55 protein-coding genes (1 of these 55 cut by a window edge) are annotated in these 56079 nt (G+C 71.2%); 28 read left to right on the forward strand and 27 right to left on the reverse strand.

The annotated features are described in order from the left end of the window. From G569_RS0139405 to G569_RS55460, 3 genes are all read right to left on the reverse strand, one after another. A protein-coding gene (locus tag G569_RS0139405) for a hypothetical protein (protein WP_028067482.1) crosses the window boundary here: on the reverse strand, positions 1-829 show its 5' portion. 227 nt of this gene lie to the left of the window's left edge; 829 of the gene's 1056 nt are visible here — the first part of the coding sequence; the start codon lies at positions 827-829; the stop codon falls past the left edge of the window. A 70-nt stretch (positions 830-899) separates the two neighbouring features. Next, positions 900-1136 carry a hypothetical protein gene (locus G569_RS0139410; protein ID WP_028067483.1) on the reverse strand — a complete coding sequence of 79 codons (237 nt, stop codon included), beginning with the start codon at positions 1134-1136 and terminating at the stop codon, positions 900-902. After that, positions 1133-2293, reverse strand: a complete 1161-nt coding sequence (locus G569_RS55460) for an inorganic phosphate transporter (RefSeq protein WP_053227687.1) — start codon at positions 2291-2293, stop codon at positions 1133-1135. The genes G569_RS0139410 and G569_RS55460 overlap by 4 nt, the downstream gene beginning before the upstream one ends. A gap of 95 nt (positions 2294-2388) precedes the next feature. Between G569_RS55460 and G569_RS63425 the strand changes: the two genes are divergently transcribed. Beyond that, the gene (locus G569_RS63425) at positions 2389-2565 is read left to right on the forward strand and encodes a hypothetical protein (protein WP_157592625.1); all 177 of its coding nucleotides are present in this window, start codon (positions 2389-2391) and stop codon (positions 2563-2565) included. On the opposite strand, the gene treS is transcribed toward G569_RS63425, so the two are convergent. Then, positions 2562-4778, reverse strand: coding sequence for a maltose alpha-D-glucosyltransferase (treS, locus tag G569_RS0139425; protein ID WP_053227754.1), 2217 nt, complete (start codon positions 4776-4778; stop codon positions 2562-2564). The two genes, G569_RS63425 and treS, sit on opposite strands and share 4 nt — an antisense overlap. Before the next feature lie 109 nt (positions 4779-4887). On the opposite strand from treS, the gene G569_RS0139430 reads away from it, so the two are divergent. Beyond that, on the forward strand, positions 4888-5811 hold the full coding sequence (locus G569_RS0139430) for a VOC family protein (protein WP_028067485.1): 924 nt from the start codon (positions 4888-4890) through the stop codon (positions 5809-5811). Here the strand turns inward: G569_RS0139430 and G569_RS0139435 are convergent. The 3 genes from G569_RS0139435 to G569_RS0139445 form a co-directional block, all read right to left on the reverse strand. Then, entirely contained in the window at positions 5795-6601 is an 807-nt protein-coding gene (locus G569_RS0139435; protein WP_028067486.1) for an alpha/beta hydrolase, read from the reverse strand. The genes G569_RS0139430 and G569_RS0139435 overlap by 17 nt on opposite strands. A gap of 35 nt (positions 6602-6636) precedes the next feature. Next, positions 6637-8676 carry a LuxR family transcriptional regulator gene (locus G569_RS0139440; protein ID WP_028067487.1) on the reverse strand — a complete coding sequence of 680 codons (2040 nt, stop codon included), beginning with the start codon at positions 8674-8676 and terminating at the stop codon, positions 6637-6639. Between the two features lie 103 nt (positions 8677-8779). Then, positions 8780-9604: a helix-turn-helix transcriptional regulator gene (locus G569_RS0139445; RefSeq protein WP_028067488.1), complete on the reverse strand. Its 825-nt coding sequence runs from the start codon at positions 9602-9604 to the stop codon at positions 8780-8782. Between the two features lie 106 nt (positions 9605-9710). On the opposite strand from G569_RS0139445, the gene G569_RS0139450 reads away from it, so the two are divergent. Further along, positions 9711-10499 (forward strand): VOC family protein, encoded by a 789-nt coding sequence (locus G569_RS0139450; RefSeq protein WP_169542352.1) that lies wholly within the window; start codon positions 9711-9713, stop codon positions 10497-10499. A gap of 18 nt (positions 10500-10517) precedes the next feature. Further along, positions 10518-12656, forward strand: a complete 2139-nt coding sequence (locus tag G569_RS55465; RefSeq protein WP_053227688.1) for a glycoside hydrolase family 31 protein — start codon at positions 10518-10520, stop codon at positions 12654-12656. On the opposite strand, the gene G569_RS0139460 is transcribed toward G569_RS55465, so the two are convergent. Beyond that, entirely contained in the window at positions 12606-14099 is a 1494-nt protein-coding gene (locus G569_RS0139460; RefSeq protein WP_028067490.1) for a fatty acyl-CoA synthetase, read from the reverse strand. The genes G569_RS55465 and G569_RS0139460 overlap by 51 nt on opposite strands. Beyond that, positions 14099-14581, reverse strand: a complete 483-nt coding sequence (locus G569_RS0139465) for an Hcp family type VI secretion system effector (protein ID WP_028067491.1) — start codon at positions 14579-14581, stop codon at positions 14099-14101. Before G569_RS0139465 ends, G569_RS0139460 begins: the two co-directional genes overlap by 1 nt. A gap of 67 nt (positions 14582-14648) precedes the next feature. On the opposite strand from G569_RS0139465, the gene G569_RS60005 reads away from it, so the two are divergent. From G569_RS60005 to G569_RS0139480, 3 genes are read left to right on the forward strand one after another with little or no spacing between them, the layout of a single operon-like run. Next, complete coding sequence (locus G569_RS60005; protein ID WP_053227689.1) at positions 14649-16001, forward strand: sensor domain-containing diguanylate cyclase; 1353 nt, start codon at positions 14649-14651, stop codon at positions 15999-16001. Positions 16002-16011: 10 nt separating this feature from the next. Continuing rightward, the gene (locus G569_RS0139475) at positions 16012-16500 is read left to right on the forward strand and encodes a glutathione peroxidase (protein ID WP_028067492.1); all 489 of its coding nucleotides are present in this window, start codon (positions 16012-16014) and stop codon (positions 16498-16500) included. A 48-nt stretch (positions 16501-16548) separates the two neighbouring features. Continuing rightward, a complete protein-coding gene (locus tag G569_RS0139480; RefSeq protein WP_028067493.1) occupies positions 16549-17094 on the forward strand; it encodes an RICIN domain-containing protein in 546 nt (181 codons plus the stop codon). On the opposite strand, the gene G569_RS0139485 is transcribed toward G569_RS0139480, so the two are convergent. Then, positions 17087-18583 (reverse strand): helix-turn-helix domain-containing protein, encoded by a 1497-nt coding sequence (locus tag G569_RS0139485; protein ID WP_053227690.1) that lies wholly within the window; start codon positions 18581-18583, stop codon positions 17087-17089. The two genes, G569_RS0139480 and G569_RS0139485, sit on opposite strands and share 8 nt — an antisense overlap. Positions 18584-18651: 68 nt before the next feature. On the opposite strand from G569_RS0139485, the gene G569_RS0139490 reads away from it, so the two are divergent. The 6 genes from G569_RS0139490 to G569_RS0139515 are packed head-to-tail and all read left to right on the forward strand — an operon-like array spanning position 18652 to position 24554. Next, positions 18652-19596: an ATP-NAD kinase family protein gene (locus G569_RS0139490; protein WP_028067495.1), complete on the forward strand. Its 945-nt coding sequence runs from the start codon at positions 18652-18654 to the stop codon at positions 19594-19596. A gap of 35 nt (positions 19597-19631) precedes the next feature. Beyond that, entirely contained in the window at positions 19632-20624 is a 993-nt protein-coding gene (locus G569_RS0139495) for a thiamine pyrophosphate-dependent dehydrogenase E1 component subunit alpha (protein WP_028067496.1), read from the forward strand. 12 nt (positions 20625-20636) lie between these two features. Continuing rightward, a complete protein-coding gene (locus G569_RS0139500) occupies positions 20637-21656 on the forward strand; it encodes an alpha-ketoacid dehydrogenase subunit beta (protein WP_028067497.1) in 1020 nt (339 codons plus the stop codon). Next, a complete protein-coding gene (locus tag G569_RS0139505) occupies positions 21653-22735 on the forward strand; it encodes an acetoin dehydrogenase dihydrolipoyllysine-residue acetyltransferase subunit (protein ID WP_028067498.1) in 1083 nt (360 codons plus the stop codon). Before G569_RS0139500 ends, G569_RS0139505 begins: the two co-directional genes overlap by 4 nt. Beyond that, complete coding sequence (locus G569_RS0139510; RefSeq protein WP_028067499.1) at positions 22732-23490, forward strand: acetoin reductase; 759 nt, start codon at positions 22732-22734, stop codon at positions 23488-23490. The genes G569_RS0139505 and G569_RS0139510 overlap by 4 nt, the downstream gene beginning before the upstream one ends. Next, positions 23487-24554 carry a 2,3-butanediol dehydrogenase gene (locus G569_RS0139515; RefSeq protein WP_028067500.1) on the forward strand — a complete coding sequence of 356 codons (1068 nt, stop codon included), beginning with the start codon at positions 23487-23489 and terminating at the stop codon, positions 24552-24554. Before G569_RS0139510 ends, G569_RS0139515 begins: the two co-directional genes overlap by 4 nt. A gap of 6 nt (positions 24555-24560) precedes the next feature. Here the strand turns inward: G569_RS0139515 and G569_RS0139520 are convergent, their stop codons facing one another. Both G569_RS0139520 and G569_RS0139525 read right to left on the reverse strand, forming a co-directional pair. Beyond that, the gene (locus G569_RS0139520; protein ID WP_028067501.1) at positions 24561-25214 is read right to left on the reverse strand and encodes an FMN-dependent NADH-azoreductase; all 654 of its coding nucleotides are present in this window, start codon (positions 25212-25214) and stop codon (positions 24561-24563) included. Further along, a complete protein-coding gene (locus tag G569_RS0139525; protein ID WP_028067502.1) occupies positions 25211-25552 on the reverse strand; it encodes a rhodanese-like domain-containing protein in 342 nt (113 codons plus the stop codon). Before G569_RS0139525 ends, G569_RS0139520 begins: the two co-directional genes overlap by 4 nt. A 91-nt stretch (positions 25553-25643) precedes the next feature. On the opposite strand from G569_RS0139525, the gene G569_RS60010 reads away from it, so the two are divergent. Beyond that, complete coding sequence (locus G569_RS60010) at positions 25644-26552, forward strand: LysR family transcriptional regulator (RefSeq protein ID WP_306765393.1); 909 nt, start codon at positions 25644-25646, stop codon at positions 26550-26552. Here G569_RS60010 and G569_RS0139535 read toward each other — a convergent pair. Then, complete coding sequence (locus tag G569_RS0139535) at positions 26500-27678, reverse strand: BaiN/RdsA family NAD(P)/FAD-dependent oxidoreductase (RefSeq protein WP_028067503.1); 1179 nt, start codon at positions 27676-27678, stop codon at positions 26500-26502. The two genes, G569_RS60010 and G569_RS0139535, sit on opposite strands and share 53 nt — an antisense overlap. A gap of 18 nt (positions 27679-27696) precedes the next feature. Between G569_RS0139535 and G569_RS0139540 the strand changes: the two genes are divergently transcribed. Then, complete coding sequence (locus tag G569_RS0139540) at positions 27697-28401, forward strand: SDR family NAD(P)-dependent oxidoreductase (RefSeq protein WP_028067504.1); 705 nt, start codon at positions 27697-27699, stop codon at positions 28399-28401. A 106-nt stretch (positions 28402-28507) separates the two neighbouring features. On the opposite strand, the gene G569_RS0139545 is transcribed toward G569_RS0139540, so the two are convergent. From G569_RS0139545 to G569_RS55485, 3 genes are read right to left on the reverse strand one after another with little or no spacing between them, the layout of a single operon-like run. After that, the gene (locus tag G569_RS0139545) at positions 28508-28993 is read right to left on the reverse strand and encodes a universal stress protein (protein ID WP_028067505.1); all 486 of its coding nucleotides are present in this window, start codon (positions 28991-28993) and stop codon (positions 28508-28510) included. Further along, the gene (locus G569_RS55480; protein WP_211233209.1) at positions 28990-30675 is read right to left on the reverse strand and encodes an MDR family MFS transporter; all 1686 of its coding nucleotides are present in this window, start codon (positions 30673-30675) and stop codon (positions 28990-28992) included. Before G569_RS55480 ends, G569_RS0139545 begins: the two co-directional genes overlap by 4 nt. Continuing rightward, on the reverse strand, positions 30672-31127 hold the full coding sequence (locus G569_RS55485; protein WP_064750565.1) for a MarR family winged helix-turn-helix transcriptional regulator: 456 nt from the start codon (positions 31125-31127) through the stop codon (positions 30672-30674). Before G569_RS55485 ends, G569_RS55480 begins: the two co-directional genes overlap by 4 nt. Positions 31128-31182: 55 nt before the next feature. Here G569_RS55485 and G569_RS0139560 point away from each other — a divergent pair, with 55 nt between their 5' ends. After that, positions 31183-31557: a hypothetical protein gene (locus G569_RS0139560; RefSeq protein WP_028067506.1), complete on the forward strand. Its 375-nt coding sequence runs from the start codon at positions 31183-31185 to the stop codon at positions 31555-31557. On the opposite strand, the gene G569_RS0139565 is transcribed toward G569_RS0139560, so the two are convergent. Continuing rightward, positions 31533-32924: a M28 family metallopeptidase gene (locus tag G569_RS0139565; RefSeq protein WP_028067507.1), complete on the reverse strand. Its 1392-nt coding sequence runs from the start codon at positions 32922-32924 to the stop codon at positions 31533-31535. The two genes, G569_RS0139560 and G569_RS0139565, sit on opposite strands and share 25 nt — an antisense overlap. A gap of 41 nt (positions 32925-32965) precedes the next feature. After that, positions 32966-33514 carry a helix-turn-helix domain-containing protein gene (locus tag G569_RS0139570; RefSeq protein WP_028067508.1) on the reverse strand — a complete coding sequence of 183 codons (549 nt, stop codon included), beginning with the start codon at positions 33512-33514 and terminating at the stop codon, positions 32966-32968. A gap of 50 nt (positions 33515-33564) precedes the next feature. Between G569_RS0139570 and G569_RS55490 the strand changes: the two genes are divergently transcribed. Next, positions 33565-34392: an NAD(P)/FAD-dependent oxidoreductase gene (locus G569_RS55490; RefSeq protein WP_037502485.1), complete on the forward strand. Its 828-nt coding sequence runs from the start codon at positions 33565-33567 to the stop codon at positions 34390-34392. Between the two features lie 100 nt (positions 34393-34492). Next, the gene (locus G569_RS0139580) at positions 34493-35377 is read left to right on the forward strand and encodes a DUF559 domain-containing protein (protein WP_211233210.1); all 885 of its coding nucleotides are present in this window, start codon (positions 34493-34495) and stop codon (positions 35375-35377) included. On the opposite strand, the gene G569_RS0139585 is transcribed toward G569_RS0139580, so the two are convergent. Then, positions 35368-36255 carry a LysR family transcriptional regulator gene (locus G569_RS0139585; protein WP_028067510.1) on the reverse strand — a complete coding sequence of 296 codons (888 nt, stop codon included), beginning with the start codon at positions 36253-36255 and terminating at the stop codon, positions 35368-35370. The genes G569_RS0139580 and G569_RS0139585 overlap by 10 nt on opposite strands. A gap of 84 nt (positions 36256-36339) precedes the next feature. Between G569_RS0139585 and G569_RS65000 the strand changes: the two genes are divergently transcribed. Genes G569_RS65000 through G569_RS0139610 form a run of 5 tightly spaced genes read left to right on the forward strand, consistent with a single transcriptional unit; the run spans position 36340 to position 41953 of the window. After that, the gene (locus G569_RS65000) at positions 36340-38397 is read left to right on the forward strand and encodes a cytochrome P450 (RefSeq protein ID WP_064750566.1); all 2058 of its coding nucleotides are present in this window, start codon (positions 36340-36342) and stop codon (positions 38395-38397) included. Then, positions 38378-40159, forward strand: a complete 1782-nt coding sequence (locus tag G569_RS0139595; RefSeq protein WP_028067511.1) for a PEP-utilizing enzyme — start codon at positions 38378-38380, stop codon at positions 40157-40159. The genes G569_RS65000 and G569_RS0139595 overlap by 20 nt, the downstream gene beginning before the upstream one ends. Then, on the forward strand, positions 40156-40737 hold the full coding sequence (locus G569_RS0139600) for an HD domain-containing protein (protein WP_028067512.1): 582 nt from the start codon (positions 40156-40158) through the stop codon (positions 40735-40737). The genes G569_RS0139595 and G569_RS0139600 overlap by 4 nt, the downstream gene beginning before the upstream one ends. Then, complete coding sequence (locus tag G569_RS0139605) at positions 40734-41303, forward strand: HD domain-containing protein (protein ID WP_028067513.1); 570 nt, start codon at positions 40734-40736, stop codon at positions 41301-41303. Before G569_RS0139600 ends, G569_RS0139605 begins: the two co-directional genes overlap by 4 nt. Continuing rightward, positions 41291-41953 carry an SDR family NAD(P)-dependent oxidoreductase gene (locus G569_RS0139610; protein WP_028067514.1) on the forward strand — a complete coding sequence of 221 codons (663 nt, stop codon included), beginning with the start codon at positions 41291-41293 and terminating at the stop codon, positions 41951-41953. The genes G569_RS0139605 and G569_RS0139610 overlap by 13 nt, the downstream gene beginning before the upstream one ends. 62 nt (positions 41954-42015) lie before the next feature. Here the strand turns inward: G569_RS0139610 and G569_RS0139615 are convergent, their stop codons facing one another. Beyond that, a complete protein-coding gene (locus G569_RS0139615) occupies positions 42016-44850 on the reverse strand; it encodes a putative bifunctional diguanylate cyclase/phosphodiesterase (RefSeq protein WP_028067515.1) in 2835 nt (944 codons plus the stop codon). 165 nt (positions 44851-45015) lie between these two features. Between G569_RS0139615 and G569_RS0139620 the strand changes: the two genes are divergently transcribed. After that, complete coding sequence (locus tag G569_RS0139620) at positions 45016-45636, forward strand: hypothetical protein (protein WP_157592627.1); 621 nt, start codon at positions 45016-45018, stop codon at positions 45634-45636. Here G569_RS0139620 and G569_RS55500 read toward each other — a convergent pair. The 3 genes from G569_RS55500 to G569_RS0139635 form a co-directional block, all read right to left on the reverse strand. Then, entirely contained in the window at positions 45618-46277 is a 660-nt protein-coding gene (locus G569_RS55500) for a GntR family transcriptional regulator (RefSeq protein ID WP_053227693.1), read from the reverse strand. The two genes, G569_RS0139620 and G569_RS55500, sit on opposite strands and share 19 nt — an antisense overlap. Next, a complete protein-coding gene (locus G569_RS55505; protein WP_037502489.1) occupies positions 46274-47296 on the reverse strand; it encodes an aromatic ring-hydroxylating dioxygenase subunit alpha in 1023 nt (340 codons plus the stop codon). Before G569_RS55505 ends, G569_RS55500 begins: the two co-directional genes overlap by 4 nt. 154 nt (positions 47297-47450) lie before the next feature. After that, positions 47451-47873, reverse strand: coding sequence for an organic hydroperoxide resistance protein (locus tag G569_RS0139635; RefSeq protein WP_028067517.1), 423 nt, complete (start codon positions 47871-47873; stop codon positions 47451-47453). Between the two features lie 69 nt (positions 47874-47942). On the opposite strand from G569_RS0139635, the gene G569_RS55510 reads away from it, so the two are divergent. Further along, the gene (locus G569_RS55510) at positions 47943-48992 is read left to right on the forward strand and encodes a GGDEF domain-containing protein (protein WP_053227694.1); all 1050 of its coding nucleotides are present in this window, start codon (positions 47943-47945) and stop codon (positions 48990-48992) included. Here G569_RS55510 and G569_RS55515 read toward each other — a convergent pair. Together G569_RS55515 and G569_RS55520 are read right to left on the reverse strand one after the other, a co-directional pair. Then, positions 48989-49645, reverse strand: coding sequence for an MBL fold metallo-hydrolase (locus G569_RS55515; RefSeq protein ID WP_053227695.1), 657 nt, complete (start codon positions 49643-49645; stop codon positions 48989-48991). The two genes, G569_RS55510 and G569_RS55515, sit on opposite strands and share 4 nt — an antisense overlap. Continuing rightward, on the reverse strand, positions 49635-51323 hold the full coding sequence (locus G569_RS55520; protein WP_245602699.1) for an MFS transporter: 1689 nt from the start codon (positions 51321-51323) through the stop codon (positions 49635-49637). Before G569_RS55520 ends, G569_RS55515 begins: the two co-directional genes overlap by 11 nt. Positions 51324-51346: 23 nt before the next feature. Between G569_RS55520 and G569_RS0139655 the strand changes: the two genes are divergently transcribed. Together G569_RS0139655 and G569_RS55525 are read left to right on the forward strand one after the other, a co-directional pair. After that, a complete protein-coding gene (locus tag G569_RS0139655) occupies positions 51347-51772 on the forward strand; it encodes a MarR family winged helix-turn-helix transcriptional regulator (protein ID WP_245602707.1) in 426 nt (141 codons plus the stop codon). Between the two features lie 46 nt (positions 51773-51818). After that, positions 51819-52187: a response regulator gene (locus G569_RS55525; RefSeq protein WP_053227696.1), complete on the forward strand. Its 369-nt coding sequence runs from the start codon at positions 51819-51821 to the stop codon at positions 52185-52187. On the opposite strand, the gene G569_RS0139665 is transcribed toward G569_RS55525, so the two are convergent. After that, the gene (locus G569_RS0139665; protein WP_028067518.1) at positions 52161-54215 is read right to left on the reverse strand and encodes an NAD(+) synthase; all 2055 of its coding nucleotides are present in this window, start codon (positions 54213-54215) and stop codon (positions 52161-52163) included. The two genes, G569_RS55525 and G569_RS0139665, sit on opposite strands and share 27 nt — an antisense overlap. Position 54216: 1 nt before the next feature. On the opposite strand from G569_RS0139665, the gene G569_RS0139670 reads away from it, so the two are divergent. Next, a complete protein-coding gene (locus G569_RS0139670; protein ID WP_157592629.1) occupies positions 54217-54708 on the forward strand; it encodes a hypothetical protein in 492 nt (163 codons plus the stop codon). Here G569_RS0139670 and G569_RS55530 read toward each other — a convergent pair. Continuing rightward, complete coding sequence (locus G569_RS55530) at positions 54649-56061, reverse strand: DHA2 family efflux MFS transporter permease subunit (protein ID WP_037502492.1); 1413 nt, start codon at positions 56059-56061, stop codon at positions 54649-54651. The genes G569_RS0139670 and G569_RS55530 overlap by 60 nt on opposite strands. Positions 56062-56079: the final 18 nt, after the last annotated feature.

A 56079-nucleotide genomic window follows, 5' to 3' on the forward strand; every position in this document is an offset into this window, starting at 1 on the left:
CCACGAGCGGCTCGGCGCCCTCGGGCAGCGCGGCCGGCTCGTCCTTGCCGTAGCGGGCCAAGCCGTCCTGCAGCGCGTCGAACCAGTCGTGCAGGGCAACCGGGTCGTCCGGCGTCACGAGCGTCGTGATCGTCACGTAGCCGCGGGTGAACACCGGCACCGCCGAGCGGGTGTTGGCGGCGACCTCGATCTCGAACGTCTGCCCGGCGAGACCGCCGGGACGCAGCGGGGTGAAGCGCCCGAGCTCGCTCGCGTAGTCCGGCCAGGTCTCCGGGCGCGTCAGCGCGGCGATGACGCCCTCCGCGGACGGCATCTCGACCGGCGGATACGTGTGCCACGTCTGCTCCTCCAGCGGCGCGCTCTCGGCCGTCAGCTCACCCAGCTCGGCGAGCTCGAGGCGATACGAGTGGTCGTAGGCATCGCGCTCGGAGACGGTCTCGAACGCCATCCCCCACGCGCGGCGCGCGTCGTCCGCGTAGGCCTCTCCGAACCAGTCGCCGAGCAGCTTCGCGGCGCCGCGCTCGAGCGCCTCGCGCGACAGCAGCCCGCCCGCGCCGAAGCGCTCGGAGCCGAAGGCGCGGTGGAACGCCGGCAGGTCGGTGACGCGGAGCTTGCGCTGCGGGTGCGAGCGGTACCAGTACGTGGTCAGCACGCCGAACGCGAAGCGGAGGTCGTCGACGTCGCGGTCGTCGACCGGCCGCCGGTAGTAGGCGGCGTTGAGGAAGTCGGTCACCCACGCCGCCGCATCGCGGCCGGCGATCGAGGAGCCCGCCATCTTGGCGAACCCGAAGGGGCCCGGTTGGCCCTGCGTCTCAGTCGTAGCGCTCATACCCCGATGATCGTCGCACCATCGGGGCATCCAAGCCGTGCGCCCCCGTAGATCTACTGCGGGTTACTACTTACTTGTCAGTGATGAAGTAGATCCCGGTGACCAGCGCGGCGCCCACGAGGACGACCGAGATCACGGTCACCGCGTTGAGGCCGAGCGCGGTCGCGCCCTTGGCCTCCTGCGCGTGCAGCGAGGCCACGATGCCCGCGCCGAGCACGGTGGCGATCGCGATGCCGGCCACGGCGGAGATCCAGATGACCTGCCCCAGCGCGCCCCAGTCGACGATCGAGTCCGCGAGCAAGCTCATGCGCCCACCCCCGCGAGCTCGGGCTCCAGCGCCGGGGCCGTGAAGTCGTCCTGGTAGACGGACTCCGGATCGACCTTCGACGCGTTGTTCGCGCGCCACAGGAAGAAGCAGCCGATCGCGAGCACGATCGTCACCGCGATCGGGCCGACCGCGCTGTTCTTGCCGAAGATGTCGGTGATCCAGAACGCCACCGCGGCGGTGACGGCCGCGGACGGCAACGTCAGCACCCAGCCGGTCACGATCCGCCCCGCGATGCCCCAGTCGACCTGCGCGCCCGGACGGCCGACGCCGGAGCCGGTGACGGCGCCCGAGACCACGTGCGTGGTCGAGAGCGGGTAGCCGAAGTGCGAGGAGGCGAGGATCACCGTGGCGGCGACCTCCTCCGAGGAGAAGCCCTGAGGCGGGCGCACCTCGGTGACCTTGGTGCCGAGCGTCTTGATGATCCGCCAGCCGCCCGTGTACGTGCCGAGCGCGATCGCCGCGCCGCACGAGGCGACGACCCAGGTGGGGACGTCGAAGTTGGTGGCCGACAGGTGTCCGCTGGCGATCAGCGTCAGGCAGATGACGCCCATCGTCTTCTGCGCGTCGTTGGTGCCGTGCGCGAGCGCGACCATCGACGACGATGCGACCTGCGCCCAGCGGAAGCCCCGCTCCGCCCGCTCCCGCGCGAAGTTCCTGATCATCCGGTAGACGATCACGGTCGCGCCGAGCGCGACCAGACCGGCCAGGACCGGGGCGATCAGCGCCGGGACGATCACCTTCGAGATCACGCCGTCGCCCTCGACGGCCGAGAAGCCGACCGAGGCCACGGCCGCGCCGATCATGCCGCCGATCAACGCGTGCGACGACGAGGACGGGATGCCGAACCACCAGGTGACCAGGTTCCAGGTGATCGCACCTATGAGACCGGCGAAGATGGCCGTCGGGGTGACGACACCGGCGTCCACGATGCCCTTGGCCACCGTGGCGGCCACGGTGATCGAGATGAAGGCACCGACGAAGTTCAGGATTGCGGCGACACCGACAGCCACCCTGGGCTTCAGCGCACCCGTCGCGATGGTGGTCGCCATCGCGTTGGCGGTGTCGTGGAAGCCGTTCGTGAAGTCGAACACGAGAGCGACGGCGACCACGAGGACGACGATGATGTCCTCAGTCACAGCTGACGACCATATGGCCGAAATCCGTTATCCGATCGACCTCGTTCACAACTCGGCAACAAGTGCTCTCATAGGCCGCGAGTACTGTCCGGCCCATGGCAGACGACGCCATCTCAGAGAGCCGCGCGCGCCTCGAGGCGCGCCTCGCCGAACTCGCTCCCGCGATCGACGAAGCGAAGAAGATCAAAGCGGCGCTCGAAGCGCTCAACGGCGGCCCACGGCCACCCGTGACCGCGCTCGACGCGCTGAAGCCGGTCCCGCTGGAGGACTAGCGAACCCGCAGCGAGGTGCCCTGATAGGGCGCGAGCGTCAGCGGGAAGCTGTGCAGGTCGTCGACGGTCGCGACCTGTTCGTCCGTGAACATGTTCTCGACCGTCGCGCCCGCGGGCAGGTGCTCGGAGCGGACGCTGCCCGAGATCTCCTCGCCCCCGAAGTTCAACACGGTCACCTGGAGCGTCTCGTCCGCGAGACGGTGGACGAGCACGAGCTGCGCTCGGTGTGAGACCTCCGGGACGTCGACCTGGACCGCGGTGGCGATGCCGCACTTGGTGCGGACGCCGATGATCCGGCGCAGGCGCGAGGCGAACGAGTCCGGCTCGGCGAGCTGGTCCGGCAGCGTGCCGTAGAGGCTGCGCGCGGCCGGCATCCGCCCCTCGCGCGCGGGCTCGTCGACCCCGCGCAGGTCGTGCGCGCCGCGGTTGATCCAGCGCGTGTCGCCGTCGGCGATCAGGTCGGCGACGTCGGCGGCGTCGACGGTCAGCATCCCGGAGAGATCCCAGCCCGACAGGGCGAAGACGCCCGGCTGCAGCGCGTTGAACATCGCCAGCAGCAGGTGCACGTCGCGGATCCGGTCGCGCTCGGTCTCGGCGATCTGGCGCAGGTCGGCGATGCCGAGCGTCGCCGCGATGACGGTCGCGGTCGTGCACGCGATGCCGTTCTGCGTGAAGCGCCGGTTGTACGCCTTGCCCGGTCCGGTCAGCCCGCCGTTGAGGTCGGCGCGGATGCGCTCACCGAGTTCACATCCCGTCAACGTCTCGCCCCGGTACGTGAAGGGGTCGTCGCGGTGGCGGGTGGAGAAGTGCACGAGCTCGTGTGTCAGCTCGTCGTGGTTCTGCAGCGCGTGGACCAGCGACGCGGGGTCGATGCCGAGATCGCGGCTGAGGTTCAAGGTGAGCCGCAGGAACTCGGTGTCTCCCGTCACCAGCGCGTGGTGGTAGGCCGGACGGGTGACGAAGTCATAGGACAGGTCCGCGCCGGTGGCGCCCATCGCCTTGATGTCGTCCATCGCCAGGTTGAGCTCCTGGAACGAGAACCCGCCCATCTTGCGGATCATGCTGGCGATCAGGTGGTTGGCGGCCTCGCTCAGCGGGTGCCCCTCCGACCAGGCGGGCGCGTCCTCGGCGGTCTTCTCGACCCCCAGGAAGCCGTTCGCGTCCAGCCGCAGGCCGCCGCTGCCGAGGTCGGCGAGCGCGTGCAGCGCGTCGCCGATCACGAGCCGCATGCCCGCGAAGCTCGGGTCGAGCCAGTTGATCGACGGCTGGCCTTCCTTGAAGTAGTGCAGGTAGACCCAGCGCCGTTCGACGCCGTCGACGCCCATCACCGCGCGCGTGACGCTCCAGTTGGTCTCCTTGACCCCCGGCTCGTAGAAGATCACCCGCTGGAGCTGGCCGATGATGTAGCCGGCGCGCTCGAGCCGCGCCTCGGTGGCGGCGTCGAGGTTGACGCTGTCGCGGCCCTCCGGGACCTCCGGGAGCAACTGCCAGTCGTCGGGCCGGATCGAGACCATGTGGTAGATGCCCGGGTAGTCGCCGTAGGCCATCTCGGCCAGGCGGAAGTCCGCGCCCTTCCCCGTGTGGCCCGGGACGATGTCGTCGATCACCGTGCCCTCGTACTCGGCGGCGGTCGCGCACAGGCGGCGGAACTCGTCCTCGGTGCCGAAGAGCGGGTCGACCTCCATCGAGATGCGGTCGAAGTGGCCGTCGACGGAGGGCGTCAGACGGCGGCCGTTGAGGCCGCCCGCCTGCTTGACCGGGCCGGTGTGGACGCCGTCGATGCCGATCGCGCGGAACGCCTGCCACAGCGCCGGGTCGGCGAGCGCCGAGAGGAACGTCTCGTTGGAGTTCGTGACGAAGGAGAGCGGGTACGCCGTGAACCAGACGCTCGCGCGCTCGAGCGCCGCCCGCGAGTCCGGGTGCGCGTACGGGTTCTGCCACATGCTCCCCTCGCCGGAGAGCTGGGAGGCGAGCCGGTTGGCGTCCGCGAGCATCGACGCCTCGACGAGCCACTCGACGTACTCGCGGTTGTCGGCGACCGCGCTGTCGTCCTCGGCGCTGCGGCGCTCGGCGAAGCGGCGCCTGAGCGTGCGGCGCGCCGACGGGCGGAACCGCTTCGGCCGCGCGGGATAGAACTGCTCGTCGTAGGTGATCTCGGGAGCGTGTCGCTCGCCGTCTTCGGACGTGAGGGGTCGCTCGAGGCTCTTGGTCACGATCCAGTTCAAGTGCCCTGCGACGGCGCGGGCCACACATCGAGAATGGTTGCGTCCGCAACTTCTTCGCGCTATAGTTGTTTCAGCAACCTTTGAGAGGAACCGTCACATGAAGTTCGAAGGCATCCACCACATCAGCGCCATCACCGGCGACGCCGCGCGCAACGTCGACTTCTACACGCGCGTGCTGGGCCTGCGGCTGACGGCGAAGTCGGTCAACCAGGACGATCCTGGCGTGTACCACCTCTTCTATGGCGACGAGGAGGCCTCCCCCGGCGCCGACCTGACGTTCTTCGAGTACCCGGGCGCGATCCCTGGGCGGCCAGGCGCCGGCATGGTGCACCGGATCGTCCACCGCGTCGGCTCGCTCCCGTTCTGGGCCGAGCGCCTCGAGGACGAAGGCATCCCGTACGACCTCGTCGACGGCTCGCTGCGGTTCTCGGACCCTGAGGGGCTCGACCACGAGTTCGTCGCCGACACCTCCGGCGACGCGCCGTTGGTCGCCGTCCACCCCGAGATCGGCGCCGACGTCGCGATCCGCGGCTTCGAGGGCGTGCGGGCGTACTCGTCCGACCCCGAGGGCTCCGCGCAGATCCTGGTGGAACTGATGGGCGCGACCCGCGAGGACGACCGCTTCCTCCTGCGCGGCGCCAAGCGCGGCGGCTGGATCGCGTTCGACCCGGCGCCCGAGGAGCGCGGCCGCCAGAGCGCCGGCACCGTGCACCACGTCGCCTGGGGCACGTACGACGCCGACCTGATGGAGTGGATCGAGCGCATCGACGCGGCGCGGATCCCGAACTCAGGCTACGTCGACCGCCACTACTTCCACTCGCTCTACTTCCGCGAGCCGGGCGGGGTGCTCTACGAGCTCGCGACCGAGGAGCCCGGCTTCCTCGTCGACGGCCTCGACATCTCCGAGCTGGGCACGAAGATCATCCTGCCGCCGTTCCTCGAGGACCGGCGCGAGCAGATCGAGGCGCGGCTGACGCCGCTCCCCGATCCGCGGGCCGAGTGGCTCACGCCACAGGCGTGACCGCCTTCTCGAGCGCCCAGTCGAGCGCGTAGTCGGCGACCTCCTCCCAGCCCGGCCAGGCCGGGAGGAGGTGCGGGCCTTCGAAGACCTTGACCTCCGTCAGCACCGCGTCGTTGTAGTGCTTGGCGTTGGAGGCCTGCAGCGACGGCGGCATCAGGTGGTCGCTCGCGCCGGAGATGAACAGCAGCGGGGCCCGCTGCTCGTTCTTGTAGTCCACGTGGGTGTCGTCCGGGCCCGGGTGGATGTTGGCCAGCGCGCTGCCCCAGAAGATCGCCCCCGAGGCAGGGATGTGGTAGCGCTCGTAGAGCGCCTGGGACTCCTCCTCGCTGAAGCCGTTGGTGAACGCGTAATGCCACTGGTCGTGCGTGAAGCCGACCGCGCGATGCCGGTTGGCCGGGTTCTTGAGCACCGGGAACGTCGCGCGGATCTGTGCCAGCGGAATGCGCTTGACGCCCTCGGTCGGCGCGGAGTTGATCGCCACGGCGGCCGCGCCGTAGCCATGGTCGAGCAGGATCTGCGTGAAGACGCCGCCGGCCGAGTGGCCGATGATGATCGGCGGCGCGTCGAGCTCGGACACGATCCCCTCGAGCCGCTCGATGATCTGCGGCACGGTCACCGCCTCGATCGGCGAGGGGTCGGCGTTGAGCGCCTCGACCTCGACGTCGAAGCCCGGGTAGGCGGGCGCGATGACCTTGAAGCCCTTCCCCTCGTAGTGCGCGATCCAGTGCTCCCAGCTGCGCGGGGTCACCCAGAAGCCGTGGACCAGGACGATCGTGTCAGGCGGAGTCATGGCCGGGACCCTCGCCCACCCTCACTTCTCTGTCATCACCTACCCAGGTGAATTGCCACCGCCTCGGCGCGCGAGGAGACCCCGAGCTTGCGGTAGATCGCCTTCACGTGGCTGTGGACGGTGTTGAACGACAGGTAGAGCTCCGCGGCGACCTGGCGCTCGGTCAGGCCGCCGGCGAGGTATCTGAGAACGGTGAGCTCGCGCTCGCTGAGCGCATCCGAGGGCGCGCCGCGACGGATCGTCGCGCTGCGGCGGGCCGCCGCCAGCCGAGCCGGGAGCGCACCTGGGTCGGCGCAGCGCGCGGCCAGTGCCTGGGCCTCGTCGAACAGCGCGGTCGCGCGCTCATGGTCGCCGACCTCCGACACCGTCGACGCGAGCGCGATCAAGCCGTCGATCAGGTCCAGCTTCTGCGCCCACAGGCGGCGCAGGAAGACGCCCTTCTCGAGCGACGACAGCGCGTCGTCATGACGGCCGTGAGCGGCCAGCGCGACGCCGTACGCGGTGTGCACCTCGCCGTCCTCGACCGCGTCCCACAGGCCCACGCGGCGGGTGACCGCAACCGCCTCCTCGGCCAGCCGCAACTGCTCGGCCCGGCGCCCGCGCAGCCCCGCGATCAATGACAGGTCCGCGATCGCGGCCACGCCGACGATCCACTGCTCGGCCACGGGCGCGATCTCGGTCGTCTCCCGCAGCCAGCGCTCGGCCCGGTCGAGGTCGCCGTTGCAGTAGTGCGCCCAGCCGAGCGCCCACGTGATGACGGGCCGCCACGGCGAGCCGCGCGGCTCGAGCCGCTCCGACCGCTCGCCGTTGGCGAGGATCGCGCCGACGTCACCCCACCCGAACGTCGCCTCGAGGACGCTCAGACTCGACTCGACCGAGACGAACCCGTCCGGGAGCGGCCCGTCGCCGAGGTCGCCGAGCGCCCGCGCCCGGCTCGCGGCGACGCGCATGTCGCCCTCGCGGCCGCGCAGCGCGGCCACCCACGCGCGCGCCAGCAGCAACCGCTGGTCGTCCCGGTCGGGCATCTGTGCCAGCCACTCGTTGATGGACTCGATGCGCCCGGAGTTCGCGTACTGCACCCACGTCTCGGTGACCAACCGCGAGGCGTCATCGAAGGCGCCCGCCCGGATGGCGTGGTGGATCGCCTCGTCGGTGGTGCCGTGGGCGCCATGCCACTCGTAGGCGCGGCGGTGCAGGTCGGCGACCAGCTCCGGTTCACGCTTCTCCAGCTCCACGCGCAGGATCTGGGCGAACAGGTGGTGGAAGCGAAACCAGCGGCGCCGGTCGTCGAGTCCCAGCAGGAACAGGTTCGTGCGGGCGAGCTCGTCGAGCGCAGCGGCCGACCCGGGCTCGTCGAGGACGGCGTCACACAGCGGCGCGCACAGGCGCTCGAGCACCGAGGTGCGCAGCATGAAGCGCTGGAGCTCGGGCGGATGGGTGGCGAGCACCTCGCCGGCCAGGAAGTCGCCCACGTGCGCGCTCGTTCCGTCGAATTCGGCGACGAGCGCGTGTTTGTCCTGCACGCCGGCCAGCGACAGCGCGGCCAGGTAGAGACCGGCCGGCCAGCCTTCGGTACGGGCCACGAGCAGCTCGATGTCACGTGCGTCGAGCCCCAGCTCGAGCCGATCGTTGAGGAACTCCGAAGCCTCGGGGCGGGTGAAGCGCAGCGCGTCGGCGCGCACCTCGAGGAGCTGGCCGCGCGCCCGCAGCCGGCCGAGCGGGAGCTGCGGGTCGGTCCGCGACGCGAGCACGAGCCGAACGCCGGCCGGCATGTGCTCGGCGAACCAGGCGATCGTCTCGAGGTTCGTAACGCGATGGACATCGTCGAGCACGAGCACCGCGTCGCCGCGCTCGGCCAGCTCGTTCACGAGCCTGGGCAGCACGACTTCACGGAGCGGCGCGCTCGTGGCGGGAGGGGCCAGGCCGAGCGCGGCGATCACGTGCTCCCACAGCGCCGCCGGATCGTCGTCGCCCTCGTCCAGCGTCACCCACGCCGCCTCAGGCTCGCGGCGTTCGCGCCACGCGGCCAGCAACGTGGACTTGCCGAACCCCGCCGGACAGGCGACGAGCGTCACCCGGCGCCGCTCGTCCAGGCGAGCGAACAGCCGCTCGCGAACGACCGTCTGCGGCGGGACGAACGGCGGATGGAGCTTGGTGACGAGGAGGATGCGGGCGAGCCTAGCCGCGGTACGCGCTCGGCGCCTCGCCGTAGTGGCGCTTGAACGCGCGGCTGAAGTAGAGCTGGTCCTCGAAGCCCGTGCGGAACGCGATCTCGCCCACGGTCAGGTCGGTGAACCGCAGGAGCCGCGCGGCTTCGAGCATCACGCGGTCGGTGATCAGCTGCTTGGTCGTGCGGCCGGTGACGTGGCTGAGCGCGCGGCTCAACAGCGGTTGTGGGACCGCGAGCGCGTCGGCGTAGTGGGCGGCGTCGTGGTGGCGGGCGAAGTCGCGCTCGAGGGCCTGGTCGAAGCGGCGATAGAGCTGGACGTCGGCGTCGTCGGGGTCGCGGCGCTCGGTGCGGGTGGCGTCGTACCAGCGCTCGACCCACAGCAGGAGGATCGAGAGCAGATGGCGCTCCAGGGCGAGGCCGCGCGCGTCCGTCGGGCGGGCGCTCTCGGCGTGGAGCATCGCGATCGTGGCCTCGAGGTTCGGGACCTCCGACGGCGGCACCGGGACGCTGCGCGACCCGCGCCCGCCGACCAGCCACCCGGGTCCCTCCGGCTGCATCTCCGGCCCGAACCGCACGACCGCGCCCGACAGCCGCCGCGCGCGCTCGAACACGTGCACCTGCCCGCGGCCGATCAGCGTCACCGTGCCGGGGCGCACGGCGAAGCCCTCGCCGTCGATCGAGTGCTCCCCCTCGCCGCGGCGCGTCCAGATCAGCTCGTGATAGTCGTGGCGGTGCGGCTCGCGCACGCCCTGCGGGGCGTCGGAGCCGAAGCTCGCGTCCTCGAGCAGCGCGACCTGCAACGGCTGCGTCAGCGTGTCGACGGAGATGTCCATGTGTTGGTCACGTATTGCCATGGGAAACCGCGAGCCCGACGGCGATCCTTAGAGCATGACCTCGACTACGACTCCAGTGCTCCCGGCGACACTCACGCTGGGGCCCGTGTCCCTGACCGTCTCGAACCTCGACCGCTCCGTCGCGTGGTATCAGACCGCCCTCGGCCTGCGCGTGCACACCCACGAGGGCTCGACCGCCACCCTCGGCGATGGCGAGTTCACCGTGTTGGAGCTCGTCGAGGATCCGGCCGCGCGCCCCGCGGGCCGCCATGCCGGCCTGTACCACTACGCCTTGCTCTATCCCACGCGCGAGGAGCTCGCCCGGGCGGCGATCCGGTTGTCGGTGACCCAGACCCCGATCGAGGGCGCCTCCGACCACCGCACCCACGAGGCGATCTATCTGCCCGACCCGGATGGCAACGGCATCGAGCTCGCCGCCGACCGCGCGAAGACCGCCTGGCCGAAGGACCTCGGCTACGCCGGCGGCCCCGCGGCGCTGGACTTCAACGCGCTCCTGGGCACCGTGGCCGGCGAGGAGCCCTCGCCCCAGGTCCGCCCCGGCCTGCGCATGGGCCACCTGCACCTGCACGTCGGCGACGTCGACCAGGGCCTCGCCTACTACCGCGACGTGCTCGGCTTCGAGGTCCAGGCGAACCTCGGGTCGGCCGCGTTCGTGTCGGCCGGCGGCTATCACCATCACCTGGGGTTCAACATCTGGCGCGGCCGCGGCGTCGGCCCCGCGCCCGAGCACACGGTCGGCCTGCGCCACTGGACCGTCGTCGTGCCCGACGTGGATGAGGTCCGCGGCCGCGTGGACGACGCGGAGGACTTCCCCGGCGGCTTCATCACCCGCGACCCGTGGGGAACGGCGGTGGCGTTTCTTAAAGGGGCCTGACCCCTTTATCTTGCCCCCATGGAGCGCGCGTGGGGGCGTGAGCGGTTGCGGGTCGACGTGATCCGCGAGGACGTGGTGCGGTTCAAGATCAGCCGCGGCGGGGTGTTCGACGAGACGCCGACGTTCGCCGTGGTGCAGGACGGGAGCGCCGAGTACGAGGTCGATGGCACCACGCTGCGCACCGCGGCGCTGGAGGTCGACCTCGAGACGCTCGCCGTCCGCCGCGCCGACGGAACGCCGGTGATCGAGCCGATCGAGCCCTACGGCACGCTCAATGACGCGTTCTGGGTGCGGCGCAAGCTGCGGCCTGAGGACGCGATCTACGGGCTCGGGGAGAAGACCGGCCGCCTCAATCGGCGCGGCCGAAGCTTCACGCTGTGGAACACCGACATCCTCAACCCGCACGCGGCGGCCCCGTTCGGCGGTGACGGCGGCGACATCGACTTCGACCCGTACTACGTCTCGATCCCGTTCTTCCACCACCACACCGCCGACGGTCACGTCGCCGCGTCGTTCGTCGACAACGGCTACCGCGCCACCTACGACTTCACCGCGCCGGACGAGTACGGCTTCCGGTTCGAGGGCGGCCAGTACACCGAGTACGTCTTCGCTGGACCGTCGCTGCCGGGGATCGTCGAGGCCTACAGCTGGTTGACCGGCCGGGCCGCCCCGCCGCCGCTGTGGGCGCTCGGCTACCACCAGTGCCGCTGGAAGGCCTACTCGCAGGCCGACGTCGAGGCGATCGGCGCGCGCCATCGCGAGCTCGGCATCCCGTGCGACGCGCTCTGGCTCGACATCGAGTACATGGACGGCTACCGCGTCTTCACGTGGAACACCGAGCTGTTCCCGGACGCGCCGGGCATGCTCGCGCGGCTGCGCGACGACGGTTTCCGCGTGATCACGATCATCGACCCGGGCGTGAAGTTCGAGCCGGGCTACGGCGTGTTCGACGAGGGCCTGGCGCGCGACGTGCTGTGCCGGACCGAGGGCGGCGACGTCTACATCGGCGAGGTCTGGCCCGGCGACACCGCGTTCCCGGACTTCGTCACCGAGGACGGCCGCAAGTGGTGGGGCGAGCTCAACGCCGCCCACGTGCAGTCCGGGCTGGCGGGGATCTGGAACGACATGAACGAGCCGGCGACGGGTGAGGTCCCGCCGGAGCGGATGCGCTTCAACCGCGGCGCGGACTCGCACGAGCGCTGGCACAACCAGTACGCGCTGCTGATGGCGATGGGCACCCGCGATGGCCTGCTGGACGCGATGCCCGACCTGCGCACGTTCATCCTGAGCCGCGCCGGGTTCGCCGGCATCCAGCGCTACGCCGCCAACTGGATGGGCGACAACCAGGCGCGCTGGGACCACCTGTGGCTGAGCATCCCGATGGCCAACGGGTTCGGCTTGTCCGGGCAGCCGTTCGTCGGCGCCGACGTCGGCGGCTTCGCGGGACACTCCAACGGCGAGCTGTTCCTGCGCTGGCTGCAGTACGGCGCGCTGACCCCGTTCTGCCGCAACCACTCGATGCTCGGCGACGTCGACCAGTACGCGTGGTCGTGGGGCGAGGCGATCCTCACGCACGCGCGACGGGCGATCGAGCTGCGCTACCGGCTGCTCCCCTACCTCTACAGCGCGTTCATCACCGCGACCGAGACCGGCGCGCCGGTGCAGCGGCCGCTCGTCTTCGACCACCAGTACGACCCCGCCGTGCGCGACCTCGACGACCAGTACCTGCTCGGCCCGGACCTGCTGGTCGCGCCCGTGTACGCGTCGGGCACCACGGCCCGCCACGTCTACCTACCCGCGGGCGAGTGGCACGACTGGCACACCGGCGAGCGGTTCACCGGGCCGTGCTTCGTCGTCGCGAACACCCCGATGGATCGGATTCCCTTGTACGCGCGCGGCGGCGCGGTGATCCCGACATGGCCGTCGGCGCCGCCGTCGACCGCCGAGCGGCCGGACACGATCGAGCTGCACGCGTTCGCCGGCGGCGACGGGACGTCGTTCCTGCAGGAGGACGACGGGCTCACGCTGGAGGGCCCGGTGAGGCGGACGAGCCTGACGCTCAGCGGCTCGACGCTGCGCGCCGTCTCGGAGGGCGACTTCCCCGGCTCACGCTTCGTCGTGGTCGGCCACGGCGGCGACGTTCAGCTCGTCCCGTAGCTCACGCTTGAGGATCTTCCCGCTCGGGTTCTTCGGCAGCTCGTCGACGAACACCACGCTCTTGGGGACCTTGAACGGCGCCAGGTCCTCGCGCGCGAACGCCCGCAGCTCGTCCGGATCGACGGGTTCGCGCGCGACGACGACCGCGCAGACCGCCTCGATCCAGCGAGCGTCCGGGATGCCGACCACCGCGACCTCGGCGACCGCGGGATGGCGGTACAGGACCTCCTCGACCTCGCGCGAGGAGACGTTCTCGCCGCCCGAGTTGATCATGTCCTTCTTGCGGTCGACGATCGTCAGGTAGCCGTCCTCGTCGACCGTGGCGAGGTCGCCGGAGTGGAACCAGCCGCCGTCGAACGCCGCGGCCGTGCGCTCGGGGTCGTTGTAGTAGCCCGCGGTGACCTGGACGGAGCGGTGCACGACCTCCCCCACCTCGCCCACCGGCACGTCGTTCATCGCGTCGTCGACCACCCGCGTGGTGACGTTGAGGACCGGCTTGCCCGCAGAGCCGGGCTTGGTCAGCTGCTCCTCCGGGGGGAGATAGGTCGCGAGCGGGCCGAGCTCCGTCTGGCCGTAGTAGTTCCACAATCGCAGTTCCGGGAGGCGGTCCGTCAGGTCGCGCACGGTCTGGACGGGCATGATGGACGCGCCGTAGTAGCCCTTGGTGACGGTGAGGTCGTCGAAGCGCGCGTCCTGCAGCAGGCCGATCCACACGGTCGGCGGCGCGAAGAACGAGGTCGCGCCGTGCTTGGCGACCGCGTCGAACACCGCGTCGGGCGCGGGCGCCGGAAGGATGATGTTCCGCGCCCCCAGGTAGAGGCCGGGCATGATGAAGCAGTGCATCTGCGCGCAGTGGTAGAGCGGCAGCGCGTGCACCATGACGTCGTCGCTCGAGTACTCGCCGGCGACGATGCACGAGACGTACTGGGCGAGCAGGCCCTCGTGGGTGAGCATCGCGCCTTTGGGGGCGGACTCGGTGCCGCTCGTGTACGCGATCTGGGCGACGTCCGTGGACGCGATCGGCGGCTCCACGAACCCGGAGCGGTCCCAGCTCGCTTCGAAGGCGGGAAGCGTCTGCGTGCGGGTCGACGACGGCAGGCGATCGAAGAGGTCCTCGTCGGCCAGTGCCAGCGCCGCGCCGGAGTGCTCGACGATGTACGCCACCTCGCGCGCGTTGAGCATGAAGTTCACGGGGACGTGGACCGCGCCCGCGAGCTGCGTTCCCAGCCACGCGATCAGGTAGGTGTCGCTGTTGCGGCCGAGCACCGCGACCCGGTCGCCGGGGGCGACGCCGAGCGCGCCGGCCGCGCCCTCCGCCGCCTCGAGCAGCTGCGCGTACGTCCACGTCCGCTCGCCGAAGACGACCGCCGTGGCGTCGGGCGTCCGCGCGGCGGACCGGCGGACGAGCTCCCCGATCCCGGGGCGGCGGGCGTCGGCGACGATCACAGCTTCTTGTTGGCCTTGACGTCCCAGCCGGCGTGGGTGACCGCGCCCGGCGAGCCGTCGGCGTTCTGCTCGCGATAGTCGACGGCGATCTGCGCGAACGCGAGCGAGACCTCGTCGACCGGACCGTTCTCGGTGTTCGCGTTGACCTCGAACGACGTGATCACCACGTCGTTGAGCGTGATCGTCAGGAAGTCGATCTGCGCCTTCCCGGCGCCCGACCGCCGCGCGCTCAGCACCGCGCTCTTGATGTGTTGACCGCTCGCGCACGCGAGCAGCAGCAGCGGGCTCGCCTTCGAGGCCCGCGCGGTCAGGATCAGCGGGCCGGCGTTGAGCTTGCCCGCTCCCCCACCCCCACCCACCGGTGAGCCGCTCTGTGTCTCGCCCCAGAGGAAGGTCTGGACCGCGATCTCGCCTTTGTGCTTGGCGTCCGTGCTCTCTCCCGCGATCCCGTCGATGCGCAGGAAGTAGTCGAAAGGCATCGGGTCGGTCTATCACACCCGCGCAAGGCAAGTGCCGACGTGCCGATTACCCCGTGGAGAGCACGTCGTGAAATGGCCATTCCGTATCCCGTGGCGCCGCCAGGACCACTTCGAGGGGATCCTCGAACTCTTCGACGACCACGTCCACGTCGGGGAGGTGACCCTCGACGGTCGCTACGTGTCGCGCTTCTCCGGGCCGACGATCAACCGCTTCACGGGGGCCGCCGAGGATGACGGGCGCACGTCGGTCGAGCTCTGGGACGCCTGCGTGTACCCGCTCGACCGCTCGACCTACATGCGCTTCTGGGGCGAGCTGCTTGCGGGCAAGTCCGCGCAGGTGACCTATCGCATGCTCGGCCTGGACGGCGTGGTCCGCACGGTCTGGCACCGCGCCCGGTCCCGCGCCCTCGCCGGCGGCGGCCTGCTGGTCCAGGGCCTCGTGTCCGACGTGACCAAGCACGAGGAGACCGCCACCCGCCTCGCCGAGGCCGACGACCGTTTCATGCACCTGCTCGACGTGGTCGGGGAGCACGTCTACCGCGCGATCGCCCACCGGGACGGTCGCATCGAGGAGCTCTTCCAGGGCCCGGGCGCCGACCGCCTGCTCGGCGGCGCTGACCCCGACAGCGAGATGGAGAACTGGAACGCCGCGATCCACCCGGACGACCGGCCCGCGATCGACGCCTTCGAGGCGGCGCTGGCCGACGGGCAGGACGCGGGCGTCGAGTACCGCCTGCGCGGGTACGACGGCGTCACCCGCTGGGTCCACGACCGCGCCGTCGCCCGTCGCCGCGACGACGGCGTCGTCGAGGTCTCCGGCATCGTCTCCGACATCACCGCCCGCCGGCGCATGGAGGACGAGCTGCGCGAGGCGCACCGCGCCGCCGAGGAGCTCGCCACCACCGACGAGCTGACCGGCGTCCTGAACCGCCGTCACTTCACCAAGCTCGCCGCCGAGGCCCTCGCCGCGGACGCCGAGGCCTGCGGCCTGCTGCTGATCGACGCCGACCACTTCAAGCGCATCAACGACGTCTACGGCCACGTCATCGGCGACCACGTCCTGGTCGAGCTCGCCCGCCGGGTGCGCGGCGCCCTCGGCATCGCCGACGTCCTCGCCCGCTGGGGCGGCGAGGAGTTCGCCGTGCTCGTCCACGGGGTGGACTCGGGCGATGCGCTCGCCCGCCGCGCCTACCAGCTGCTCGACGCCGTCGCCGTCACCCCGTTCGTCGTCCGCGACCTCGAGCTCACCCTGACGATCTCGATCGGCGGCATCCACGCGAAGGCGGACCTCGCCACCCTCGACGCGCTGATCGAGCACGCCGACCGCCACCTCTACGCCGCCAAGCGCGACGGTCGCAACCGCGCGTGGGTCCCGCACGACGCCGAGCCGGCGTTCACCACCCGCCTCGACCCTCGCTAGGGTCTCCGGGATGATCCCGGTCTCGGAACTGTTTGCCGATCTCAACGCACTTGACGGCAGCCCGCTGGACGCCGACCGGCTCGCGGGACGCACGGTCCTGGTGGTCAACGTCGCCTCGCGCTGCGGCCTGACGCCGCAATACGAAGGCCTCGAGCGCCTCCAGCAGCGATTCGGCGGCGAGCGCTTCACCGTGCTCGGCGTGCCGTGCAACCAGTTCGGCGGGCAGGAGCCGGGCACGTCGGAGGAGATCGCCACTTTCTGCTCGGTGACCTATGGGACGACGTTCCCGATGACCGAGAAGCTCGAGGTCAACGGCGACGGCCGCCATCCGCTCTACGCGCGCCTGACACAGACCCCGGACGCCGACGGCCAGGCCGGCGACATCCAGTGGAACTTCGAGAAGTTCCTGGTCGGCGCCGACGGCGAGGTGCTCGCGCGCTTCCGCCCGCAGGTCACGCCCGAGGACGAGCGCGTCATCGAGGCCATCGAAGGGGCCTGACCGGGGGTTCCCCCCGGAGGAGGTGGGCCGGCCGGCGTCTTTGTCGGCATGAAACGGCTCGTACTCACCCTGACCACCGCGGTCGTCGCCGCCGGCGCGATGACCGCCAGCGCCAACGCCGACATCGCTCCTGGCGTCTACCGGATCTCGCCCGGCCACGCGACGAGCAAGGCCGTCGAGGCGCAGAACTTCGGCACCTCGAGCACGACCAAGATCGTCCAGAACCCGTTCAACGGGAACCTCAACCAGCGCTGGCGGATCAAGAAGACCGGCCAGGTCAGCTCCGGCGGCGCGTCGTTCTACAGCCTCTCGCCCGAGCATGCGCCCAACCTGTGCCTCGACGTCCCGAACGCCAGCACCAGCGCGGGCGTGCGGGTCAACCTGCAGAGCTGCAACGCGTTCCGCGTGAGCCAGCGCTGGCACATCTTCGTGCGCGATCCCGGCCTCTTCCAGATCACCAACCGCAACAGCAGCATGGGGCTGCAGGTGTCCGGCGGGTCGCTGAGCAACAACGCTCAGCTGATCCAGGGCACGGGCATCGAGAACCCGCTCTCGAAGTTCAAGCAGTTCAAGATGACCAAGCTGGCTAACTAGCCCAGCGGCGTTCGACGGCGCGCAGGCGCGCGAGGGCGACCGGCGCGCGCGGGTCGTCGGGCGGGGCTTCGCGGAGGAAGTCGCGCAAGGCGGCGACGTCGTCGCGCCCGCTCTCGGTCTCCAGCCAGCCCCACAGGGTGTCCTGGCCGCCGAGCAGCGCGGCGCGGCGCAGCGCGCCTTCGAGCTCCTCGCGGGCCTGGACGAGCCGCGGGACCTCGGACTCGACCAGCAGCGGCGCCCGGTAGGCGCGCAGGGCGTCGCGGACGTCGCCGGCCAGCACGAGCCGCTCGACCTCGAGGAAGTCCGCACTGACGTCGGCGAGCAGCTTGTAGGGCTGGGAGGCGAGGACCGCGCCGAGCGCGCGGCGCAGCTTGGAGACCTGGGCGCGCATCGAGACCGGGTTGCCGCCGTCGCCGTAGAGCTCGAACGTGAGCTGCTCGCCAGTCAGGCCCTCCGGGTGCAGGGCGAGCAGGGCGAGGATCTCCCCCTGGCGCTCGCCGAGCTTGATCGTGCGCCCGAAGCCGACGCGGGCGGTAAGGCCTTGGCGGCCGAGCAGCTCGAGCCGCAGCGTCGCGCGGCTTGGCTTGTGCGCCCGCCCGGTGACGCCCCACAGCAGGTGGCCGCCGTCCTCCAACGGCTCCGCGAGCGCTTGGCGGCCGTCAGGCAGGGTGATGGCCCCGCCGCCGTCCGGCAGCCGGACCGCGCCGCTCACCCACCCGGCGGGGTTGGCGATCAGCACCCGCCCGTCGCGCCCGACCATCGCCGAGCGGTGCCGCCCGAGCCGCGCCGTGCGCTCCAGGTACGCGGTGCGCATGCGGTCCTCGTCGGCCGCGCGCTGGAAGCGCAGCGCGTCCTCCGCCATCCCCGCCGCCGCGCTCACCAGGCCGAGGGAATGCGGGTGGGCGGTGCGCAGCGGCCCGCTGATGTCGACCACGCCCAGCAGCGCGCCGGTGACGGGATCGTGGATCGGCGCCGCCGAGCACCACCAGGCGTGCTGCTCGGCCAGGAAGTGCTCGGCGCTGAAGATCTGCACGGCGTGATCGATCGCGAGCGCGGTGCCGATCGCGTTCGTGCCCGCGCTCTCCTCGGTCCAGAACATCCCTTCGCTGAACTCGATCCGCTCGACCGCGTCGTGCTTGACCCGCGGATGGCCTTCGAGCCAGAGGATCCGGCCTTCGGCGTCGCAGACGACCATCACGTGCTGGGCGTCGTCGGCCAGCGGCCCCAGGCAGCGGCGCAAGACCGTCATCACGTCGGCGATCGGGGTGTCCATCCGCGCCTGTATCAGCGCGGCCTCGTCGAGCGCGCGGTTCGGCCGCAGACGCTCCCGGTCGAGCCCGGCGAGCTGCATCCGCGCCCACGACTGCTCGATCACCGATCGCGGCTTGAGGGTGCTGCGAGCGCCCTCCCACACGCGCCGCAGGCTCCGGGCGTGCTCCCGGACATCCGTCCCGGCCTCGATGGCGATGAAGGGGTCGCGCGTCTGCATTGACCCATCTGGCAGCGTACGGACCGGGCAACGGGGTCGCAACCTCGCCGGATTAGGCTGCTGACACCGTGGTCTCTGTCGGCGTGATCGCCAACCCCGCCTCCGGGAGGGACATCCGGCGCCTCGTGGCGGGTGCGTCGGTGTTCGGCAACGCCGACAAGGCCGGCATGGTCTACCGGCTGCTCGCCGGGCTTGGCGCGACCGGGGTCGACCGGGTCCTCATGATGCCCGCGACCGACGGCTTGTCGACGACCTTGCGCCGGCATCTGCACAACGCCCGCAACGGACTCCCGGTCCTCCAGGAACTCGACATGGTGCTCGACGGCTCGGCCCAGGACTCGCTCGATGCCGTGCACGCGATGCGCGAGCGCGGCGTGCGCGCGATCGTCGTCCTCGGCGGCGACGGCACCCACCGGGTCGTCGCCAAGGCGTGCGGCGAGGTCCCGCTCTGCGCGATCTCGACCGGCACGAACAACGCGTTCCCGGAGCTGCGCGAGACGACCGTGGCGGGGATGGCGGTCGGCGCGGTCGCGACCGAGCGCGCCGGCGTCCTGCGGCGCGAGAGCGCGCTGGCGGTGGACGGCGACCTCGCTCTGGTCGACGTGGCCGTCTCCCGCGAGCGGTTCATCGGCGCCCGCGCGCTCTGGCGCCCCGAGGACGTGAGCGAGCTGTTCGTCACGTTCGCGAACCCGGCGGCGGTCGGGCTGTCGGCGATCGCGGGTGCGCTGGAGCCGCTCCCGCGCGGCGGCGCGCGCGGGCTCCACGTGCGGCTCGGTCCCGGGAGGACCGTCACGGTTCCCCTCGCCCCCGGGCTGGTGGCGCCGGTCGAGGTGGCGTCGCATCGCGTGATCGAGCGGGGCGAGGAGATCCCGTTGGCGCCGGGCATGGGGACGATCGCGCTCGACGGCGAGCGCGAGCTCGAGCGCCGCGGCCAATCCACCTCCGTCCGTCTGATCGACGGCCCGCTGACCATCGACATCGACGCAACCCTCGCGCAACTCCCCCGGGCGTAACTTCTGACTCGCCTACAAGCGAGCGAGGAGAGAGCATGTCGGCAGTAGCCCCGCCCACGGCGGACCTGACCAAGGAGCAACTGCTCGAGGCCTATCGCGTGATGCGCACCATCCGCGAGTTCGAGGAGCGTCTGCACCGCGAGTTCGCGACGGGCGAGATCCCCGGGTTCGTGCATCTCTACGCGGGCGAGGAGGCGATCGCCGCGGGTGTCATCGGCCATCTGCGGTCGACCGACTACGTCGCCAGCACCCACCGCGGTCACGGCCATGCGATCGCCAAGGGCTGCGACGTGAAGGGCATGATGGCCGAGATCTACGGCAAGAAGACCGGGATCTGCCACGGCAAGGGCGGCTCGATGCACATCGCCGACCTCGATCTGGGCATGCTCGGCGCCAACGGCATCGTGGGCGGCGGGCCGCCGCTGGTCTGCGGCGTCGGGCTCACGGCGAAGGTCAAGCAGACCGACCAGGTCGCGATCTCCTTCACCGGCGACGGCGGCTCCAACCAGGGCACGTTCCTGGAGGCGCTGAACCTGGCTTCGGCCTGGCATCTCCCGACGATCTTCGTGGTCGAGAACAACGGGTACGCCGAGGCGACCTCGAGCGCGTTCCACCAGGCCGGCGTGGACGTCGCCAAGCGCGCCGACGGGTTCGGCATGCCGGGCGTCGTCGTCGACGGCTTCGACTTCTTCGCCGTCCGCGAGGTCGCCGGCGAGGCGATCGCCCGCGCCCGCGCGGGAGGTGGCCCAACATTGATCGAATGTAAAGTCGGACGCTACTACGGGCATTTCGAGGGCGACCAGCAGACCTACCGCGGCACGAACGAGGTCGAGGACCTGCGCCGCGACCGCGACTGCCTGGCCGCGTTCTCGCGGCGCGTGACCGAGGCGGGGCTGATCGAGGCGGCCGATCTCGAGGCGATCGACTCAACCGTCGCGACGCTGATCGAGGAGTCGGTGGCGGAGGCCAAGGCGGCGCCCGACCCGACGCCCGCCGACGTGCTCACCGACGTCTACGTCTCGTACTAGGGGAGCTTGGACATGGCTCGCACCATCACGTTCCAGCAGGCCATCAACGAGGCTCTCGCGCAGGAGATGGGCCGCGACGAGACCGTCGTGGTCTTCGGCGAGGACGTCGTCGGCGGCTCCGGCGCGCCCGGCGAGGACGACGCCTGGGGCGGCGTGCTCGGCATCACCAAGGGCCTCTACGGCCAGTATCCGAACCGCGTGCTCGACACGCCGATCTCCGAGTCGGCGTTCATCGGCGCCGCGGCCGGCGCGGCGGCGAGTGGCCTGCGTCCCGTCGCCGAGCTGATGTTCGTCGACTTCATGGGCGTCTGCCTGGACCAGATCTTCAACCAGGCGGCCAAGTTCCGGTACATGTTCGGCGGCAAGGCGGTCACGCCGCTGGTGATCCGGACGATGTACGGCGCGGGCATCCGCGCGGCCTCGCAGCACTCGCAGGCGCTGTACCCGATCTTCACCCACCTCCCGGGTCTGAAGGTCGTCGTACCGTCGACGCCCTACGACGCCAAGGGGCTCTTGACGCAGGCGATCCGCGACGACGACCCGGTCATCTTCCTCGAGCACAAGGTGCTCTACACGCTCGAGGGCGAGGTGCCGGAAGAGGCCTACGCGATCCCGTTCGGCGAGGCCGAGATCGTGCGCGAGGGCTCCGATGTGACGGTGGTCGCGCTCGGTCGCATGGTGCACCTGGTCAAGCAGGCCGCTGAGGCGCTGAGCGCCGAGGGCATCGAGTGCGAGATCGTCGACCCGCGGACCACGTCGCCGCTGGACGAGGACACGATCCTCGAGAGCGTCGAGAACACCGGGCGGCTCGTCGTCGTCGACGAGGCCAACCCGCGTTGCGGGTTCGCCGCGGACATCATCTCGATCGTCACGCAGAAGGCGTTCGGCGACCTGAAGGCCGCGCCGCGCGCGGTCACCCCGCCGCACACGCCGGTGCCGTTCTCGCCTGTTCTGGAGGACGCCTACGTGCCCACGCCCGACGTGATCGCCGAGGCGATCAAGGCCACCACCGGCTCCCCCGCGCCCGCATGATCGAGAAGCTGGGCATGCCCAAGTGGGGCCTGTCGATGACCGAGGGACGGCTCATCGACTGGCTCGTCGAGGAGGGCGCGGAGATCGCGGTCGGCGACGAGGTGGCCGAGGTCGAGACCGAGAAGATCAACGGCGTCGTCGAGGCGCCGGTGGCGGGGGTGCTGCGCCGGCGGGTCGGCGCGACCGGGACCGTGATCCCGGTCGGCGGGCTCTTGGGGGTCATCGCGGACGCGTCGGTCTCCGATGCGGAGATCGACGCGTTCGTGGCCGACTTCGAGGCGTCGTTCGTGCCGGGCGAGTCCGACGAGGACGCAGCGCCCGAGCCGGCGCGGGCCGGGGACCTCCGGTACCTGTTGCAGGGCGAGGGCGGCGAGCCGCTGGTGCTGCTGCACGGGTTCGGCGGCGATCTCGACAACTGGCTGTTCAACGCGCCCGCGCTGTCGGGCGAGCGGGCCGTCTACGCGCTCGACCTGCCGGGGCATGGCGGGTCGGTCAAGGAGGCCCGCGATCTCGTCGGCGCGCTGCGCGAGTTCCTCGACTCGCAGGGCTTGGATCGCGTGCACCTCGCCGGGCATTCGATGGGCGGGTTGGTGGCGGGCGAGTTCGCGGCGTCTTCGCCGGACCGCGTGTTGTCGCTGACGCTGATCGCGCCCGCCGGCCTGGGTGACGAGATCAACGCGTCGTACATCGACGGGTTCGTGGCCGCGGCCGGCCGCAAGGAGCTCAAGCCGGTGCTGCAGCAACTCTTCGCCGACCCGTCGCTGGTCACCCGGTCGATGGTCGACGACGTGTTGAAGTACAAGCGGCTCGACGGCGTGCAGGGTGCGCTGGAAGGGCTGCGCGACCAGCTGTTCGCCGGCGGGTCGCAGGCGCGGTCGCTCGACCTCGACGCCTACCCCGGACCGGTGTTGGTGGTCTGGGGCGCCGACGACGCGATCATCCCGGCCGCCCACGCCGAGCACGCGCCGTCGCGGGCCGACGTGCACGTGCTGGACGGGGTCGGCCACTCGCCGCACATGGAGTCGGCCGGAGAGGTGAACCGACTGGTCGAGGGGTTCCTGACGGGGGTGCGGACGTGAGCGTCGTCGTGGTGACGGGCGGTGCGCGCGGGATCGGCCGCGGCATCGCCCTGCGGTTGTCCGATGACGGCCACGACGTCGCGGTCGCCGATCTCCCGTCGATGCGTCCCGAGACCGATGCCGTCGCCGCGGAGGTCTCGGGTCTCGCTCTGGACGTCGACGTGAGCGATCCCGCCCAGGTCGACGAGATGATCGGCGCCGTCGTGGAACGTTTCGGCCGTCTGGACGTGATGGTGGCCAACGCCGGGATCGCCCAGGTCGCGCCGCTGCTCGACGTCACGCCGGAGGACTTCGACCGGCTGATGGCGGTCAACCTGCGCGGCGTCTTCCTCTGCTACACGGCCGCCGCGCGGCAGATGATCGCCCAGGGCGGCGGCGGGAAGATCATCGGCGCGGCGTCGATCGCCGCCCACAAGGGGTTCGGCATGCTCGGGCACTACAGCGCCTCGAAGTTCGCCGTGCGCGGGCTGACCCAGGCGGCGGCGCAGGAGTGGGCGCAGCACGGGATCACCGTCAACGCCTACTGCCCGGGCATCGTCGGGACCGCGATGTGGGAGCTGATCGATGAGAAGCTGGCGGAGCACATGGGCCTGCAGAAGGGCGAGGCGCTCGCGCAATTCTCCGAGCTGATCACGTTGGGCCGGGTCGAGACGCCGGACGACGTGGCGTCCTTCGTCTCGTACCTGGCGTCGCCCGACTCCGACTACATGACCGGGCAGTCCGTGATGATCGACGGAGGGGTGTTGTTCGCATGAAGGCCGCCGTGTTCCATGGCCCGCGCGACATCCGGCTCGAGGACGTCCCGGAGCCGGACGTCCGGCCGGGGAGCGTCAAGGTCAAGGTCGACTGGTGCGGGATCTGCGGGACCGACCTGCACGAGTACCTCGCCGGCCCGATCTTCATCCCGCCCCCGGGCTCCCCCCACCCGATCACGGGTGAGACGCTGCCGCTGACGCTGGGCCACGAGTTCGCGGGCTCGGTCGTCGACGTGGGCGACGGGGTCGAGGGCGTGTCGGAAGGCGACGCGGTCGCGATCGAGCCGGTCTTCCGCTGCGGCGAATGTCCCGCGTGTCTGCGGGGCGCGCCCAACCTGTGCGAGAAGCTCGGCTTCTACGGGCTGATGGGCGGCGGTGGCGGCATGTCCGAGTACGCCGTCATGCCCGCCTACATGATCCACGCGTTGCCCGACGGGCTGAGCTCCGAGCAGGGCGCGCTGGTCGAGCCGATCGCGGTCGGCCTGCGCGCGGTGCGCCGTGCCGGCTTCCAAGCGGGGCAGAGCGCGGTCGTGTTCGGCGGCGGCCCGATCGGCGCGGTCACCGTCCAGTGCCTGAAGGCGCTGGGCGCGGGCCAGATCATCGTCGCCGAGGTCGCCGAGGCCCGCAAGCGCAAGGCGCTGGAGATCGGCGCCGACCACGTCATCGATCCGTCGCAGGAGGACGTCGTCGCCCGCGTGCGCGAGCTCACGGGCGGCGAGGGCGCCGAGCACTCCTTCGACGCCGCCGGCATCCAGGCGACCCTCACCGCCGCCCTGGGCGCCACCCGCAAGGGCGGCGCGCTGACGATCATCTCGATCTGGGAAGGCCCGGTGCAGCTCAACCCCAACGACATCGTGCTCGCCGAGCTCGACGTCCGCGGAACGATCTGTTACACGCCGGAGGACTTCTCCGACACGATCACGATGCTCCGCGACGGCACGATCTCGACCGAGGGCATCATCACCGAGCGCATCGAGCTCGACGACGTCGTCACCGGCGGCTTCGACGAGCTCGTCGAACACAAGGACCGCCACGTGAAGATCCTCGTGCGCTCACCCGCCTGACTCGCTTCAAGCGACCGTGACAGCCACGCGGCCGAAGCTCACCGCCGCGTCGCGGGCGGCTTCGCGCGCGGCGGCCATGGCGGTGTCGGCGTCACCGGTCAACGTCGGGTGGTACCGGATCTCGGTGATGTCGTCGATCCCGGTCCAGCGCAGCCAGTCGCCGAGGTAGGTCGACTGAAAGTCCGTGCCGAATCGCGGGCCGAGCTGAGGGCCCCACACGGCGCTGGTGTAGATGACCGCGGCCCGCTTGCCGCGGCCGGCGAGCAGGTGCTCGTAGCCCGTGTGCGGGTCGACGCCGAAGACCATCCCCGGTTGGGAGATGACGTCGATGAACTGCTTGAGGATGTAGGGGATGCCGCCGTTCCACATCGGGACGCTGAACAGGACCCGGTCCGCGCGCTCGAAACGCTCGAACGTCTCCTGGGCGCGACGCCATGCGGCGGCGGCCTCACCGGCCGGGTCCGCGCCGCCGAAGACGGCCATCTTGGCGCTGACCGCCGCGGGGCCGAAGTCGGGCAGCGTTCCGTCCCACAGGTCCCAGTGGTCGATCTCGTGATCGGGGTGCTCCTGCGCGTAGGCCTTGCCGAACTCGTCAGCGATCGCCAGGGACGCGGAGGCGGCGCCGCGGGGGCTCGCGGAGATGTGCAGCAGGCGGCTCACGCGCCCACCTGCGCCTCGGTCACCAGCGGGAAGCCGGCTTCCTGCCAGTCCTGCTTGCCCTCGGCGTACTTGCGCACGTTCGTGTAGCCGAGCTTGGTCAGCTGGTTGGCGGCGATGTCGGAGTTGCGGCACGCCGTGTTGGAGCAGTAGGTGACGATCGCGGCATCCTTGTCGGGCAGCAACTCGGGCGCCCGCTCGGCGATCTCCTCGAAATGGATGTGGATCGCGCCGGGCAGGTGGCCCTGAGCGAAATGCTCCTGACGGAGCGTCTCGACGACGGTGACCGAGTTCGCCTCGATCGCCAGCTGCAGTTCATCGCGGGTGATGGTCTTGGCCATGCGCTCAAGAGTGCGCGACCAGCGGCACGGCGTCCAAGACCGGATTCCTCGTGTCAGATAGCCTGCGCCTATAAGCCCTGAGCTGCGCCTCATCCGCTACTTCGTGGCCGTCGCCGAAACCGGCAATGTCACGCGTGCGGCCGAGCAGCTGCACATCTCCCAACCGTCGCTCAGCGCGGCGATCAAGCAGCTCGAGGCGCAGTTGGGGGTCGAGCTGCTCGCTCGCCGCGGACGGCGCGTGACCATCACGCCGCCAGGCGAGTTGCTGCTGCGGCGCGGCCGCGAGCTGCTCGACCACGCCGAGGCCGTCGCCGAGGAAGTCCGCGCGCACGCTGGAGCTTCCCCGTCGCGGCTGCGTGTCGGCATCTCGCCCACCGCGCGCTACGGCGTCGGGCCCCGGCTGCTCGCGGCATGCGCCGCCCACGCCCCCGCCGTCATGCTCTACATGAGCGAGGACACCACCGGCGCGCTGCTCCGGGACGTCGCCGCCAGCAGGCTGGACCTCGCGGTCACGTTCTGCGCGCCGCAGCCCGCTCCACCCGGAGTCACGCTGATCCCGTTGCTCGCGGAGCCCGCCGTCGTCCACCTCTCCGACGCCCATCCGCTCGCGTCCCGCGACCAGCTCACGCTGTCGGACCTGGCCGACGAGACGATCCTCGTCGCCTCCGGCCACGACTCCGGTGGCTTCACCGACCAGGTGCTCGCCGCGTTCGCGGCGGCCGGCATCACGCCCCGCACCCGACCGGATCCCTATCCGGACCTCGGACTGCAGGCGGTGCGGGAGCAGCAGGGCGTCGTGATCTACGTGCGGGGCGCGTACCCCGACCCGCTCCCGGGCTCCGCGTTCGTCCCGCTGATCCCGCACGTCCTGCTGCCCTTCCACCTCGCGACCAGCAAGGGCGCCGGCAGCGCCGCCGTCCGCGCCGTCACCGCTGCCGCCCGCGATCTCACACGTACTGCGCCGCCGCGTGACCAGACGCCCAAGCCCACTGGAAGTTGAAGCCGCCCAGGTGGCCGCTGACGTCCAGCACCTCGCCGATGAAGTACAGGCCTGGGCTCTTCAGTGATTCCATGGTCTTGGACGACACCTCGCGGGTGTCGACGCCGCCGAGGGTGACCTCAGCGGTCCGGTAGCCCTCGGTGCCGGCCGGCACGAGCTGCCAGGCGCCGAGCTGGTCGGCGATCTCGCGCAACCCCGCCGGGGTGTACCGCTTCATCGGCTTGGAAGCGAACCAGTGGTCGGCCACGAGCGCCGCCATCTTCTTGGTGAAGACGTCGCCGAGAACGGTCTTGAGCTCACTGTTCGGGCGCGCGGCCTGCTGGCCTCGCAGCCACTCCAGGGCGTCCTGGTCGGGCAGCAGGTTGATCTCCACGACATCGCCCGGGTGCCAGAACGAGGAGATCTGCAGGATCGCCGGGCCGCTGAGGCCGCGGTGGGTGAACAGCAGGTTCTCGCGGAAGCTCTCGCCGTTGCAGGCGGCCACGCAGTCCACCGACGTGCCCGACAGCTCGGTGCACAGCTCCTTGAGCCGCCCGGACATCGTGAACGGCACCAGGCCGGCGCGGGTGGGCAGGACGTTGTGGCCGAACTGGCGAGCGATCTCGTAGCCGAAGCCGGTGGCGCCCAGCGTCGGGATCGACAGACCGCCGGTGGCGACCACCAACGTCGCCGATGCGACGGGCCCGATGTCGGTGCTCAGCGCATAGCCCGCATCGGTCTTCTCGATCTGGTGCACCGCTTTGCCGATGTGCAACTCGACGCCCGCCAGACGGCACTCCTCCAAGAGCAGGTTGAGGATGTCCTTGGACTTGTTGTCGCAGAACAGCTGGCCCAGCTTCTTCTCGTGGTACGGCACACCGTGCTTGCTGACCAGGGCGATGAAGTCCCACGGCGTGTAGCGGGCCAAAGCCGACTTGCAGAAGTGCGGGTTCGTCGACGCGAAGTTCGCCGGCTCCGCGTAGATGTTGGTGAAGTTGCAGCGCCCTCCACCCGACATGAGGATCTTCTTGCCCGCCTTGTTGGAGCGCTCGATGAGCAGCACGCGACGCCCGCGCTCGGAGGCGGTCAGGGCGCACATCAGCCCGGCGGCACCAGCGCCGATGATCACAACGTCGGTAGAGCGCAACTCGATACACATCAAAGCGTGGATCTCGAACTGAACGGCCGCCGGGCGATCGTCACGGGCGGCAGCAGGGGAATCGGACTGGCGACCGCGCGTGCTCTGGTCGCGGAGGGTGCGCGCGTCGCGCTGGTCGCGCGCGGCGAGGAAGCGCTGAACGCCGCGGCGCAGGAGATCGGCGCGCTCGCCGTGCCGACGGACACCGGCAGCGACGAGAGCGTCGCGGCGATGGTCGCGGCCGTGAGCGAGGCCTTCGGCGGCATCGACATCCTCGTCAACGCCGCCGCCACGCCCAATCAGGGCGGCTTCAGCGAGGACGACCTCGAGGCGCACCTGGCGATCAAGGTGCGCGGCTACCTTCGCACCGCGCGGGCGGTGGTGCCGCACATGAACGGCTGGGGCCGGATCATCAACGTCTCCGGCCTCGCCGCGCGCCACGCCGGCTCGGTCGTCGGCTCGGTCCGCAACGTCGCCGTGAGCGCGCTGACGAAGAACCTCGCCGACGAGCTCGGGCCGCAGGGCATCAACGTCACGGTCGTCCACCCCGGGCCGACGATCACCGAGCGCACGCCGCCCGCGGCGCTGGCCGAGACCGTGTCGATCGGGCGATTCGTCACCGCGGAGGAGGTCGCGGACGTGATCGCGTTCCTCGCCTCCCCGCGCTCGGTCGCCATCAACGGCGACGCGATCGCCGTCGGCGGCGGCGCCAAGGGCGCCATCCACTACTAGGAGCCCGTTGGCGAACTCCAAGGCGCGCGGCCTCGGCGCCGGGACTCCCCAGTGACGGCGCCGAGGCCTGTGGCCACTCCCCTCAAGACGCTGCGAACGGCGGGGGTTATTCCTTCGGCGCGTGGGCGACGAAGACCGCGATGTCCGCGTGGTGCAGGACGTGGGAGGACACGCTGCCCATCAGCGCGCCCACGCGGCCGACGCCGCGGGCGCCGAGGATGATCGCGTCGTAGTCGCCCTCCTTGGCGGCCTTGACGATCTCCGGTCCGGGCTTGCCGCGGCGGTAGAGCGTGTGGACGGCGATGTCGGACGGGATCCGCGCGGTGACGGCGCGCAGGCGCTTGCAGAGGTCCTCGTCGACCGAGCCCTGGTCGAGCGTGCCCGCGACGGGGACCGACCATGCGGCCGGGCCGGTGGACAGGTCGGGCCCGACGCTGATCAGGGTGATCGTGGCGTTGTCTCTGCGGGCGGCGGTGATCGCGGCCGTCAGGGCCAGCTCGGCGTTGGCCGAGCCGTCGATGGCGACGAGGAGCCGGTGCAACGTGAGCTCGCCGAGAACCGCGGCGGGCTCAGGTGTGGTCGCGACGCTCATGAGGTCGCTCCTTGCTGGTCATGGGTGGACGCCCGCTCGCGGGCGATGTCGATTCCGCTCTTGCCGCCGAGCGGCACCTCGCGCAACAGCGCGACCGCGGCGAGGGCGACGAGCCCGAGCGGAGCCGCGGTGAGGAAGATCTCGCCCACGCCCGTCCCGTAGGCGTGCTCGACGATGTGGGCGACGGGGGCCGGGAGCGTCGACACGTCCGGCACTTGGTCGGCGCTGCCGGTGGCCTCGATCCCGGCGTCGGCCAGGCCCGAGCGGATGTCGGCGCTCGCGTGGTGGGCGAGCAGGGCGCCGAGGACGCTGACGCCGATCGCTCCGCCCAAGGACCTGAAGAACGCGACGAGCGACGAGCCCGCGCCGATGTCCTCGAAACGCACCGTGTTCTGCACGACCAGCACCAGGTTCTGCATCAACATGCCGACGCCGGCGCCCATCACGAACATGAACGCCCCGAGCTCGACGAGGCTCGTGGTCTCGTCCAGCGTCCCCATCAGGCCCAGGCCCGCGGTCAGCAGCGTCGCGCCGATCAGCAGGTAGCGCTTGTAGCGTCCCGTCTTGGACACCAGCCGGCCGATGAAGGTCGAGGCGAGGAAGAGCCCGGTGACCATCGGGATCGTCAGCAGGCCCGACTCGGTCGGCGACTTCCCGCGCGCGACCTGCATGTATTGGCTGAGGAAGACCGTCGTGCCGAACATCGCGATGCCGACGGCGACGCTCGCGACCACCGCGAGGACAACGCTGCGGTTGGAGAACAGCCGCAGCGGGATCAGCGGTTCGCTGGAGCGCCGCATCACCAGCACCGCCGCGAGGCAGAGCAGGACGCCCGCGCCCACCAGGACCGCGCTCTGCCACGAGACCCAGTCGTACTGCTGACCGGCGAGCGAGACCCAGATGAGCAGGCTCGAGACGCCCGCGGCGATCAGCGTCGCGCCCGCGTAGTCGATCCTCGCCTGCCGGCGGCGGCGCGGGAGGTGGAGGGTCTTCTGCAGGACCGCGAACGCCGCGACCGCGAACGGCACGCCGATGTAGAAGCACCAGCGCCAGCCGAGGGAGTCGGTGACGACGCCGCCGATCAGCGGGCCGGCGACGGTGCCCACCCCGAACACCGCGCCGAGATAGCCCGCGTAGCGGCCGCGCTCGCGCGGCGAGACGAGGTCGGACAGGATCACCTGCACGAGCGCGGTGAGCCCGCCGACGCCGATCCCCTGCACGACGCGACACGCGATCAGGAAGCTCGTGGACTGCGAGAGGCCGGCGAGCACCGATCCTCCTACGTAGAGCACGAGCCCGGTCTGGACCAGCAGCTTGCGGTCGAAGAGGTCGGAGAGCTTGCCCCAGATCGGGGTCGTGACCGTCAGCGCCAGCAGCGTCGAGGTGACCACCCACGTGTAGGCGGACTGGCTTCCCCCCAGGTCGCCGATGATCCGCGGCAGCGCGGTCGAGACGACCGTCGACGACAGGATCGCCACGAACATCGCCAGCAGCAGGCCGGACATGGCCTCGAGCACCTCGCGGTGCGACATGGCGGGGCGCCCACCCTCAGCGCCCTCACCGGGTGGGCCGGCGGCGCGCCCACCCGCGGCACCCCCACCGCGGGCGACGGCGCCCCGCGCGGTCTCACCGCGCCGTCCGTCGGGCTCCTCGGGTGCGAATGGTTCGGCGGTGGCGGTCATGCGGCGTGCTCCTGGCGGGTCGGAAGCGATGCCACGGAGGCGAAGTCCTCGCGAAGCCGCTCGAGCTGGGACGCCAGCCCGGCGATCTCGTCGTCCGACCAGCCGTTCAGCGCGCTGGTCGCGGTGGCGACCATGCGGCGATGCGAATCAGTCAGCACGCGCGTGCCCGACTCCGTGACCCGCAGGCGCGTGGCGCGGCGATCGTCCGGGTCGGGCTCGCGGTCGACGTAGCCGGCGAGCACGAGCGCGGCCACCTGCCGGCTCGCGACCGACAGGTCGACGCTCAGCTGGTCGGCCACCTCACTCACCCGCACCGGCCCTTGGCGATGGACCACGGCGAGGGCGGTGAACCCCTGCGAGCCGAGCTCCGCGAGCGCATGGCGGGCGATCGAACGCTGCACCAACCCCAGCCGGTACAGCGCGATCACGAGGTCTTCAGAAGGCGTTGGCATCACATACTTGCTTTCTGCAAGCAATTGTAGCGCGGTGAGTCTACCTTTCCACCCGGTGTTCCTGCTCTTCAAGCTGATCAAGCCGCTGGTGCTGCTGCTCGTGATCGGCGGCGTGTGGGTGCTTGCGCCCGCGATCGGCGACGTCAACGGGGAGACGCTCCAGCGCAGCGTCGCCGGCGGACTCGACGCCAAACGCGACGTCAACCCCTGCCACCGCCGCGGCACCGTGACGTGGCGGTGCACCGTGACCGCCGGGCCGAACGACGACCCGGCGGAGTACTCGGTGCGCGTCCGCGACGGGCGCTGCTGGACCGCCCGCCGGACGTCGCGATCCGGCAGCGGCCGCGGGCTCTCCGGAAGCGTGACGCCCGCGGCTCGAGCCAGCGGCTGCGCCCACCTGCGCGATCAGGCGCTCGCCGGGATCGGGTAGGCGACCGGGCTGCGGTTGCCGTCGCGGTCGATCGCCCGCACACCCACCTGGTAGTCGTCCTTGTTGAGGTTCGGGATCGTCGCCTCGGTCACGGTCCCGAAGCGGCGCGAGTTCGTCCACAGCGGCTCGGTCGAGTCGCGCCAGACGACCTCGTAGCCGACCACGTCAGGCTCGGGGTTCGCGTTCCAGCGCAGCGTGGTGTCGTAGCCGAGGCCTGAGGTGAGCATCCGCGCGTTCACCGGCGCCCGCGGCGCCCGCGCCAAAGCGGCCAGCGACGACCCGACCACCCGCGTCACCCGCGCGAGGTAGCGGAAGTCGACGAACTGCTCGAGGTCGCCGAACTGCTTGCCGTCCTCCACCCGCACGTCCTGGTGCTGGTGGTCGAAGTTCTCGAACGGCTCCGTGAATCGCACCCCGGGCCAGGCCCGCTGCAGGAACGACACCTGGTCGCCACTGCGCAGGAAGCGGTCGCGGCGCCAGACGAGCTTCACCCGCATCCCGGTCGCGTCGTTCTCGCCCGTCTCCTTGACGAAGCGGGCGAGCTGGCGCGAGACGCCGTCGTTCTCGCCGCCGATCGCCTGCCGCCGTGCGGTCTCGGCGGGCGTCTCCGCGGTCGGCACGCCCTCGGAGAAGAGCCGGATCGTCCGGTCGTCGCGCAGCCCGCTGCCGCCGACCGGGCTGCCGATGATGTCCATGTTCAGGACACCCTGGATGTTCATCCCCGCCTGCTTGGCGACCTCCGCGAAGTGATTGGAGCCGTACAGCCCCTGCTCCTCACCCGCGTACGTGACGAAGACGATCGTCGCCTCCGTGGGCCGCGGCGCGAGCACCCGCGCGAGCTCGAGAACGGCGGACGTGCCGGAGCCGTCGTCGTTGGCGCCCGGCGCGTCGTCGGTCCCGTTCAGCACATCGGTCACGCGCGAGTCGTAGTGCGCGCCGACCACGTAGACGCGGTCAGCCGAGGCCGGGTCGGTTCCCTTCAACGTGGCGACGACATTGGTGATCGTCGTCGGGACCGGGATCCGTGACGCGACCGGCTGCACATAGCTCTGCAGCTCGACCGTCATCCGCCCGCCCGCGGTCTGCGCGATCTGGTCGAACTGGCCCTTGATGTAGTCGCGTGCGGCACCGATCCCGCGCGCCGGGTCGTCCTGCACCGACAGCGTGTGCCGCGTCCCGAATCCAACCAGCGCGTGGTCGTAGCGCTGCAGGCTGCGCGCATCGACCTGGTCGAGCGCCTGCCGCACATCGCGCGGCGGCCCCCACCACCCATCGTCATGGCGGTCTCCCACCGCCGGCCCGACAGCGACCCAACCCGCGACACCCACGGCAACCGCGGCCGTCAGACCCTTCCAGCGTCCAGACATGGTTCCTCCCAACCGACTCGGACGCCGGTGGGCCTACCCGCTCAGGTCCGCAGATGCACCCGCTGTCCTTGCGGGCCGAAGATCGCGAGCGCCTGGACCGGACCGTCGACGGCGCCCATCCAGTGCGGGGTCCAGGTGGAGAACTCGGCCGCCTCGCCCGGCTCGAGGATCAGATCGTCGTCGCCGAGCACGAGCCGCAGGCGCCCACTGAGGACGTAGATCCACTCGTGGCCTTCGTGGGTGCGGGCGTGCGGGACGGTGCGCTCGGGCGGGAAGGACATGTGGGCGACGACGAGGCCGCCGGGGGCGCTGCGCGAGAGGGGCCGGAACACGATGCCCTCGACGGTGCGGGGCTTCTCACGCACCCGCGGGTCGTGGGTGGCCGGCGCGAGCAGCTCGCCGACCTCGACGCCGAGCGCGTTCGCCAGCGGCGTCAGGTGGTCGAGCGCGAGGCGGCGTGCGCCGGACTCGAGCCGGCTCAGGGTCGAAGGCGCCATCCCCGCACGCTCGGCGACTTCCTCCTGGCTGAGGCCGCGCTCGACGCGCAAGGCCTTCAGGCGGGCGCGGACCAGTTCGTCGGTGCTTGCCATTTCGGCATGCCATCTTGCCATATCGGTGCGGACACGCCACCCTCACCCCCATGGACTTCGACTGCATCGTCGTCGGCGCCGGGCCCGCGGGCCTGAGCGCCGCGTTGACCCTCGGCCGCGCCCGTCGAACCGTGCTGGTGCTCGACAGCGGCGAGCCGCGCAACCACGCCGCCCGCGCCATGCACGGCGTGCTCGGCCACGACGGCCTCTCCCCCGCCGAGCTGCGCCGCCGCGGGATCGAGGAGGTCGCGCGCTACGGCGCCGAGGTGCGGCCCGCCGCCGTGAGCGCGGCGCGGGCGATCGAGGGCGGCTTCGAGCTCGACGGCATCACCGCGAGCACGATCGTGCTCGCGACCGGGCTGCTCGACGCCACGCCCGACGTCCCCGGCTTCGAAGCGATCTATGGCATCAGCGCCCACACCTGCCCGTACTGCGACGGGTGGGAGCACCGCGACGAGCGGATCGCCGTCTACGCCGGCGCCGAGGCGGCCGCGCACATGGGACCGCTCCTGCGCCAGTGGTCCGCCGACACGATCGTCCTCGACCCGGCCCAGGTCACCCGCTTCGTGCACCGCGACGGCCACCTGACCCACGTCGAACTGGCCGACGGGACGTCGCTCGAACGCGACGCGCTGTTCTTCAACGTCGCCATGCACCCGCGCGTGGATCTGGCGGTGCAACTGGGCTGCGAGCTGACCGAGGCGGGCTTCATCGCGTCGGCGGCGCAGGACCGCAAGACCACCGTCGACGGCGTCTACGCGGTCGGCAACTGCGCGGACCCGATGCTCAACGTGCCGATGTCGATCGCCGACGGCGCCCGCGCCGCGGTCTTCATCAACGTCCACCTGCTCGTCGCCGACGGCATCCTCCACGTGTGATTCGGCACACTTTCGGCGCACTTTTGTAACGAACACGTCTTGTTCCGTCGCAGGCGGGCGGGCGATGCTGCGGTTCATGTTCGAGCTGCATCAGCGAGTGATGGATTTGGTGCTTGAGGCCGAGAAATCCATCACTCACCCCGACGTCCTGGTGGCGAAGCGGGCCGCGCGTGAGCACGGCGTGCTGACGCGGGCGGAGCTGCACGAGTGCGGGCTCGACGATGACGCGATCGGCGTGCGCGTTCGCAACGGGCGGCTGCATCGCCGGTTCACGGGCGTGTACGTGGTCGGCTACGAGGTGTTGTCGCTGGACGCGTGTTTTCTCGCTGCGGTGAAGGCATGCGGTCCCGACGCGGTGCTCAGTCACTTCTCAGCCGCCGTATTGCATCGCTTGCTCGAGTGGGATGCCCGCGCGCCGGAGGTGACGACCCGGACGGCGCGCAAGCATCCAGGGCTGCGGACCCATCGCGCGAAGACGATCGAACGCTGCCACGTCAGGGGCATCCCGGTGACGCCCGTGCTGCGCACGCTCATCGACCTCGCCGGCTCGCGGCTACCTGACGGCCGGTTGCGCCGCGCGGTCAACGAGGCGCTCAATCAGCGCGCGATCCGGCTCGCCGATCTCGTCTCGAGCCGCCATCGCGGCGCGCGACGCCTGCGCAAGATCGTCGCGTCGGCCGCGCCGACGATGAACGAGTTCGAGGACGCGCTGCTGGCGCTGCTCGTGGACGGTGGTCTCCCGATGCCGCTGGTCGGCCAGTGGTACCTCGGCTTCAAGCCCGACTTCCGTTGGCCGGAGCGGCGGGTGATCGTCGAGGCCGACGGCAGGCGGACGCACGATCAGGCGCTCGCGCGAGCGGACGACGCGGCGCGTCAGGCGGTGTTCGAAGCGCACGGGGAGACGGTCGTGCGCGTGTCCTGGCGACAGGTGACCCTTGAGCCGCGGGCGAGCCTGCGCCGGATCGAGCGCGCGCTTCAGGCATGAGCGATCTCCTCGGCCACCTCACGCAGGCGCGCGACGACCGGCAGGTCGCGCCCGCGCGGCCAGGCGAGCGCGATGCCGACGGTCGGCTCCGGCGCCGTGAAGCGCCGGTAGACCGCGCCGGGCACGCGCAGCGTCCGCGAGCGCTCGAGCATGATGAAGCTCACGCCCGCGCCCTCGGCCACGGCGTGCACGAGCCGCTCCTCCTCGGGTTCCGTGCGCGTGACCGCCGGCCACAGACCGTCGCCGTAGACCGCGCCGAGCATCTCCTCCCACGGCCCCGGTCCGTGGTCGCGCGGCCACCACACGAGCGGCTCCCCGTGCAGGTCGGCGGGGTCGATCGCGCGGCGGCGGGCGAGCGGATGGGCCTTGGGGAGCACGCACACGAGCGGCTCGCGGGCCAGTTCGTGCTCCTCGATGCCCGGGTCCAGCAGCGGCGGGCGCACGAAGGCGACGTCGATCAGGCCGTGCCGCAGCTGCTCCGCGTGCAGGCTCGTGTAGCCGACCGAAAGATCGAGGGCGACGTCCGGGTAGCGGGCGCGGAAGGCCTCGACGATCTCGCCGGCGAGGCCGCCGGTGAGCGAGCGGGTGAGCGAGAGCCGCAGCCGCCCGCGGGAGCCCGATCCGGCCGCGCGGGCACGCTCGGCGGCCTGGGCGGCGCGGGCGAGGACGTCGCGCGCGTCGTCGAGCAGCGCGATCCCGGCGGGTGTGAGCGCGACGCCGCGGCGGTTGCGGTCGAAGAGCCGCACGCCCAGCTCCTCCTCGAGCGCACGCACCTGTTGGGAGACGCTCGGCTGCGACAGGTGCAGCTGCTCGGCGGCGCGGCGGAAGTGCAGCTCCTCCGCGACGGCGACGAACGCTCGGAGTTGCCGCAGCTCCACGAGGCCGATGATAGGCGCTGCCTTTCACAGACGCGCGAATTCGTCTTGATCCGCACAAGCGATCTGGCGTACCGTCGCGCCGCAGTGGAGGAGAGACCACTCAGCTGCTCGTTCCGCCCGTTCGAGCTCGCCGACCCGTTCGCGTTCTACGCCCGTGCCCGCGCCGAGGAGCCGGTGTTCTTCAGCGAGGCGCTCGGCTACTACGTCGTCACGCGCTACGCGGACATCCACGCGATCTTCAAAGCGCCGACGGTCTTCAGCTCGGAGAACACGCAGGCGCCCTACAAGCCACGACCGGCGGAGGTCGAGCGGGTGCTGGACGAGGGCGACTTCCGCGCTTACAGCGGGCTCTCGGGCCGCCAGCCGCCCGAGCACACCCGCCTGCGCGGGTTCATCGCCAAGGCGTTCACGCCACGGCGGGTCGCGGCGCTGGAGCCGCAGATCCGCGAGCTGACGACGACCATGATCGACCGCTTCGCGTCGCGTGGGCACGCCGATCTCGTCGAGGCGCTCACCCACGAGCTCCCCGCGCTCGTGATCTTCCGGTTGCTCGGCATCCCCGATGCGGACGTCCCACGCGTCAAGGAGTGGGCGGCGAGCCGGGTGTTCCTCAACTTCGGCGATCTGCCCGTGTCCGAGCAGGTCGCGCACGCCGAGAACCTCGTCCGCTACTGGCGCTACTGCATCGAGCTGATCGAGGCGCGCAAGCGCGAGCCGCGCGACGACCTGCCGTCGGCGCTGGTCGCGCTCGACGACGCGTCGATCAGCCTCGACGAGATGGCCGGGCTGGTCTATGGGCAGCTCACCGCGGGGCATGAGACGACCTCGGCGCTGCTCGCGAGTGGCATCAAGGAGCTGCTGGGACAACGTGAGCGGTGGGTGGAGCTCACGCGCGACGAGTCGCTGATCCCGACCGCGGTCGAGGAACTGCTGCGGCTCGTGGCGCCGGTGTTCGCGTGGAAGCGCCGCGTCAAGCAGGACACGCGGATCGGGGAGGTCACGCTGCCCGCGGGCGCGAACGTGCTGCTCCTGCTGGGCTCTGCCAACCACGACGACACCGTGTTCGCCGACCCCGAGGCGATCGACCTGCGGCGCGAGAACGCGCGCGGTCACCTCGCGTTCGGCCACGGCATCCACTTCTGCCTGGGCGCGTCACTGGCGCGGTTGGAGGCGCGCGTGGTCCTGGAGGAGCTGACCGCGCGCCTGCCCGGGCTGGAGCTCGTGCCCGGCCAGACGTTCGACTACCCGGCGAACACGACCTTCCGCGCGCCCGCCGCCGTGCACGTGCGCTGGCCGGTCCCGGTGCTGCCGTTGGAGGACTGCGCCGATGTCACGGTCGTGGGCGGGAAGGCGCTGAGCCTGGGCACGATGCTCCGCGCCGGGTTCCCGGTCCCGGGTGGGTTCGCGGTGACCACGCATGCGTTCGCGTCGGGCGGTGTGCCCGAGGCGGAGATCCGCGCGGCGTACGCGGCACTCGGCGACGACGTCCCGGTCGCCGTGCGCTCGAGCGCGACCTCCGAGGACGCCGTCGACGCCTCCTGCGCCGGCCAGTACGACACCTACCTGTGGGTCACGGGCGCCGACGAGGTGATCCGCCACGTCGAGCGCTGCTGGGGATCGATGAACACCGGCCGCGCGCTCGCCTACCGGCACGATCGGGGCATCGACGAGCCGCTGATGGCCGTCGCCGTGCAGCGGATGGTGCCGGCGCGGGCGGCCGGGGTCGCGATGACCCTCAACCCCTCCAACGGCGACCGGTCGAAGATCGCCGTCGAGGCCGCGCCGGGCGTCGGCGAGGCGGTCGTCGGCGGCGAGGTCACCCCCGACCACTACCTGGTCGACAAGGTGATGCTCGACGTCGTCTCCACCCGCCCCGTCACGGACTGTCTGAGCGCGGTCGAAGTGCGGCAGGTCGCGCGGTTGGCCAAGCTCGTCGAGCAGCACTACGGGCGCCCGCAGGACATCGAGTGGGCGATCGACGCCTCCGGCGCGGTCTTCCTGCTCCAAGCGCGCCCTGAGACCGTCTGGGCGAACAAGCCGCTGCGCACCACGTCATACGCGACCGGGATCGGAAGCCTGGTCAGCACCCTCATCAACCCGCTGGCCCAGAGGAGGACCTCCGGTGTCGACGCCGACCATTAAGCGCTTCGCCAGCCCGTACGACGACGCGCCGCCGCCCGAGGCCGCGGGGTGGGAGGAGCTCTACCCGTACTACCTGCACTTCCGGGAGGACCGGCGCGAGGCCGAGGAGGCGCGCTTCTGGTTCGCGGACACGCAGCACTGGCCGACGGTGTTCAAGCCGTTCGACACGATCACGGTCGAGTTCGCGATCCGCTGCCTCGGCCAGTACAACACGCGCCACTACGTGATCCCGCCGGCGAACGGGATCGACTACCGCGTCCACAACGGCTACGTCTACATGTCGCCGGTCGGCGTGCCGGAGGAGGAGATCCCGGCGCGCGTGCCGGAGTTCCTCGAACGCGCGGGCTACTACTTCGCCAACTGGCCGTCGCTGCTGGAGAACTGGCACTCCAAGATCCGCGGGGTGATCGGCGAGCTCGAGGCGATCCGCTTCGAGCCGCTCCCCGAGCGGGTGCCGCTGGGTGACATCACGAGCGGCAAGGGCCTGGACCCGCACGCCGCGATGACCCATGACTACAACCGGCTGATCGAGCTGGCGTACACGGCGTTCCAGTACCACTTCGAGTTCCTCAATCTCGGCTACGTCGCCTACCTGGACTTCTTCGGCTTCTGCCAGGAGGCGTTCCCCGGGATCAGCGACCTCGGGATCGCGAAGATGGTCCAGGGCATCGAGGTCGACCTCTTCCGGCCCGACGACGAGCTCAAGCGGCTCGCGCTGCTGGCGGTCTCGCGCGACGTGGACGTCTCGCGCGGGCTCTCCGGCATCACCGACGAGGTCTGGCTGGACGCGTGGGAGGCGGCCAAGGACCCGTGGTTCAACTTCTCGTCGGGCAGCGGCATGTACAGCACCGACAAGGTCTGGCTGGACCACCTCGAGATCCCGTTCGGCTTCATGGCGGGGTACGTCGGGGAGCTGCGGGCGGGCAAGGACATCGCGCGGCCGACGGCGGCGATCAGCGCCGAGCGCGACCGGGTCACGAGCGAGTACCGCGCGCTGCTGCCCGCGGACGCGCAGGAGGCGTTCGACGCCAAGCTCGGGCTGTCGCGGCTCGTGTTCCCGTACGTCGAGAACCACAACTTCTACATCGAGCACTGGTCGCTCTCGCTGTTCTGGCGGCGCGTGCGGGAGCTCGGGCAGGTGCTGGCCGACGCCGGCTTCTGGGCGGACGCCGACGACATCTTCCTGCTGCGCCGCGACGAGGTCCCGCAGGCGCTCTTCGACTACGGCAACGGCTGGGCCGTCGGGGCCGAGTGCGCGGGGCCGTACCACTGGCCGGCGGAGCTCGAGCGGCGCAAGGGCATCCTCGCCGCCTTGGGCTCCAAGCCGCCGCTGCCGGCGATGAACGAGCCGCCCGCGGTGGTCACCGAGCCGTTCACGATCATGCTCTATGGCATCACGTCCGAGCGGGTGGGTCAGTGGCTCTCGGGCGGCGAGTCCGACGCCGGGCTGAGTGGCATGGCAGCGTCGCCGGGCGCGGTCGAGGGCGTCGCGCGGGTCGTCCTGGACGCCGACGCGCTGGCCTCGATCCAGCCGGGCGAGATCCTCGTCTCGCGCATCACGGCGCCGTCCTGGGGGCCGGTGTTCAGCCAGATCTCGGCGGTGGTCACCGACATCGGCGGGATGATGAGCCACGCCGCCATCGTCTGCCGCGAGTACGGCCTGCCGGCGGTCACCGGCACGGGCAGCGCGACGACGGCGATCCAGACGGGGCAGCGGATCCGCGTCGACGGCGACAGCGGGACGGTGACGCTGGTTTCGTGAGCGACTACGCGGAGGTCTGGGCCGCGGCCCGGCCGTACATGCGGGCGCGCAAGAACGACGTGCACGTCCCCTTGTCGTTCGGGTACGCCGAGCGGCTCCTCGGCGCGTGCCCCGAAGCCGACGCGGACGTCGTGCTGCTCGGCATCCTGCTGCATGACATCGGGTGGGCGGTCGTCGATCAGGAGGCGATCTACCGCGATGGGTTCGGGCCGGGGATGATGGAGTCCGACGTGCGGATCGCGCACGAGAAGGAGGGCGCGCGGCTGGCACGGGCGATCCTCGAGCCGCTCGGCTATGCGGCGTCCTTGGTCGACGAGGTGGCGGCGATCATCGACGGCCACGACACCCGCGCCCGCGCGCTCTCGCACAACGACGAGCTGGTCAAGGACGCGGATCGCCTGTGGCGCTTCAGCGTCACGGGGGTCAGCGTCGCGTGCGACTGGTTCGCGCTGACACCGCGCGAGTACGCCGAGCGCCTGGTGGAGCAGTTCGCGCTGTTCTTCACGCCGGTGGCGGAGGAGATCGCGCGCGCCGAGCTCTCCGAGACCCGGCGGGCATTGCGGATCGAGGACCTGTGATCGACACGATCTACGCGCTCGCCGAGCCGTACTGGCATGTGCGGTCGGGCGAGATCCACGTGCCGGCGTCGTTCGCGTTGGCGCAGCGGCTGCTCGACGCGCTGCCGGAGGCCGACCCGCTGATCGTCCTGCCCGCGATCCTCCTGCACGACGTCGGCTACGCGCGGGTTCCGGAGGAGACGCATCACGCGGGCCTGCAGGACGCGCCCGGCGGCTGGGACGCCGACATCACCCGCCGGCACGAGATCGAGGGCGCGCGGCTGGCGCGAGAGATCCTTGCTCGGGTGGGGATGGACGCGGAGCGTCGCGCCCGGATCGTCGAGATCGTCGACGGTCATGACTCGCGTCTGGAGGCGTTGTCGTTGGAGGACGCGATCGTCAAGGACGCCGACAAGCTCTGGCGCTACACGGAGAGCGGCGTCCGCGTGACGCACGTGTGGGTCGGCCGGACGCCGGAGGCGTTCATGGACTACGTCGAGGCCAAGATCGACGTCTGGCTGTTCACCGCGCCCGCGCGGGTGCTCGCGCGGGAGTCCCTCGACGCGGCCCGGGCATGCGCGTACTGATCACGGGCGCCGGCGGTGGCCTCGGCCGCGCGTTCGCATCGGCGTTCGCCGCCCGGGGCGACGAGGTGCTCGCCGCCGACCTGAGCGGGACGGAGCTGACGGTCGATGTCTCCGACGAGGCGAGCGTCCGGACGCTGGCCGCGACCGTCGGCCCGATCGACGTCCTCGTCAACAACGCGGCGATCTACGCGGGGCTCACGCGGGCGCCGTTCGACGAGTTGTCGGTGGACGAGTGGGACCGCGTGATGGCGGTCAACCTCAAAGGCCCGTGGCTGTGCGCGAAGCACTGCCGCGTGCGTGACGGCGGAGCGATCGTCAATGTGTCCTCGGCGACGGTCTTCAGCGGCTCGCCGCAGTGGGCGCACTACGTGGCGTCCAAGGCGGGGCTGATCGGGCTCACGCGGACGCTCGCGCGGGAGCTGGGGGCGCGCGGCGTGCGGGTGAACGCCCTCGCCCCGGGCTTCACGCTGACCGAGGCGAGCCGCGAGCTGATCTCCGACGCCGAGAGCTACGGCGTCGACCGCGGGGCGTTGAAACGCGGCGCGCAGCCGAGCGACATCGTCGGCGCCGCGCTCTTCCTCGCGTCCTCGCACAGCGCGTTCATCACCGGCCAGACGCTCGTGGTCGACGGCGGGCGGCAGTTCGTGTGATGGATTGCTCTGCCTCAGGCCGAGAGATCCATCACTCGCCGCCCGGGAGAGCGGCGAGGAGCTCAGTGCGGCGTAGCGAGCTCGTGGACGAGCGAGCCGAGCTGGTAGCCGATCATGCGCGCGCGGCCGATCTGGAAGCGGCTCCACGGACGCTGCGAGATGGCGTAGGCCTCGAGGTGGCCGACCACCTCGCCCGCGCGCGTGATCGGAAGCGTCAGGCAGGAGCCGAAGCCGAGCGCCTGCAGCCATTCGGCGTCGGGGTCGTCGGCCAGCAGCTGCGTGGCGCGGTGCACGTCCGCCCCGGTGATCCGGACCTCGTCGGCCTGCAGCTCGGTCGCCAACGGCGGCAGGCACGCGTCGAGCTCCTCCCGCGTGCGGACCGCGGCCAACCGGCGCGAGAGCAGCTCCAGCCGGCGGTCGTAGTCGGGGTCCGCGCCCGCCGAGGTGCCGGACAGGGTGGCCTGGAAGGAGTGCAGGCACGCCGCGGTCGCCTCCGGCGAGACGGGAACCCAGGGCGGGGACGGGCGCGCGATGCCGTAGCCCTGGCCGTAGGCGACGTCGAGGTCCGCGAGCCGCTCGAGCTCCGCCAAGGTCTCGACGCCCTCGGCACAGACCGCGGCGTCGATGTCACGCGCGTAGCGCACGAATGAGCTGATCAGCGGCGCCTTGGCCGGGTCCAGGTCGACGCCCGTGGTCAGCGCGCGGTCGAGCTTGATCACGTCCGGCTGCAGGCGCATCACGTGGGTGAGGCCCGCGTAGCCCGCGCCGGTGTCGTCGACCGCGAGCCGCGCGCCACGCCCGCGCAGACCCGCCAGCGCCTTGTGGATGGCGGGGTCGCCGGACACCAACTCGTTCTCGGTGATCTCGATCACGAGCGCGTCCAGCCGCTCCGGCAGGACGCGCATCACCTGCTCGGACAGCAGCGAGCTCGGCGAGAGGTTGAACGTCAGGTACGTGCCCGCCGGGCGGCTCGGAGCCCAGCCCAGGGCGGCCTGGATCGCCTTGGCCTCGAGCGCGTAGCCGAGCCCGTGGCGATGTGCCTGGGCGAACCACAGGTCCGGCGTGCGCAGCGGCTCGCGGTTGAAGCGCGAGAGCGACTCATAGCCCGCGACCCGGCCGGTGCGCAGGTCCATGATCGGCTGGAAGACCATCGTGATGCCGGCCGGGTCGGCGAGCACCGACTCGATCTCCGCGCGGGACTCGTCGTCGCGCGCGAACCATTGCCCGCCGACGGTGTGGGCGTCGTTCTCCAGGTCCGGCTCGTAGAGCCGCGCGCGACGCTTGCCGGCGCGCTTGGCGTCGTACATGGCGAGGTCGGCCTTGCGCAGGAACTCCTCGACGCCGCGGTCGTTGATCGTGCTGACGGCCATGCCGACGCTGGCGCTCACGACGACCACGCCGTTGGCCAGCTCGACGGGCTGGCGCAGCGCCTCGAGCACCCGCGCCGCGGTCGCCTTCAGCGCGGACGCGTCGCTGACGCTCTCGACCAGCACGCCGAACTCGTCACCGCCGAGGCGGGCCGCGGTGTCACCCGCGCGCAGGCACGAGGTGAGCCGCTCGGCGACCTCCTGCAGCAGCCGGTCGCCGTCCGCGTGTCCCCGGGTGTCGTTGACGCTCTTGAAGTCGTCGAGGTCGACGAACAGCACGCCGACGTGGGTGTCGGCGCGCGAGCCGCGGGTCAACGCGTGCTCGACGCGGTCGTAGAACAGCGCGCGGTTGGCGAGCCCGGTCAGCGCGTCGTGGAACGCCCGGTGGCGCAACTGCTCCTCGAAGGCCTTGCGGTCCTCGACGTCGCGCACGGTGAGGACGATGCCCTGGACGCGCTCGTCGTCGAGCAGGCTGGTCGCCGCCGCCGCGACGTGGCGGAAGGCGCCGTCGGCGTAGCGCATCCTCCACTCGGCCTCCTGCGGCGTGTCGGGCTTCTCGGCCACGGCGGCGACGAACGCGCGCACCTGGGCGGCGTCGTCGACATGCACGAAGTCCAGGAGCGGCGAGCCTTCCACCGTCGCGTCGCCGAAGATCGGGACGACGGTGCCCGTGAGCATCCGCATCGTCCCGTCGGGGGCGACGATCATGATGCAGTCCGACGAGTTGCGGACGATCGTCTGCAGCCGCTCGCGGCTGCCCTCCGCGGCGCGCTGGAGCTCGAGCGCGTTCTCGATCCGGCCGCGCCGCTCGTGGGCGAACAGCGCCAGCAGGCCGCCGAGCGGCAGGACCAGCAGCACCAGCAACGGCTCGACGAGGCCGGCGAGCGCGGCGAGCAAGCCCACGCAGGCCAGGCCGGCGTCGACGAGGTTCAACCACGCCACCCCGCCCAGCTCCGAGCGCAGGTCGACGCCGAGGCCGATCCCGAGCCGCACCCAGGTGATCGCCAGGTCGGAGACGACGCACGCCACCAGCGCGGCGAGGCAGAGCGCGGCGGTCGTCCAGACGTCGTCGGTCGGGCCGGCGAGGCCGACGACGAGCGCGGGCAGGACGGAGTAGGCGGCGTCGCCGATCGTCAGGACGAGCCGCTGCGGCGGGATCTGGCCGCGCGCCACCTTGATCAGCGACCTCGGCGCCTGACCCGCAAGCACCGCCCACGGGATCAGCCCGGGCGGCAGCAGCACGAGCATCGGGATGAACGCGAGCTGGACGGGGCTCGTCGTGCCCTCGCCCACCTCGAAGGAGATCCGCAGCAGCACGCCGTAGATCGCCACCAGCAGCAGGGTCGTCCCCCAGCCGGCGCGACCGTCGGGCCACAGCAGGGTCAGCGCAGTCGCGCTCAGCACGAACACGATCGCGACGGCCAACTCGGTCAGCAGCTCGCGACGCTCGGCCCGCCGGTGCGCACGGGCTCGGGCCCGCTCGATGTGATCGAGGGCCTCGGGGGAGAGCTCGTTGAGCGCGGGGCCCATACCCGTGCGGTCGGCAGGCGGACGCCCGTTTTGAGCGAATGTCAGCCCACTGACATCCAGGCGGGGGAGGCGAACACTTGTCCAGTTGTCTCGCCGACACCGGCACGGCGCCGATGAAGTCCATGAGCCGGCAACCGGCTCCCCGACAAGGAGGTCGCTTCACTCATGCCATTTCTGCGCACTGCAGCTTTGGCGTTCGGGCTGGTCGTCGTTTCCGCCGCACCCGCTCACGCCAAAAGTGCCATCGCCAACCCTTATGACTGCAAGCCGAACCCGTCGCTGACGCAACCGTTCGCGCCGGCCAACGATCTCGGCCTGTACACGCCCGTCGCCAATCAGGGCCTCGAGGCCGGGGCGACGAGCTGGACGCTGTCCGGCGGCGCCGCCGTCGTCGCGGGCAATGAGCCGTGGAAGGTCGCGGGCGCGGCCGACAGCCACGCGCTCGACCTGCCGAGCGGCGCTTCGGCCGTCACGTCCCCGATCTGCATCGATCAGACGTATCCCTACTTCCGCCTGTTCGCGCAGAACGCCGGTTCCGGCAAGCGCAGCCTCGAGATCGACGTCCTCTACTACGACACGAAGGGCAAGCTGCTCGCGACCAAGCCGTACGGCTACGAGTCCGGCTCCGGCGGTTGGGCGCCGACCCCCACGATCGCGATCGACGTCTGGGACAAGAGCCCCGCCGCGGCCGCCGCGCCCGTCGCCTTCCGCTTCATGCCGAAGGGCAAGGACGCGCACTTCGTGATCGACGACGTCTTCGTCGATCCCTACGCCCGGAGCCGCTGAGACGTCTCCCACGCCGTGCGGGTGAGCGCGAGATGCTCACCCGCGGCCCGGGCGACCGCGTCCGGGTCGTCGGCGACGATCGCGTCCAGGATCGTCGCGTGGCCCTCGGCCACTTGGACGAGCGCCTCGTCCTCTTCCGCGAAGCGGGCGAGCCGCAGGTGATCGAGGATCTCGTCGACGACGTCGACGATCCGCGGGTTGCCCGCGCGGGCGAGCAGGCCGAGGTGGAAGGTGCGGTCGAGGTCGAGGAACCGGCTCGTGTCGCGCTTGCGCGCGGCCTTGATGCCCTTGGTGACGAACGTGCGCAGGTGCGCCGCGTCCTCCTCGTCGAGCGTGCCGGCGAGCCGGACGAGCATCGGGATCTCCACCAGGCCGCGGAGCTCGAGCGCGGCGTCCAGGTCGGCCGCGGAGTGCTCGACGACGCGGAAGCCGCGGTTGCGGACCTGCTCGACCATGCCGCGGTTGGTGAGCTCGAGCAGCGCTTCGCGCACAGGGGTGATCGAGACGCCCATCCGCGCCGCCAGCGCGGGCGCGGAGTGGATCTCCTCCGGCGCGATCTCGCCATAGATGATCGCCGCGCGGATCCGGCGGACGGCTTCGCCGCGCAGGGAGGAGCGCTCGATGGCGCTGTCGAGGCTCATGGGCGTTTCGCCAGTCCTTGTTCGCGCATGGCTTTGCGGTAGTTGATCGCGACCGCGTCGAACTTCAGGTGCATCTCGGCGGCGAGGTCGAACGGGACGCGCTCCGGCCGCTGGGACTCGACGACGTGGCGGTCCTGCTCGAAGATCGTGTCCTCGAAGGACTGCAGCACGGTTGCGGGCTGCTCGGGGTCGTAGTTGCGGGCGATCGTCACGTAGCCGATGCAGTGGTCTTCGTCGACGGGCTGGGACGCGAAGAAGTACACCATGCCTTTGGCTCCGCCCCATCCCAGCCTCAGCAGGATCGTGTACGGGAGATGGAGCTGATAGCGGCTGCGCCGCTCCGGCGCCTGGGTCGCGTCGTTGGCGAAGACAGGGAAGTCGTCGGTGTTGGGCGCCTCGGGGCGGACGATGTCGTAGCGCAGGATGTGGCCGTCGATCGTGACGCTGTAGTCGGGGACGACGGGGCGCTCGGGGTCGCCCAGCAGGCCGGGATGCACCCACGGGAAGTGCCCGAAGTCGGTGAAGTTCTCCAGCTGGCGGCTCGCGTCGGAGTTCCAGGCGTACGGGCCGGCCTGGACGACGATCCAGTCGTCTTCGTTCTCGAGCTCAGGGATGTCGGGGAGGTCGTAGCGCGGCTCCTCGAACGCGACCCAGATGTGCCCGTAGCGCTCGAGCGCGGTGAACGCGTCGACGCGCGCCTTGCCGGGGATGTTCGTCGGGTCGGCGAGCTGGGGGATGTGGGTGCAGATCCCGTCGCCGCCGTACTGCCACCCGTGGTACGGGCACATGATCCGGTCGCCCACGACCCGGCCGAGCGAGAGCGCGGTGCCGCGGTGGATGCACAGGTCGCGCAGGACGTGCACCGCGTGCGTCGAGTCGCGCCAGAGCACCAGGTCCTCCCCCAGCAACCGCACCCGCACCGGCACGTCCGTCACCGCACTCGAGTACGCGACGGGATGCCAGCAGCGCCGCAGCGCCGCGAAGTCGGGAACGGACGCGGGCGGCTGCTCGACGATCATCCGACGATGATACGTAAGGCCTTACCCGCCCGCAACCTAAACGCGGCCTGGCCCGTTTCAGGTGGGGTTGAGGAACGTCGCGTCGCTGTTCCGCGCTGCGCCGCGGAACAGCGCCCGCGAAGATAAAGACGGCCTGGGGTGGTTTAGGTTTGCTTTAGGCGAGTGGGCGGCCGTTGGCGATCAGTTTGACGTCGATGTTGCCGCGGGTGGCGTTGGAGTACGGGCAGACGAGGTGGGCGGCGCGGACGATGCGTTCGGCGTCGTCGGCCTCGAGTTGCGGGAGGGTCACGTCGAGCTCGGCGGCGATGTTGAACGTGCGGTCCTCGCCGGTGACGAGCGACACGCTGGAGGCGATGGAGACGTCGCCCACCTCCAGGCGCTCGCGGCGGCCGACCGCGCCGATCGCGCCTTCGAAGCAGGCCGCGTAACCGACCGCGAAGAGCTGCTCGGGATTGGTGCCGCCGCCCTCGGTGGGTGGGCGGAGCTGGATGTCCAGCGCGCCGTCGTCGGTCACGCCGTGGCCCTTCTCGCGGCCGCCGGTCACGTTCGCCTTGGCCGTGTAAATCACCTTTGCCATGACCCACATGCTGACGCAGCGCCAGTCTTCCTCAAGATTTCCCTCGCGGACCCGAATTCCCGGGGAACGATGTCGATCCTCGTCGCCGTACTCGCGGGCTACATCTCGCTCGATCTCGCGCAGCGCACGCTGCGGGGCAAGCGCCGGGCCGCGACCGCCGGCGACGTGGCCGCCGTCGCCGCGGCGATGCGGGAGGTCAGCCGCAGCGACGACGCGCGGGCGAGCATCGGCCGCGCCGCCTGCGGGCTCACGGGCGCGGCGATCGGCGGGCTGCTGGAGCCCGACGGCCGCGGGAGCCTCGTGGTGACCGGCGCGCACGGCCTCGACGCGCCGATCGCGATCAGCTTCGCCGAGCGTTCGGCCGGGGGCACCGCGTTCCTCACCCGCGAGCCCCTGTTCGTCTCGGACATCCCGAACAGCCCCACGGTCGCCGCGTTGGCGCGGCGGCACGGCGTCGCGTCCGCCCTCTATGAGCCCGTGATCTTCGACGAGAACGCCGTCGGCGTGCTCTTCGTGGCCTGGGAGCGGCGCGTCAAGCGCCTCGAGGACCGGGCCGTGAGCGTCGCCCGTCTGCTCGCGGCCGAGGCGGCGTTCGTGATCGAGCGCGCCGACCTCACCGCCCGCCTCGAGCACCTCGCCCGCACCGACGAGCTGACCGGCCTCGCCAACCGCCGCACCGCCGACGAGGAGCTCGGCCGTTTCCTCGCCCGCTCGCGCCGCGACGGCGAGCCGCTCTCGCTCGCGATGATCGACCTCGACCACTTCAAGGCCTACAACGACCGCCACGGCCACGCGGGCGGCGATCGGCTGCTGCAGACCGCCGCCGAGGCCTGGGCCGCGACCCTCCGCACCGGCGACTTCCTCGCCCGCTACGGCGGCGAGGAGTTCGTCGCGGTGTTCCCCGCGTGCGCACTCGACGACGCGGGCGACGCGGCCGAACGCCTCCGCGTGGCGCTCCCGGAACCGACCACGTGCTCGATCGGCGTCACGGTCTGGAACCGCGGCGAGTCCGCCTACGAGCTGCTCAGCCGCGCCGACGCCGCGCTCCACGCGGCGAAGGCGGGTGGGCGTGACCGGGTCGTTGTGGCGCGGGAGACGACGTACGTGGGACGCGCCTAAGGCGCGGCCGGGGCGACGGCCCCCTCGGAGACCGACGACAGCTCGAACGACGCGCCCGGGCGGGACACGCTCGAGAACCGCTCCAGGAACGCGTCGGCGGTCTCGAGGAAGTTCAGGCGGTGCGTGCGGTAGTGCATCGGCACGACCCACCGCGCGCCCAACGTGCTCGCGATCTCGAACGCCAAGGACGAGCCGATCGTCGGCCCGCCACCGACCGGGACGAACAGCAGGTCGACCTGCCCGAGCGCGACCGCCTGCTCGCCGCGCAGAATCGACTGGCCGAGGTCGCCGAGGTGTGCGACCCGCAGTCCGTCGAGCTCGAATGCGTACATGACGTTCGCGCCGCGCTGGGTTCCCGCGACAGGGTCGTGCTCGGAGGCGACGCCCACGACCTCCCCCACCGGCGTGTCCGAGAACGTGCCGGCCGAGGAACGGATCACATGCGGCGAGCCGCCGACGACCTCGACCGCGTTGTGGTCGCGGTGCTCGTGGGTGACGAGCAGCACATCGGCAGTGACATCCGACATCGGCGGATAGTCGTACTGCAGCCCACGCGCGGCGAGCCCCGAGACGTCGCCGAACGGGTCGACGACGACGGTGACATCACCCGCCGTCAACCGGAACGTCGACTGTCCGAACCACTCAACGCGCATGTTGCTCCTCGGGTCGTTTGACGAGCGCCACCTCGCCGTAGTGGAAGCGGCCGCCGCGTAGCAGCGAGGCCGCGGCGGCGACCAGGCAGGCGACGATCGCGAACGTGAAGGCGGTGTGCAGGCCATCCTGGAACGGGCCCGAGATGAGCTGCGGAAAGAAGCCCGGGCCGGTGACCGCGGCCTGGTTGGCGGGCGTGAGCGCGTGCAGCGCGTCCGGGCCGAGCAGGGATTGGATCGGGTTGTAGCCGAGGAAGGCGGCGAACAGGATCGAGACCGGCGGCAGCGCGCCGACGCGATCCGCGGTGGCCGGGTCGACGCCGTGGGCCTCGAGGCCCGCGCTCATCGTGTGTGGCAGCGTCGATGCCAGCCCGACGATCAGCAGCGTGAAGAAGATCCCGATCGAGAGGACCTGGGCGGAGTTCTGGAAGGTCTGGTTCATCGCCCCGCCGGCGCCGCGGTGCTCCTTCGGCAGGCTGTTCATGATCGCCGCGCGGTTGGGCGACGCGAACATCCCCATCGACAGGCCCAGGAAGCCCAGGACCGCCGCGAACACCGGGTAGGTGAAGTCGGTCGGGAGCGACATCAGCCCGGCGAACGCGAGCGCCGAGCCGACCATCCCCGCGAACGCGAACCACCGCGCGCCGAAGCGGTCGCTCAGATACCCCGACGCCGGCCCCGCACAGAGCATCCCGATCGTCAGCGGCAGCATGTAGATGCCCGCCCACAGCGGCGTCTCGGTGAAGGTGTAGCCGTGCTGCGGCAGCCAGATCCCCTGGAGCCAGATGATCAGCATGAACATCAACCCGCCGCGGGCCACGGCCGACAGGAACGTCGACAACGTCCCGAACGTGAACGCGCGGATCTTGAACAGCGGCAGCTGGAACATCGGGTCCGACACGCGCCGCTCGACGAACACGAACGCGATCAAGCACACGGCGGCCGCCGCCAGGAGCGCGATCACCCGCGGGCTCCCCCACCCCAGCGCGCTGTCGCCGTACGGCCGGATGCCGTAAGTCACCGACACCATCACGAGCACCAGCCCCGAAGCGAACGTCACGTTGCCCCACCAGTCGACGCTCGCCCGCCGCGGCGACGAGACCTCGCGCAGCTTCATGTAGGCCCAGATCGTCCCGAACAGGCCGACCGGGACGCTGATCAGGAACACGAGCCGCCAGTCGATCGGCGCGAGGATGCCGCCCAGCACGAGCCCGACGAACATCCCGGACACGCCGACGATGTTGTTGATCCCGAGCGCCATCCCGCGCTGGTTGGCCGGGAACGCGTCGGTGATGATCGCGGCGGAGTTCGCGAGCAGGCACGCGCCGCCGACGCCCTGCACGATCCGCCACGCGATCAGGTAGGTCGCGCCGGCCGCGCCGGTCATCCAGTCGACCGCCAGCAACAGCGACGCGACGGTGTAGATGACGAAGCCGAGGTTGTAGATCCGCACGCGCCCGTACATGTCGCCGAGCCGCCCCAGGCTGACGATCAGCACGCTGGTCACAACCAGGTAGCCGAGGATCATCCAGAGCAGGTAGAAGGAGTTCTCAGGCCGCAGCGGGTCGAGGTGGATGCCGCGGAAGATGTCCGGCATCGCGATCAGCGTGATCGACGCGTCCAGCGTCGCCAGCAACACGGCGAGCGTGGCGTTCGAGAGAGCGATCCACTTGTACTTCACCAGGTAAACTGTACAGTCTGCCTGTGCAAGAAGATGAGAACATCGGAGAGCTGGCCGCCGACCTGCGCATCTCGCTCGGTCGGATCGTGCGCCGCCTGCGCTCCGAGCACGGCTTCTTGATGGGCCAGGGCGCGGTGCTGGGCGCGCTCGACCGCGAGGGTCCCCAGAGCACGAGCGACCTCGCCGCGGGCGCGAAGATGCGCCCACAGTCAATGGCCCAGACGGTCAAGGAGCTCGAGCAGGCGGGCTTCGTCTCCCGCCGCCCCGACCCCGCCGACGGACGCCGCATGTTCATCGAGCTGACCGAGCTCGGCGCCCGCCGGCTGGCCGAGGACCGCCGCAAGCGCGACGACTGGCTCGCCCGCACGCTCGAGACGGAGCTGACGGCGAAGGAGCGCGCCACGCTCGCCGCCGCCGCCCCGCTCCTCCGGCGTTTGTCCGACTCCTAACCCTTCGACCGGTTGCAGAATGCGACCGGCTCCACATCATGTGGGCATGGCTCGCATCCTGGTCATCGACGACGCTCCGGACCTCGCACTCGTCCTGCGCATGCAGCTCGAGCGCGCCGGTCATGAGGTGATCACCGCCGAGAACGGCCGGCGCGGGCTACGGCGCTTCTACGAGGTTCGCCCCGACCTGGTGGTCCTCGACGTGCGGATGCCCGAGCTCGACGGGTGGGAGACGCTCGAGCGCCTGCGCGACCTGAGCGACGTCCCCGTCCTCATGCACACCGGCACGACGCCCACCGACGAGCAGTTCACGCGGCTGCGGCCCGACCTCGACGGCTACATCCGCAAGCCCGCGCGGGGACCGGAGCTCACCGGCCTCGTCGACGAGCTACTGATCGGGCACGTTGCGGCGTAGCTCGTCGAGCCACACCGTCGCCCGCGAGTCCGACGGCGCACGCCAGTCGCCGCGTGGCGAGAGCGAGCCGCCCGAGCCCACCTTGGGCGCGTTCGGGATCGCCGAGCGCTTGAACTGCGAGATCTGGAAGAAGCGGAACAGGAACACCCCGAGCCAGCGCTTGACGTCCGCCCGCGGGTAGACGTTGCGCCGCTCCGGAGGGATCAGGTCCGGCCACGGCCCGCGCTCGACGTCGCCCCACGCGTGCTCGGCCAGGAAGGCGACCTTGCTCGGCAGGTAGCCGTAGCGCAGGATGTAGTAGAGGAAGAAGTCCTGCAGCTCGTAGGGGCCGACCTTGCTCTCGGAATCAGCGGTCGGCTTGTCGCCGTCGCCCGGGATCAGCTCGGGCGAGATCTCGGTGTCGAGCACCGACTGCAGGGTCTCGTTGACCGCCTCGTCGAACTGGCCGGTGTCGATGACCCAGCGCAGCATGAAGCTGATCAGCGACTTGGGCACGGAGGCGTTGACCGCGTAGTGCGACATCTGGTCGCCGACGCCGTAGGTCGCCCACCCGAGCGCGAGCTCGGAGAGGTCCCCGGTCCCGATCACGATCCCGTTGTGGTGGTTGGCCAGCCGGAACAGGTGGCTGGTGCGCTCGCCCGCCTGGACGTTCTCGAACGTGATGTCGTAGTCCTTGACACCGCTCGCGTAGGGATGCTCGAGGTCGGCGAGCATCTGCTCCGACGACGGGCGGATGTCGATCTCCCGCGCGCTCACGCCGAGCGCCTGCATCAGCTTCCACGCGTTGGACTTCGTGTGGTCGCTCGTAGCGAAGCCCGGCATCGTGTACGCGAGCACGTTCTCGCGCGGCAGGCCGAGGCGATCCATCGCGCGGGCGATCACGATCAGCGCGTGCGTCGAGTCCAGCCCGCCGGAGACGCCGATCACGACCTTCTCGATGCCGGTCGCCCGCAGGCGCGTCTCGAGCCCGTGGACCTGGATGTTGTAGACCTCGTAGCAGCGCTCCGAGCGCGTCACCGGGTGCGACGGGACGTACGGGAAGCGCTCGATGTCACGCCGCAGCGGCACCCGCGCCGCGCGGGCCCCAAGCTCGAACGGCACCCGCCGGAACGACCGCACGCGCTCGCGATGGTCGGCGATCGAGTCGCCGAAGCTGTTGGTGGCACCGCGGTCGGCGACGATCCGGTCGAGGTCGATGTCCGCGTAGAGCACGTGCTCGTCGAGGCTGAAGCGCTCCGCCTCGGCGACCATGTCGCCGTTCTCGCAGATCATCGCCTGCCCGTCCCACGCGAGGTCGGTGGTCGACTCCCCCTGCCCGGCGGCGGTGTAGATGTACGCGCTGAACGTGCGCGCCGACTGCGCCATGCACAGCGTGCGCCGGAAGTCGGCCTTGCCGATCGTGATGTTGGAGGCGCTGAGGTTGGCGAGGATCGTCGCGCCCGCCATCGCGCCGTAGGTCGACGGCGGGATCGGCGTCCACACGTCCTCGCAGATCTCGGCGTGGATCGCGAGGTCGGGCAGATCCGTGGCAGCGAAGATCAGGTCGCTGCCGAACGGGACCCGGTCGCCGAGCAGCTCGATCTCGTCGCCGATCGCCTCGCGCGCGGCGCGGAACTGGCGCTCCTCGTAGTACTCGTGGTAGTCGGGCAGGTAGCTCTTCGGGGTGACACCGAGCACGCGGCCGCGGTGGATGACCACCGCGCAGTTGAAGAGCCCGCGCTCCACCCGCAGCGGCGCGCCCACGATCAGCACCGGCAGCAGCTCGCGGGAAGCCGCGGCGAGCGTGCCGATGCCCTCGACGACCGCGTCGGTCACCGCGCGCTGGCGCAGGAGGTCGTCGATCGCGTAGGCGGAGAGCCCGAGCTCCGGGAAGACGACGAGCGCGGCGTGGTTCTCCGAGGCCTCGGACGCCAGCGCGAGCGTCCGCTCGGCGTTGAAGACCGGCTCCGCCGGCCGCAGGTGGGGCACGGCGGCGGCGACGCGCGCGAACCCGTGGCTGTAGAGGGAGTCGAAGGACACTTCCTTCATCATGACGAGCATGGAGTTCGAGGCGTGGGGCAAGGTGGTCGTGGAGCGGGCGGCGGAGCTCGTCCTGGCGGCGATCCCGGAGGCGCAGAAGCCCCAGCCGGGCAAGACCGCGCGGCGCAGCCTCGCCGGCACCGGGTACATCTCGCGGCACATCCTGTTCCTCCAGCCCGACGGCCTCGCGCCCCGGGCGCTGTGGCTGTTCGCCGTGCCCGCCGGCCACGCGTACGACTTCCGCCCACCGCACGACCGCGTCGGCGCCGGCCTCATGCACGACGCGAGCACCGAGCTGAGCACGAGCCGGTTCGCGGCGGGGATGACGCGCAGCGGCAACTTCACCTGGAAGGTCCACCTCGACGCCCGCCACGAGGGCTACCGGCTGGCGCTCAAGGTCGACCCGGCCGCCGATGAGCCGGAGGCCGTCGCGCAGCAGCTCTCAGGCCAGGTCGTGAGCAGCTTCGAGCGCATCGGACTGCTGCTCCCGGCGCCGGGGTAGCAGCAGCGCGGGGACCAGCGCGAGCGCTGTGAGGATCACCGCCCACACGAACGTGTGGGCGGCGGCGGGGGTCGCGAGCGCGGCGGGTGCGTCGTCGAGGTCGCCGTGGAAGCCGCGGGTCGCGAGGCCGTGCTGGAGGATCACGGCGAGGAGCGCGATGCCGAGGGTCGCCCCCGCCCGCTGGACGATCTCGAGCGCGCCGGCGGCCCGCGCGACGGCGGGCTCGGGCAGCACCTGGTAGGCGGCGGCCATCGCGGGCATCAGCGTCGCGCCCATCCCGGCGCCGCGCAGGAACAGGCCGCAGACGAGCAGCCAGCCCGGCACGTCGTCGTCGACGAACGCGAACGGCAGCGTGCCGACCAACACCAGCCCCACTCCCACCCGCACCACCGGGCCCGCGCCCATGCGGTCGGTGAGCTTGCCGGCGACGGGCATCGTCAGCATCGCGCCGATGCCCTGGGCGGCGAGCACCGCGCCGGTCTGGGTCGCGCTCAGGTCTCGTGCGAGCTGGTAGTAGAGCGCGAGCAGCAGCAGCGAGCCGAAGAACGCGGCGCCGAACAGGAGCGTCACCGCGGTCGAGGCGGCGACGACGCGGTCGCGGAAGATGCGGACGTCGATCAGCGGATCGCTCGCGCGGAGGGCGTGGGCCACGAACGCGGCGATCAGCACCACGCCCGCGGCGAGCGCGATCGGGCCGGCGGGCGAGACGAGCCCGGCCACGAGCGCGGTCAGCCCCGGCGAGAGCAACGCGAGGCCGACGACGTCCAGCCGCGCACCCGCCCGGGTCGCGCCGCGCGGCAGCACGCGCGCGGCGAGCACGAGCGCCAGCGCGGCGACCGGCAGGTTGATGAAGAAGATCGCGCGCCACGTGACGCCGTCGAGCAGCGCGCCCCCGAGGACCGGGCCGAGCGCGGGCGCCAGCAGCATCGGCACGCCCACGAGCGCCATCACGCGCCCCATCCGCTCCGGCCCCGCGGCGTGGGCGAGGATCGTCATCCCCACCGGCATCACCATCCCGCCGCCGAGCCCCTGCAGGACGCGGAACGCGATCAGCGACCCCGCCGACCACGCCAGCCCGCACAGCAGCGAGCCGGTCGCGAACGCCGCGACCGCCGTCATGAACACGGGCCGGGTGCCGAAGCGGTCGACCGCCCAGCCCGCGAGCGGGATCACCGCCGCGATCGCCAGCAGGTACGCGGTCGAGACCCACTGGATCGTCGAGAGCTTGGAATCGAACGCGCCGGCGAGCCGCTCGATGGCGACGTTGACGATCGTCGAGTCGAGGATCGTCATGACCGCGCCGCAGATGACGACGGCGGCGCAGAGCAGCACTGAGCGCGGCAGTTCACGCATGACCGCCGCTTATGGTGA

It is taken from the genome of Solirubrobacter soli DSM 22325, from assembly GCF_000423665.1.
GTDB classification, from domain to species: domain Bacteria; phylum Actinomycetota; class Thermoleophilia; order Solirubrobacterales; family Solirubrobacteraceae; genus Solirubrobacter; species Solirubrobacter soli.

Coding starts and splice junctions, on each gene's coding strand:
- G569_RS0139410 (WP_028067483.1), bottom strand. CDS start 1,136: ATGAGCTTGCTCGCGGACTCGATCGTCGACTGGGGCGCGCTGGGGCAG.
- G569_RS63425 (WP_157592625.1), top strand. CDS start 2,389: ATGGCAGACGACGCCATCTCAGAGAGCCGCGCGCGCCTCGAGGCGCGC.
- G569_RS0139430 (WP_028067485.1), top strand. CDS start 4,888: ATGAAGTTCGAAGGCATCCACCACATCAGCGCCATCACCGGCGACGCC.
- G569_RS0139435 (WP_028067486.1), bottom strand. CDS start 6,601: ATGACTCCGCCTGACACGATCGTCCTGGTCCACGGCTTCTGGGTGACC.
- G569_RS0139445 (WP_028067488.1), bottom strand. CDS start 9,604: ATGGACATCTCCGTCGACACGCTGACGCAGCCGTTGCAGGTCGCGCTG.
- G569_RS55465 (WP_053227688.1), top strand. CDS start 10,518: ATGGAGCGCGCGTGGGGGCGTGAGCGGTTGCGGGTCGACGTGATCCGC.
- G569_RS0139465 (WP_028067491.1), bottom strand. CDS start 14,581: ATGCCTTTCGACTACTTCCTGCGCATCGACGGGATCGCGGGAGAGAGC.
- G569_RS0139475 (WP_028067492.1), top strand. CDS start 16,012: ATGATCCCGGTCTCGGAACTGTTTGCCGATCTCAACGCACTTGACGGC.
- G569_RS0139480 (WP_028067493.1), top strand. CDS start 16,549: ATGAAACGGCTCGTACTCACCCTGACCACCGCGGTCGTCGCCGCCGGC.
- G569_RS0139485 (WP_053227690.1), bottom strand. CDS start 18,583: ATGCAGACGCGCGACCCCTTCATCGCCATCGAGGCCGGGACGGATGTC.
- G569_RS0139495 (WP_028067496.1), top strand. CDS start 19,632: ATGTCGGCAGTAGCCCCGCCCACGGCGGACCTGACCAAGGAGCAACTG.
- G569_RS0139500 (WP_028067497.1), top strand. CDS start 20,637: ATGGCTCGCACCATCACGTTCCAGCAGGCCATCAACGAGGCTCTCGCG.
- G569_RS0139505 (WP_028067498.1), top strand. CDS start 21,653: ATGATCGAGAAGCTGGGCATGCCCAAGTGGGGCCTGTCGATGACCGAG.
- G569_RS0139515 (WP_028067500.1), top strand. CDS start 23,487: ATGAAGGCCGCCGTGTTCCATGGCCCGCGCGACATCCGGCTCGAGGAC.
- G569_RS0139525 (WP_028067502.1), bottom strand. CDS start 25,552: ATGGCCAAGACCATCACCCGCGATGAACTGCAGCTGGCGATCGAGGCG.
- G569_RS0139545 (WP_028067505.1), bottom strand. CDS start 28,993: ATGAGCGTCGCGACCACACCTGAGCCCGCCGCGGTTCTCGGCGAGCTC.
- G569_RS55480 (WP_211233209.1), bottom strand. CDS start 30,675: ATGACCGCCACCGCCGAACCATTCGCACCCGAGGAGCCCGACGGACGG.
- G569_RS55485 (WP_064750565.1), bottom strand. CDS start 31,127: ATGCCAACGCCTTCTGAAGACCTCGTGATCGCGCTGTACCGGCTGGGG.
- G569_RS0139565 (WP_028067507.1), bottom strand. CDS start 32,924: ATGTCTGGACGCTGGAAGGGTCTGACGGCCGCGGTTGCCGTGGGTGTC.
- G569_RS0139570 (WP_028067508.1), bottom strand. CDS start 33,514: ATGGCAAGCACCGACGAACTGGTCCGCGCCCGCCTGAAGGCCTTGCGC.
- G569_RS55490 (WP_037502485.1), top strand. CDS start 33,565: ATGGACTTCGACTGCATCGTCGTCGGCGCCGGGCCCGCGGGCCTGAGC.
- G569_RS0139580 (WP_211233210.1), top strand. CDS start 34,493: ATGGATTTGGTGCTTGAGGCCGAGAAATCCATCACTCACCCCGACGTC.
- G569_RS0139610 (WP_028067514.1), top strand. CDS start 41,291: ATGCGCGTACTGATCACGGGCGCCGGCGGTGGCCTCGGCCGCGCGTTC.
- G569_RS0139615 (WP_028067515.1), bottom strand. CDS start 44,850: ATGGGCCCCGCGCTCAACGAGCTCTCCCCCGAGGCCCTCGATCACATC.
- G569_RS0139620 (WP_157592627.1), top strand. CDS start 45,016: ATGCCATTTCTGCGCACTGCAGCTTTGGCGTTCGGGCTGGTCGTCGTT.
- G569_RS55500 (WP_053227693.1), bottom strand. CDS start 46,277: ATGAGCCTCGACAGCGCCATCGAGCGCTCCTCCCTGCGCGGCGAAGCC.
- G569_RS55505 (WP_037502489.1), bottom strand. CDS start 47,296: ATGATCGTCGAGCAGCCGCCCGCGTCCGTTCCCGACTTCGCGGCGCTG.
- G569_RS0139635 (WP_028067517.1), bottom strand. CDS start 47,873: ATGGCAAAGGTGATTTACACGGCCAAGGCGAACGTGACCGGCGGCCGC.
- G569_RS55510 (WP_053227694.1), top strand. CDS start 47,943: ATGTCGATCCTCGTCGCCGTACTCGCGGGCTACATCTCGCTCGATCTC.
- G569_RS55515 (WP_053227695.1), bottom strand. CDS start 49,645: ATGCGCGTTGAGTGGTTCGGACAGTCGACGTTCCGGTTGACGGCGGGT.
- G569_RS55525 (WP_053227696.1), top strand. CDS start 51,819: ATGGCTCGCATCCTGGTCATCGACGACGCTCCGGACCTCGCACTCGTC.
- G569_RS0139665 (WP_028067518.1), bottom strand. CDS start 54,215: ATGAAGGAAGTGTCCTTCGACTCCCTCTACAGCCACGGGTTCGCGCGC.
- G569_RS0139670 (WP_157592629.1), top strand. CDS start 54,217: ATGACGAGCATGGAGTTCGAGGCGTGGGGCAAGGTGGTCGTGGAGCGG.
- G569_RS55530 (WP_037502492.1), bottom strand. CDS start 56,061: ATGCGTGAACTGCCGCGCTCAGTGCTGCTCTGCGCCGCCGTCGTCATC.